We start from the raw sequence: 55,324 nt of genomic DNA, 5'->3' as shown, positions 1-55,324 counted from the left end.
ACGACGAGCACATGGACGCGAAAAAACGCCGGCGCTGGAACTCCTGGGAGGATTACATGCGCGAGTGGAGCCAGCGTGAGGACTTCCGCGAGCGACTGCCGGAGCTGCTAAGGGGCGAAGACCCGGACTTCGCCGCCTATCTGCAGCGCATGGCGCAGCAAGCCGAGGCCGAACGATAACCTGGGGCGGCGCGACCGGATGCCCACAGTGCTGTCAACTGGCGCCTTCGCCGATCAGCATGCCATGCACGACCAGGCAGGTCTTGCGTCCACTGCGCAGCTTGAGCGGGCTACGACTGATGATCTGCCAGCCGTCGCTGAGCATTCTATCGATATGCGCGCGCAGCGCGGGGAGCTGCCGCTGTTCTTTCTGGGTCTTCATGGTCGAGTCCTTTCGTCCAGTGGCTGGCGCCATCATGAGGGTGCGCTGCCGTCATCCGTGAAGCGCGTCACAAAGCATACATGGCCACTGGCCAGCTGAGAAGTCACGATGGCGGACATTTCTATGCTGCCGGCGGCGCCGCGTGGCTGCCCCCCAGGCAGCCACGCGGACGCTAGATCGAAGGGAGAAAACTCAGTAGCGGCCGAGGGCTTCCTGCTTGGCCAGGAACTCTTCCTGCAGCAGGGCTTCGGTCACATGGGCGGGCTCCTCGTCGAAACGCGGATCATCGATATGCCCGGTCGACACGGCCTTGACCTCGAGCTTGCCGATCAGGTGATCGAGGGCATGGCGCATCTTCTCGGCGGCACCCTCGACGGCGAGGTCCAGCGTGGCGGCCTTGTGGGTGACGGATACGGATTGATGCCCCTTGGGACGCGCTTCGATGTGGCAGCGCTTGTCGTCGACACCGGCCTTGCTGCCGTTCTCATCGGTGAGGTGAACTTCGATACGGGTTAAAAACTCGTCGAAGCGGTCCAGGCGCTCTGTCAGAGTCGCACTTACCCACTCCTGGAGCCGGGCACTTCCTTCGATGTGATTGCTGTTCACTTGAACTTGCATAAGGTGCCTCACTTCTTCTTCCGGTCTTGAACTTCCTGGCTACATAGTTCCTCTCGGCGAAGGCATTTGTCGATGCCTGTACGATAAAAATCTCCCCCGAAATGTGTCGCCAATTATGTTTGCGCAGCCCATATGGGTTTGAGTCTACAACTGCCTGGCCGGTTCTGCCCGGGTCGTCCCTGTCTGGCGCAGACATGCCGAGCGTTCAGCCTGAAAACAAAAAACCCGCGGACGGCGGGCTCTTTGTCTGATGCGTGGGGCCGGAAACCTCAGGCAAACACGAAATATTTGCGCACGGTCTCGACGACTTCCCAGGTGCCGGTCATGCCGGGTTCGACGACGAAGATGTCGCCGGCCTTCAGGTGAATCGGCTGCATGCCGTCCGGGGTGATGATGCAGTAGCCTTCCTGGAAGTGGCAGTACTCCCACTTGTCGTAGGCGACCCGCCACTTGCCGGGGGTGCAGATCCAGGTCCCCATGATCTTCTTGCCGTCTTCGGAGGTATAGGCATTCAGGTTGACGGTATGCGGCTCGCCCTCGATGCGCTCCCACTTGCAGGCATCGAGCACGGGTACGGGGGTGGTATCGCGCAGAACGGTAATCGGATTAGGCATGATCGCTCCAGGGTGGTCGGACTAAAAACTTCTGGCCACCCTAGAGCCCTTGGCGCGAACGCTGTTGTCTGTAGTCGACATACTTGTACCTGGATGCGCAGACGGGCCTGACCTGAGCGCTGCTGCGGACACGCGCCGCCAGTTGCATACAGCCGCACCGCTGGCGCCCCTGGCGGATGCCGTTATACAAGGCGAATCTAGCAGCGGAACATTTATCGCCACTCGCTCTAAGCAAATCTCAGGCGCCGCGCTATCTTGAGAGCTAGGTGAGCAACAGGGAGGGATTGAGCCGATGACGATCCGCAGTACCATTTTTCACCTACTCAGCGCCCGCGTGCCCCTGCAGCTAGGCCTGGCCGCCGAAGAGCAGAATGCACGTGTAACCTTGGAGTCGATGTGTCGGGCCGTGGTTGCCGGCCGAAAAATCTAGCGAGCTAATTAGGCGCGCAAGCGCATCGCCGTAGCACGCGTCAGGGCAAATGGCACGCCGCGTACAGCGCCGAACAACGCCGAGGACGGCCTTGGGCTATCCGTGAACTGTTCGCACTGCTCCGCACTGCATCCCTGCGCCGCACCCTGGCAGTCGCCCAGGCGGCACGCACTATCGCTTGAACAGTCACCGAGTGAACGTCGACCAACGCCGAGACGAGTGCGGGCCCTTACCGCATCGTCTCGGCCCTTCCCCACACATTGCATGATTAGGCGTAGCCCTACCGCCTCCTGGTAGACGCGGCCGCGGTGTTTCAGCCAACCGTCCGGGTGACGCCCGGCGGGATCTCCATGGGTCCAGTGGATCACGCCGCCCAGAGCATTCCACTCGTACTCGCCATGGAACTTCACGCGATCGCCCACTTGCAGATGCGCGCTGCGCACTGCCAGATCGATATGGTGCGCCACCAGCAGCCGCTGCCCGCTGGCCATGGACATCAGTCGGGCCGGCCCAGGGCGAAGGCGTCCTCGACCCAAGTACGCACCTCGGCATAGGGGTAGCAGTCCAGCGCGGCGAAGCCGCTGATAGCGCGCGCCTTCAGCCGGGTGAACAAGGGCGCACTGACCCCACAGAGAAAGCGGGTCAGGCATTCGCTGCCCGGTGGGGCGCCCTTCAGCGCCTGATGGCGCAGGATGAAATCCCGGCACAGCTCGTGCGGGTCCAGTTCGACCAAGGCGCGCAGAGGCGGTGGCGGCGGCAGCTGGGCGACCCGCCCCTGGCACACCGAGCAATGGCCGCACTGCTGCGGCGCCTGGTGATCGCCGAAATAGGCGGCCAGCCGCTGGCTCAGGCACCGAGGACTTTCGAACAGCGCGAGCATGGCGTCGATGCGGGCGATCTCGCTGCGCTCCTGCTGCTTGAAGTAGTCATACAGTTCCTCAGTCAGCGTCCGGGCATCGAAGTCCGGCTCGAGCACCCCATAGACCTCGGTCATCTGCTTGCTTTCCAGTGCGATCCAGCCTTTCTCCTGGAAATAATCCAGCGCCTTGACCACCCGCCCGCGCTCGGCCCGATGCTGTGAATAGAGTGCGTCGAAGTCCACCGTGCACCAGGTCCGCGCGCGCTGCGAGGTGCCGACCAGGGCCTCGACGAACTGGCGCCGCTCGCCCTCGAAGCGGGCCAGCAGCGCCTCGGGCTCGAGCAGGTACTTGAAGCGGTATTCGGCGAAGTAGGCATAACGCGGGGCGATGATGCCCCGCAGCTCCAGCTGCACCAGCAGGGTCTTGAGTGGCAGCTGGCGAATATTGCTCTGCTCGGACAGCGCCGTCAGCAACAGCTCCCACTGACCGTCCTGGCTGGCCCCGCGCAGTTCCTCCAGCACCTGGCGAATGCCTTCGTGCTCGGGCGTGTCGCCGTAAACGAAGTTTTCCAGCACGTTGAGGCTGTCGCGATTGGCCAGCACCAGGCAGTCGGAGGGCCGACCATCGCGCCCGGCCCGCCCGATCTCCTGGCTGTAGTTCTCGATCGACTTGGGCAGGTCATAGTGCACCACATTGCGGATGTCGCTCTTGTCGATGCCCATGCCGAAGGCGATGGTGGCGACGATGCAGTTGAACTGCCCCGCCATGAACCCGCGCTGGATCGCCTCGCGCGCCTCATGGGCCATGCCGGCATGATAGGCGCTGGCCGGAAAGCCGCTGCGCGCCAGGAGTTCGGCCACCTGCTCGGCGGTTTTCTGCTGGGTGACGTAGACAATGCTCGGCTGGCCGGCCCGGGTCGCCAGCCACTCCGCCAGGCGGCGCGGCTTGTCAGGTCCGGCAACCGGCTCGACCAGCAGGTTGAGGTTGGCCCGATAGAAACCGGTGGTGACCACATCCTCACTGGCGATGGCGAACTTGCGCTGCATGTCCGCAATCACCGGTGGGGTGGCGGTGGCGGTGAGCAGCAGCACCTGGCCGATGGCGAACTGGCGCTGGTAGTCGGGCAGCTTGAGGTAGTCAGGACGGAAGTTGTGGCCCCACTCGGAGATGCAGTGGGCCTCGTCGATCACCAGCAGGGAGATCGGCACCTGGCCGATGAAGTGGCGAAATCGTTCGTTCTTCAGGCGTTCCACCGAGATCATCAGGATCTTCAGCTCGCCGGAGCGGGCGCGCTCCATAACCGCGCTGGCCTGCTCGCGGCTCTGCGCCGAATCGATGCTCGCCGCGCTGATGCCGAGCCGGTGGAGAAAGGCCAGCTGGTCCTGCATCAGCGCCAGCAGCGGCGACACCACCAGCGTCAGGTGCGGCAGGTGCAGCGCCGGCAGTTGGTAGCACAGCGACTTGCCGGAGCCGGTGGGGAAGATCGCGGCCGCCGAGCGGCCGGCCAGGATGGCCCTGACGACGGCCTCCTGGCCGGGGCGCAGCTGCTGGAAACCGAAGACGCGCGCGAGGGTGTCGTGCACAGGCTGTCACTCCGATGAGCGCCGGATGGCCTGTGACCATAGCGCGGCGATGAGGCCGATTCCAGCGCGGGCCGCAGGCGCCGCAGCGGGGTCTGTGCAAGGCGTGCCGAGCAAAACGACAAAGCCGCCCGAAGGCGGCTCTGGCGCAGGACAGGCGGCGGTTTAGAGCTGCGGGCCAGCGTTCTTGATGGCGTCGGAAACGTCGAATTTCTCGAAGTTATCGATAAACAGCTTGGCCAGCGCCTTGGCGGCTTCATCGTAGGCGTTCTGGTCTGCCCAGGTGTTGCGCGGGTTGAGCAGGTTGGTTTCGACGCCCGGTACCGACTTCGGCACGCTCAGGTTGATGATCGGCAGCTGCTCGGTCTCGGTGCCGATCAGCGCGCCACTCTGGATGGCGGCGATCACACCACGGGTGGTCGGGATGTTGAAACGCTTGCCGACGCCATAGCCGCCACCGGTCCAGCCGGTGTTGACCAGGTAGACCTTGGAGCCGAAGCCGCGGATACGCTTGATCAACAGTTCGGCGTACTCGCCGGCCGGGCGCGGGAAGAAGGGTGCGCCGAAGCAGGTGGAGAAGGTCGACTTGATGCCGGCGCCGCTGCCCATTTCGGTGGAACCCACCAGTGCGGTGTAACCGGACAGGAAGTGGTACGCGGCCTGTTCCTCGTTGAGGATCGACACCGGCGGCAGCACGCCGGTCAGGTCGCAGGTCAGGAAGATCACCGCGTTCGGCTCGCCGCCGAGGTTCTTCTCGCTGCGCTTCTCGACATGGCTCAGCGGGTAGGCGGCGCGGCTGTTCTGGGTCAGGCTGTCATCGGCGTAGTCCGGCACGCGGTTTTCGTCGAGCACCACGTTTTCCAGCACGGCGCCGAACTGGATGGCTTTCCAGATCACCGGCTCGTTCTTCTCGGACAGGTCGATGCACTTGGCGTAGCAACCGCCTTCGATGTTGAACACCACGCCTTCGCCCCAACCATGCTCGTCGTCACCGATCAGGTAGCGGCTTTCGTCGGCCGACAGTGTGGTCTTGCCGGTGCCGGACAGACCGAAGAACAGGGTCACATCGCCATCTTCACCGATGTTGGCGGCGCAGTGCATCGGCAGTACGTCTTTTTCCGGCAGCAGGAAGTTCTGCACCGAGAACATGGCCTTCTTCATCTCACCGGCGTAACGCATGCCGGCGATCAGCACCTTCTTGGCGGCGAAGTTGATGATCACGCAGCCGTCGGAGTGGGTGCCGTCACGCTCGGGCACGCATTCGAAATTGGCCACGTTGAGTACTTGCCACTGTTCCTTGGTGACCGGGTTGTAGTGCTCCGGCTCGATGAACAGGCAGCGGCCGAACAGGTTCTGCCAGGCGGTGGCGGTGGTCATCTTGACCGGCAGGTAGTGAGCCTCGTCGGCGCCGACATGGACGTGGGAGACGAAGCTGTCCTGGGCATCGGAGAAGGCCTGCACGCGGTCCCACAGGGCGTCGAACTTGTCGGCCGGGAACGGACGGTTGATCGCGCCCCAGGCGATATGCGCCTCGGTGCTCGGCTCCTGCACAATGAAGCGGTCGGCCGGCGAGCGGCCGGTACGGTGGCCAGTGCGCACGACCAGCGAGCCGTTGGCGGCCAGTTCGCCTTCGCCGCGACGAATGGCCTCTTCGACCAGTTGTGCGGTACTGATGTCGGTGTACACGGCGTTGTTGGCTTGCGTCATGTGGGGTCCCCGTCGGCCGGCGGCCGAGTCTTCCAAACGTTTTGTAGTAAAGGATTGACACTACTACAGCGATAAAAAAGTCGCGGGAGTATGCCAGAAAGCACCTCCCTTGGCAGCACCCGATCCGCGAAGCGGGTCGGTAGCCGCCCGATTCACCTCAATGGCGCGTGTGCGAGGGCGTCTCGCTGCCGCCACCGGCAAACAGCTGGCCCACGTCGGCGGCATCGAAGGCGTAGCGCTGATTGCAGAACTGACAGTCGATCACCACCTGGCCGGCATGCTCCTGGAGCAATAGCTCGGCATCGGCCTGACCCAGACTGATCAGCGCATTGGCCGAGCGCTCGCGCGAGCAACTGCAGCGGAACTCCAGGGCACGCGGCTCGAACAGACGCAAAGGGTCTTCGTGATAGAGGCGATGGAGCAGGGTCTCGTTATCCAGGCTCAGCAGTTCCTCGGTCGTCAGGGTGCCCGCCAAGGTTGCCACATGCTGCCAGCTCGCTTCGCGATCCTGCGGGTCTTTCAGACGATCGGCGGGCAATTGCTGCAACAGCAGGCCACGGGCACGCTGGCCATCGGCGCACAGCCAGAAGCGCGTGGGCAACTGCTCGGAGGTAGCGAAATAACTGGACAGGCATTCGGCCAGAGTCGCCCCGTCGAGGCTGACGATGCCCTGGTAGCGCTGGCCCTTGTCCGGGTCGATGGTCATGGCCAGCACGCCCTCGGGCATCAGCTCGGGCAGACCGGCACCGGCATCGATTCGCTCGGCCTCGTAGCGGGCGATGCCGCGCAATTCGCCACGGCTGGAGCACTCGACCATCACCAGCGGCACCGCGCCGGCAGAGCGGGCCTGCAGGACCAGCAGGCCATCGAACTTCAGCGTATCGACCAGCAGCGCCGCGGCGGCCAGTAACTCGCCGAGTAACTGAGCGACCGGCTGCGGGTAGGGGTGCTTGGCCAGCACGTGCCGGTAGCTCTCCTCCAGGCGAACCAGCTCACCGCGAATGTCGGAGTCGTCGAACAGGAAGCGTTGGGAAAAATCAGACATGCGCAATTCGCTGAAATGGGGTCGAGCCGGCAATTTTAGGCGTAAACGTCAAGCCAACCAAGCGCCTCTTATCCTGCGACAGGCGTTGGCCGGGCCAAGGACTCATGTTCTGGTTCACGTTTGTCCGCTCGGGCCCATGCCGGGCTTTGCAATGGAGGACATGACTTCCTATTATGCGCGCCGCAACGGAATGCGACATTTTCATTACGGGAGTCCTCATCATCATGTCCACTGTCACGTCCACTCATATGCTCAATCGCCAATGGCGCCTGCGCCCCCTGCTGGCCTGCCACATCGCCGCCCTGCTGCTGCTCGCCAGTTGGCTGTGGCAGCCAAGCCGCCAGCTCTGGGATCGCTTCGACCTGGCGCTGTTCAACCTGCTCAACCAGCCCGTCCACGACGGCGGCCTCTGGGCCCACGCCTGGGCGATCGGCAGCATGCGCCCGGTTGATATGGCCGTCGGCCTGGTGATGCTGGCGGTGATGCTCAAGGCCGATCTGATCTTCGACGCCAGCCAGGTGCGCCGGGCGCTGTTCGCTTTCCTCGGCGCCCTGCTGGTGCTGCTGCTGATCCGCGTAGGTTTCGCCGAACTGGTCAAGCTGATGGACTGGCAACGGCCGAGCGCCTCGTTGGTGGTGGAGGGCAGCGCCCGCCTCACCGAGCTGTTTCCCGGCTGGGAAGAGCGCTGGGACATGAAGGACAGCGCCAGCCGCAGCTTCCCCGGCGACCACGCCTCGGTCCTGCTGCTCTGGGCAGCGTTCCTCAGTTTCGCCGCCCGCGGCTGGCGCCTGCTGCTGATCTGGAGCCTGGCGCTGCTGTTCATGCTGCCGCGCCTGGTCGCCGGCGCCCACTGGGCCTCCGATGCCCTGGTCGGTGGCGTACTGCTGAGCCTGCTGGGCCTGGCCTGGGGCTGCTTCACGCCCTTCGCGGCCAGGCTCAGCGATGCCCTGGAGCGCCTCTGCGCCCCGCTGCTGCAGCGCCTGGCGCGCCTGCCGCTACTGGGCCGTACCAGCCTGATCAGCGGGCGCTGAACGACCGGGCCGGCACTGTCGGCGCTAGAGTTGCTCCAGCAGGCTGCCCGGCGACCGATAGGGCAGGCCATGGGCCTCGGCCACGCTGGCGCAGGTGATCACGCCCTTGGCCACGTTGAGCCCGTTGCACAGGTGCGGGTCTTCCTCCAGCGCACGACGGGTGCCCTTGCTGGCGAGGGCGATGACGAACGGCAGGGTCGCGTTGTTCAGCGCCAGGGTCGAGGTGCGGGCCACGGCGCCCGGCATGTTGGCCACGCAGTAGTGCACCACCTCGTCGACCACATAGGTCGGATCGGCATGGGTGGTGGCCTTGGAGGTCTCCGCGCAGCCGCCCTGATCGATGGCCACGTCCACCAGCACCGAACCAGGCTGCATCTGCCTGACCATCTCGGCGGTGATCAGCTTGGGCGCGGCGGCCCCGGGTATCAGCACCCCGCCGATCACCAGATCCGCCGCCAGCACCTGCTCGCGCACCGCGGCGCGGGTCGAATAGAGGGTGGTGATGCGGCTGGCGTACTGGTTGTCCAGACGGCGCAGGGCATCGACGCTCTTGTCCAGTACGGTGACATCCGCGCCCAGCCCCACCGCCATGGCCAGGGCGTGGCTGCCGACCACGCCGCCGCCGAGGATCACCACCTTGCCCGGCGCCACCCCCGGTACCCCGCCGAGCAGCACGCCGCGACCGCCCCTGGCTTTCTCCAGGCAGCTGGCCCCGGCCTGGATCGACATGCGCCCGGCCACCTCGGACATCGGCGCCAACAGCGGCAGGCGGCCATGGCCATCGGTGACCGTCTCGTAGGCGATGCAGGTGGCGCCACTGGCGATCAACTCGTCGGTCTGCGGCCGGTCCGGCGCCAGGTGCAGGTAGGTGAACAGGGTGTGCTCCGGGCTCAGGCGCGCGCGCTCGGCGCTCAGGGGTTCCTTGACCTTGACGATCAACTGCCCTTCGGCGAACACCTGGGCGGCGTCCTTGGCGATCTGTGCGCCGGCTGCCAGATAATCGGCATCGCTGAAGCCGATGGCGGTGCCGGCGTGGGTCTCGACCCAGACCTCATGGCCCAGGACGGTCAGCTCGGCTACCGATTGCGGGGTCAGGCCGACCCGGTACTCGTGGTTCTTGATCTCTTTGGGGACGCCGATTCGCATGATTCTCTCCTCATCTGCCAGCCGCGGGTGGCGCTGCACTACCTAGAAGTCTAGAAGAGCCGCGACGCCAGCCTCCCTGTAAATCAGCCGTAGCTCAGGTGATATACCGGACAAATAGACACCTGACAGGAGAAACTCTGGCAACCATGCTCCTGCCCGACAGCTTGTCCAGCGCGCTCAAGCGCGTGGATGCAGCCAGCCCGGTGCCAGCGTGGCCGGATCCACCCGGGGCCGGTCTGCCAGGGTCATGCCGTGGGCGCGCAGCAGGGTCTCGAAACGGCCATCGGCATAGGCGGCGAACAGCTCACTGCAACCACCGATCGACTCACCGCCGATGAAGATCTGTGGAATGGTGCGCTGCCCGGTCATATGCCGCAGCGCCGCGCGCAGGCGCCCGCCAAGGTCGTCCTGCTGGTACTCGACCGAATCCAGATCGATGGAGCGGTAGGCCAGGCCGAGGGCATTGAACAGCTTGCGCGCCGACCAGCAGAACTCGCACCACTCCAGGGCGAACATCACCAACGGTTGCTGGCGGTCGCCGAGCAGCTGCGTCAGCAGCGCTTCGGCCTCGGCGTCCACGGCCTCCTCGGCGGCCAGGGGCTCCGCGGCGGCGGGGGCCGGCACAACATCGAAGCGGTAATTGGGCGTCGAGCGGGCCAGCGCCTGCTCCTGCTCGGTCATGTCCACGGCGATATCCTCGAACAGCGGGGTGGACAGGTAGCGCTCGCCGGTATCCGGCAGCATGCACAGGATGCGGCTGCCAGGCTCGGCCTCGGCGGCCAGGGCCATGGCGCCGGCGAAGGTGGCGCCGCTCGAGGGCCCGCAGAAGATGCCTTCCTGGCGCGCCAGCTCACGGGCGAAATACAGCGCCTGATTGCCGTTGACCGGCATGATCCGGTCGACCAGGCCGAGACGGAGTGCATCTTCGGTGAGTTTGGGAATGAAGTCCGGGGTCCAGCCCTGCATCAGGTGCGGCCGAAACGCCGGATGGCTGTCCAGCGGCCGGCCCTCGGCGTCGCGCTGCTGCTCGATGCCACTGCCCAGCAGCGGCGAGTTGTCCGGCTCGCAGACCAGGATGCGGGTCGCCGGGCTGCACTGGCGCAGGACCCGCGCGGTGCCCTTGAGGGTGCCGCCGGTGCCATAGCCGGTGACGAAGTAGTCGAGCGGATTCTCGGCGAAGGCCTCGAGGATCTCCAGGGCGGTGGTGCGGGTATGGGCGTCGGCATTGGCCTCGTTCTCGAACTGGCGGACCAGGAACCAGCCGTGCGCCGCGGCCAGTTCCTCGGCCTTGCCGACCATGCCGCTGCCCTTCTGCGCCGCCGGGGTGAGCACCACCTGGGCGCCGAGAAAGCGCAGGATCTTGCGCCGTTCGATGCTGAAGTTCTCGGCCATGGTCACCACCAGCGGATAGCCCTTGGCCGCGCAGACCATGGCCAGGCCGATGCCGGTGTTGCCACTGGTGGCCTCGATCACCGTCTGCCCCGGGCGCAGGGCGCCGCTGGCTTCGGCGGCCTCGATCACGCTCAGCGCCATGCGGTCCTTGACCGAGCCCATGGGATTGAAGGCCTCGACCTTGACGTACAACTCGATGCCCGGCGGTGCCAGGCGGTTGATGCGGATCACCGGCGTGCGCCCGATGGTCTCGAGGATGCTGGCGTGACGGCGGTTCATGGGCGTCTCCCGGCCGGGCGCAGGTGGGCGGCCTAGCCTTTGTTCCTGGGCTCCATCAGGCCGCGCATCAGGTCGATCGGCAGCGGAAAGACGATGGTCGAGTTCTTGTCCCCGGCGATATTGCTCAGGGTCTGCATGTAGCGCAGCTGCATGGCGCCCTGCTGACGGCCGAGCATCTCGGCGGCCTGCATGAGTTTCTCCGAGGCCTGCAGCTCACCCTCGGCATGGATCACCTTGGCCCGTCGCTCGCGTTCGGCCTCGGCCTGCTTGGCGATGGCGCGGATCATCGACTCGTCGAGATCGACGTGCTTGATTTCGACATTGGCCACCTTGATCCCCCAGGCATCGGTCTGGGCATCGAGCACCTGCTGGATATCGGCGTTGAGCCGTTCGCGCTCGGCGAGCATCTCGTCCAGTTCATGCTTGCCGAGCACCGCGCGCAGGGTGGTCTGGGCCAGCTGGCTGGTGGCGCCGTGGTAGTCCTCGACCTGAATGATCGCCTTTTCCGGGTCGAGTACGCGGAAGTACACCACCGCATTGACCTTCACCGACACGTTGTCGCGGGAGATCACGTCCTGGGTCGGCACGTCGAGGACGATGGTCCGCAGGTCGACCCGAACCATCTGCTGGATCACCGGAATGATGATCACCAGGCCCGGGCCCTTGACCTTCCAGAAACGTCCGAGCTGGAACACCACGCCGCGCTCGTACTCGCGCAGGATGCGGATCGCCGAGGCCAGCAGCAGGATCACCAGCATCGCCAGGGTGATGAAACTCAATTGAAAGCCCATCGTCAGTCTCCTTGTGGCGGTGTCCCGTCGACCGCGACCACGTCAAGTAGCAAGCCCTTGCGCGCCACCACCTGCACCTGCTGGCCAGGTTTCAGTGGCGCCTGGCTGAGCACCTGCCAGTTCTCTCCCTGCAGCAGCACCCAGCCGCTGTTCGGCTTGCTCGGCTGCACCGCGTTGACCTGCGCGATGCTGCCGATCAGCTCGCTGTCGCCGCCAACCAGCGTTCGCCGCCTGGCGCGCAGGGCCATGCTGAGGATGGCGAAGATCACCAGGCCGCTGGTCAGGGCCAGGGTGACGATCAGCGGCAGGGGTATGCCGAAGCCGGGCACCTCGGTATCGATCAGGATCACCGCGCCGAAAGTGAACGCCACCACCCCGCCGATACCGAGCACGCCGAAGCTCGGCACGAAAGCCTCGGCGGCGATAAAGGCGATGCCGAGCAGGATCAGCGCCACCCCGGCGTAGTTCACCGGCAACAGCTGCAAGGCATACAGCGCCAGGATCAGGCAGATGCCACCGAGCACGCCACCGACCCCGGTGCCGGGGTTGGAGAACTCGAGGAACAGGCCGTAGACCCCGATCATCATCAGCAGCAGGGCCACGCTGGGGTTGGTGATCACCGCCAGCAGCTTGGCCCGCCAGTCCGGCTCGCGACTGATCAGCAGCGCGCCCTCGGTATGCAGGGTGACTTCGACGCCGGCGGCGCTGAAGGTTTTGCCGTCGAGCTGCCTGAGCAGATCGGCCATATCGGCGGCCAGGTAGTCGACCACCTTGAGTTCCAGTGCCTCCGCGGCGGACAGGCTGACCGCTTCGCGCACCGCCCGCTCGGCCCACTCGACGTTGCGCCCGCGCAGCTGCGCCAGGCCGCGGATATAGGCCGAGGCGTCGTTGATCTGTTTGCGGCTCAGGGTATCGCCCGGCGCGGGGGCGGCGTCGTCGCCGGCCGGCTCCTTGGCCGACTGCCCCGGCTCGGCCTTGTCGTCCTTGCCAGCCTTCGCCGGTTTGTCCGGGCTCGGCGAGGGCGAGCCGGGCATGCCGCCGATCTGTACCGGGGTGGCGGCGCCGAGGTTGGTGCCCGGGGCCATCGCCGCGATATGGCTGGCATAAAGGATATAGGTCCCGGCACTGGCGGCCCGCGCGCCGCTCGGCGCGACATAGCTGGCGACCGGAATGGGGCTGGCGAGGATCGCCTTGATGATGTCGCGCATCGAGGTGTCCAGGCCGCCGGGGGTGTCGATGCTCAGCACCACCAGCTGGGCGCCGTCCTCCACCGCCCTGGCCAGCCCGCGCACCACGTAATCGGCGCTGGCCGGGCCGATCGGCCCGTCGATGCGCAACTCCACCACGCTGGCAGGCGCCGCCAGCAGGCCCAGCGGCATCAGCAACAGGGTCAGGGCGAGGAGCCACGAACGAAGCGGCGCAACCTTCACGATGCACTCCACGACAGCCGCCGTGGGTGAGACTCGAGCGGCAATGCGGCTGCCTGCCTAAGAGAATAGTCCATCGCCCCGGCGGGCAAGTCGGCCCTGGCGACGGTGCGGCTGGAGCCATCGACTCCAAGTGGGAGAAGGCTACGAGGCGGACGAATATTCCGTTAGTCTGCTAGCTAACTTTCTCCGCGAAGATCGCCCCCCCTATGGCCAGCCTCCGCCTCAGCCATTCCCTGCGCCGCCTGTGGGCGCTGGACAAGTTCAGCTACAGCCTGCGGGTGTTCATCGCCCTCGCCGGCAGCCTGGCGCTGTGCTGGGCCCAGGGCTGGATGCAGGCGCTGATCCCGCTGGTCCTCGGGGTCATTGCCAGCGCCCTGGCCGAGACCGACGACAGCTGGCAGGGCCGCCTGGCCGCCCTGCTGGTGACCCTCGCCTGCTTCAGCGCGGCCGCCTACACGGTGGAGCTGCTGTTCCCCTACCCCTGGCTGTTCGTCGCGGCCCTGGCCCTGTCCAGCTTCGCCCTGACCATGCTCGGCGCCCTGGGCGAGCGCTATGCGACCCTCGGCTCGGCCACCCTGATCCTGGCGATCTACAGCATGATCGGCGTCGAGCAACGCGGCGGCAGCAACGGCCTCGGCCTGCAACCACTGCTGCTGGTGGCCGGCGCCGCCTGGTACGGATCGCTGTCGGTGATCTGGAACGCCCTGTTCGCCCACCAGCCGGTGCAGCACAGCCTGGCCCGGCTGTTCCGCGAACTGGGCCACTACCTCAAGCTCAAGGCCGCGCTGTTCGAGCCACTGCGCCAGCTGGACGTGGAACAGCGGCGCCTGGCCCTGGCCCAGCAGAACGGTCGGGTGGTGGCGGCGCTGAACGCCGCCAAGGAAGTTATCCTGCACCGGGTCGGCAACGAGCGGCCGAGCGCCAAGGTCAGCCATTACCTGAAGCTGTATTTCCTCGCCCAGGACCTGCACGAACGCGCCAGCTCCTCGCACTACCCCTACAACGAACTGGCCGAGGCCTTCTTCCACAGCGACGTACTGTTCCGCTGCCAGCGCCTGCTGCGCCTGCATGGCGAGGCCTGCCAGCGCCTGGCCCAGGCCATCGAGCTGCGCCAGCCGTTCGAATACCGCGAGCTCTGCAGCCAGGCCCTCGACGACCTGCACGCCTCCCTCGCCCACCTGCGCCTGCAGAGCAACCCGGCCTGGCGCCACCTACTGCGCTCGCTCGGCGCCCTGGCCGGCAACCTGGCCAGCCTCGACCGGCTGCTCAGCGATGCCAGCAACCCGGATGCCCTGGCCGAGGAGCAGGACAGCAGCTTGCTGGACCGCGAACCGCATTCGCTCAAGGAGGTGGCCGAACGCCTGCGCCTGCAGCTGACGCCGACCTCGCTGCTGTTCCGCCATGCCCTGCGCCTGCCCATCGCCCTGGCCGCCGGCTACGGCGTGCTGCACTGGATCCATCCGGCCCAGGGCTACTGGATTCTGCTGACCACGGTGTTCGTCTGCCAGCCGAACTACGGCGCCACCCGCCTCAAGCTGGTGCAGCGGATCGCCGGCACCGTGCTCGGCCTGGTCCTGGGCTGGGCCCTGTTCGACCTGTTTCCCAGCCCGCTGGTGCAGGCCTTCATCGCCGTGGCCGCCGGGGTCGCCTTCTTCGCCACCCGCAGCAGCCGCTACACCCTGGCCACCGCGGCCATCACCCTGCTGGTGCTGTTCTGCTTCAACCAGGTCGGCGACGGCTACGGCCTGATCGTGCCGCGCCTGATCGATACCCTGATCGGCAGCCTGATCGCCGGGCTGGCGGTGTTCCTGATCCTGCCGGACTGGCAGGGTCGCCGGCTCAACCGCATGCTGGCCAACACCCTCAGCTGCAACAGCACCTACCTGCGCCAGATCATCCAGCAGTACGCCAGCGGCAAGCGCGACGACCTGGCCTACCGCCTGGCCCGGCGCAACGCCCACAACGCCGACGCGGCGCTGTCCACCACGCTGGGCAACATGCTCATGGAACCGGGGCATTTCCGTAAGGAAGCGGACATCGGCTTCCGCTTCCTGGTGCTCTCGCACACCCTGCTCAGCTACCTCTCCGGCCTCGGCGCGCACCGCGACGAAAGCCTGCCGGCCGAGGCGCAGAGCCGCCTGCTGGAGCGGGCCGGCCTGCTGGCCGACAGCCTCGACGGCATCGCCAGCAGCCTGGCCGAGGATCGTCCGGTGGCGATCCACAGCGACGCCGAGGAACAGTTCGCCAGCGAACTGGAGCAGATGCCCGAGGACCTCGACGATCGCCAACGTCTGGTCCAGACCCAACTGGCCCTGATCTGCCGCCAGCTCGGCCCGCTGCGCACCCTGGCCGCGCACCTGCGCAAGGGCGACGAAACATCCGAGCGCTGAGGGACCGCGCGGAGGAGCAGGCCGGGCCGAGCGCCGTCCACGCCGCTAGCGCAACACCGCGGCCAGCGCGTGAATCTCCTCCCAGTTGTGCGCCACCAGGGCCAGGGCGCCGTCGCCGGCCAGCTCGTCCCGCGGCGGGTAGAGCTTGGCATAGGCCGCCAGCTCGGCGAGTGGCGGCAGGCCGTCGGTCTCGCCGGCCTCCAGAAGGACGTGGTAGTGGCCCAGGTTGACCAGATCGATCAGCTCGAGCCGGGCCGCCCCGGGCGCACTCCAGTCGCCCAGGGCGCGGACGATGTGCACATACTCCTCGTCCACCGCCCACTTGTTCAGCAGCATCGCGCCGAGCGAGTGGCCATAGCGCTGGCACAGCGCCTGGTAATGTGCCGGCGACGGCGCCAGGCTGGAATCCTTGAACGCCGAGAGCAGCGCCAGGGCACCGACGTCGCTGAGCAGGCTGGCCAGCACCGCCTGCTCGGGCGGCACAGCGCCCAGGGTCCGGGCGAGAAACCCGCACAGGCTGGCCTTCAGGGTCAGGCGCTGCCAGGCGGCCAGGAACAGTTGCTTGTGACTGGGGCTCTGCAGGGTGAACAGGCTCTTGATGCTGTGCATCATCACCACCCGGTCGACCTGCTGCATGCCCAGCACGCGCAACACGTCCTGCAGGGTCCTGGGCATCACCCGGGTGCGCTGCAACGGACTGGCGGCATATTTGACCAGCAGCGCGCTGAGCGCCGGGTCCTTGCCGATCAAACCGTGCAGGCGCGCCATGCTGACCTCGGGGGTGGCCAGCGCCCGACGAATCTCCAGGGTCAGCATCGGCAGGCTGGGCAGCTGCTCCTGGTCGTTCAGCAACTGGCTGACTACCTGACGGTAGACCGAGTAATCCGACTGTAATTCGTCCATGCAGCGCCCTCCCGCTTCAAGCGCCAGTGTAGCCAAGGAGGGCAAGGCTGCAGCGTCTGCATCAGCCTCAGGCGGTGGCGGCCTTGGCGGCCTGGGCACGGCGGCGGATGCCCAGATCGATGCGCAGGCAGATCGCCGCCAGCAGCATGAAGCCGGCCCCCAGGTTGCCGCGGCTGACCTCGAGGCCCAGCAGCGCGCTCAGCCAGTCGGCGATGGGGCCGGGGAAACTGGCCAGCAGGGCGCCCAGCGGCACCAGCAAGAACAGGAAGAGCAAACCGATCGAACGCAGAAAATCCATGCCACCACCCTCGGGGGTAAAAAGCTTCGCGCCCAGCATGCCCGCTTCGCCGCGCCCGGCCCACTAGACTTTGGTGCACGGCGGCAGGCCCTTGACCGATAATCCGCCCTCTTTCAACCGCCAGCCCTGCGAGTCGCCGCGTGAACAAGACCCAGCTCCAGCACCTGATCCTCGAACGCCTGCAGGCCGACCTGGCCCAGGCCCGCCAGGCCGCGCAGAGCGCCCATGAGGCGGCGACCCATGAAGAGAACATCGCCGAGAACAAGTACGACACCCTGGGCCTGGAAGCGTCCTACCTGGCCGCCGGCCAATCGCGCCGGGTCGAAGAGATCCGCCAGGCCCTGAGCGCCTGGCAATCCCTGCAGCTGCGGGCGTTCGACGCCGAGCAGGGCATCCAGCTCGGCGCCCTGGTCTGGCTGGCCGACGCCCGGGGCAACGAGCAATGCCTGCTGCTCGGCCCCGACGGCGCCGGGGCCAAGGTGGTGCTGGATGGACAGCAGGTACAGGTGATCAGCCCACGCGCACCGCTGGGCCAACGCCTGCTCGGCTGCGGCCCGGGTGACGACATCGAGATTCGGGTCGGCGACAGGCTGCAGCGCTTCGAGGTCCTGCAGGCCGAATGAGCGCCGTCGCCCGGCTCAGGGAATGACCACCTGCCAGCGATCGGCCAGCTGCGCCAGCCGGCCCTGCTCGATCAGCCGCTCGAATGACCGGTCGAAGTCCATGCGCAGGGCGCGGTGGCCATCCTGGCGGGGAAAGGCGAAGTAGCCGTCCTGCTGGTCGATCAACGGCGCGAGCTGGCTGAAGCTGTCGCTGATGCCCAGCGCCAGCAGCACCGGGCGGGTATTGCGCTGATTGCTCGCCAGCAGGTCCAGGCGCCCCTGACCGAGCATGCGCAGCCCGTTCTCGACCCCTTCGACCGTGATCAGCTCAAGCTGCTCGCGCGCCCGCTCGAAACCCTCGCCATAGAACCAGCCACGCACCACGCCGATCCGCCGCCCGGCCAGCGGCCGATAGTCGCCGTCCCAGTCCAGCTGGCGAGCGCTGCTGCGATAGAAGACGATGCGATCGCGGTAGAAGGGGCGGTCCGAGAAGGCGAATTGCGCTTCGCGCGTGGCATTCTTGTAAGGACCGATAAGGATATCGGCCTGCCCCAGTTCGACCATGTGCTGCGCGCGGGCCCAAGGATAGAGCGCGAAACTCAGGCGGTAACCGAGCGGCTCGAGGGCCTCGCGCAGCAGGCTGGTGGCCAGGCCGGCGTACTGCCCGTCGTCCTGGCGCTCGAATACCCCGGGGAAGCGGGTGCCGACCGCCAGCAGCTCACGCGCCTGGAGCGGCCCGGCCAGCAGCAGGCAAAACCAGGCCAGGGCAATGCGGCGGCCATAGCCTGGACTCATAGCTTGCACACCTCGACCGGTCCTTGGGTTTGCCGCGCAGCCTATCAGCTGACGGCCGCCGGCCGCCAGCATGGCGCCTGGCTGGCCCGTCGGGCCAACCGGACACAGCCGCCGTGGCCGGCGCCAACTGCGCTAGGCTCAAGGAGATGACCCATCCCGCCTCTGGAGGAGCACCAATGGAAAGCCCCGTTCATGAACTGCCGGCACTGTTCAAGCAGCTCGGCCTGGACGCCGACCCGGCCAGCATCGACCGCTTCATCGCCACCCACGCGCCCCTGGCAGAGGACTGCAAGCTCGCCGATGCGCCCTTCTGGAGTCCGGCCCAGGCCGCCTTCCTGCGCGAGGAAATTCTCGAGGACGCCGACTGGGCGGAAGTGGTCGACCAGCTCAACGTGATGTTGCGTGGCTGAACCGCGCCGGACTGCCGCTCACGTCGGCGCGCGGCCCTGCAGGTCGCGCCAGGTCAGGTAGACGCGCAGGTCGAACTCCAGCTGCTGATAGTCCGGCAGCATGTATTCGCACAACTTGTAGAAGGCCTTGTTGTGCTCGCTCTCCTTCAGGTGCGCCAGCTCGTGCACCACGATCATCTGCAGGAACTGCGGCGCCGCCTCCTTGAACAGCGCGGCCACGCGGATCTCCTTCTTGGCCTTGAGCTTGCCGCCCTGCACCCGCGAGATCGCGGTGTGCAGGCCGAGGGCGCGATGGGTCAGGTCGAGGCGGTTGTCGAACAGCACCTTGTCGATGGCCGGCGCGTTCTTCAGGTGCTCCTGCTTGAGCGCCATGGTGTAGGCGTACAGCGCCTTGTCGCTCTGCACGCTGTGGCGGCCGCCGTAGCGCTGGGCCAGGTAGTCGCCCAGGCGTTCGCCGGCGATCAGCTGGCGCACCTGGTCCTGCAGCTGGGCCGGGTAGCCCTGGAGGTATTTCAACGGGGTCATGAGCATTCACACGGAGCCTGAGCCGCGCAGTATGCCGCAGCGCCGCGCGGCCTTCACCCGCCAGCGACCGCCGGCGGGTGCGCCCGACGCTAGCTGACGGCCTGCTCGTCGCCCTCGTGCAGCAGGCCGAATATCTCCCGTTTCATCTCGATGAACGGCCGCTCCATGACCAGGTCGAGGCTGCGCGGGCGCGCCAGCGGCACCTCCAGCACCCGCTTGATCCGCCCCGGCCGGGCGCCCATCACGTACACGCTGTCGCCGAGCAGGATCGCCTCGTCGATGTCGTGGGTGACGAACAGCACGGTCTTCTTGCTGTTGCCCCACACCCGCAGCAGCAGCTGCTGCATCTGCAGGCGGGTCTGGCTGTCCAGGGCGCCGAAGGGCTCGTCCATCAGCAGGATCTGCGGGTCGTTGGCCAGCGCCCGGGCGATCGCCACGCGCTGCATCATGCCGCCGGACAACTGCTTGGGATAGTTGTCGGCGAAGGCGCCGAGGCCGACCTCGTTGAGGTAGTAGTCGACCGTCTCCCGGCACTGCGCCGCCGACTGGCCGCGCCGCCTGAGACCGAAGGCGATGTTCTGCCGCACCGTCAGCCAGGGGAACAGGGTGTAGCTCTGGAACACCATGCCGCGGTCGGCGCCCGGCCCCTCGACCTGGCGACCGCCGACATGGATCTGCCCGGCGCTCGGCTCGGCCAGGCCGGCGGTGAGGTAGAGCAGGCTCGACTTGCCGCAGCCGGAGGGCCCGACCAGCACGGCGAACTGCTGGTCCGGCACCGCCAGCGAGACCTGGTCGAGGGCGGTGAAGGTGGCGCCGCCGGGGGTCTGGTAGTGCAGGCTGACCGCCTCGACGCGCAGCTGCGGCGGCGCCGTGCCCGAAGCTGCCAGGGAAACCGCTTGATCCTTATGTACCGCTGCTACTGCGCCCATGAGGCCACCTTGAGTCGAAGAAGTCGGAACAGTTGATCGGTCATCAGGCCGAGCAGGCCGATGATGGCGATCGCGAGGAAGATCACGTCGACCTGGAAGCCGCGCATGGCCTTCAGGCTGATGTAGCCCAGGCCGCTGGAGGCGGCGACCAGCTCGGCCACCACCAGGTAGGTCCAGGCCCAGCCCATGGTGACCCGCAGGGTGTCCAGCACGCCGGGCAGCGAGGCCGGGCCGAGCACGTGCAGAACCACGTCGCGGCGGTTGCAGCCGAGGGTGTAGGAGGCGTTGATCAGGTCCTTGGATACGCCCTTGGACACGTCGGCGATCATCACCAGCTGCTGGAAGAACACGCCGAAGATGATCACCGTCACCCGCTGCTCCAGGCCGATGCCGATCCACAGGATGAACAGCGGCACGAACGAGGTCACCGGCAGGTAGCGGATGAAGTTGACCAGCGGCTCGATCAGCGCCTGGACGATGCGGAAGCTGCCCATCAGCAGCCCCAGCGGCACCGCCACCAGCGACGACACGGCGAAGCCGATCAGCACCACCTCGACGCTGGCCCAGACGTGCTGGCCGAGGGTGCCGTCGCCGGCCAGGCGGCCGGCCGCCTGCAGCACCGCGCCCGGGGTGGGCAGGAACATGGCCGGCACCACGCCGCCATAGGACAGTCCGGCCCAGAGGCCGATCACCAGCAGCCAGCACAGGCTGCTGGCGCCGAAGACGAGCTGGGCCGGCAGCTCGACCTTGGGGGTCAGGCAGCGGTTCAGCCAGGATTTACCGGTGGACATGGCCACCTCCTCTCGCGAAATCAGGAAAATGTATGGCGGACAGCGGGAGCGACCTCGGCCGCTCCCGACGGGGCGCTAGGGCGTGACGAAGCGACTGTCGACCAGCTGCTCGTAGCTGACCTCGTAGCGTTTGCCCTGCAGGGCGCTCCAGGTCTCGTTGGCCAGGCGGATCAGGCCCTTGGCCTTGCCCCCGCTGCCGAGCAGTTCCTCGCTCATGGCCTGGTCGTAGAAGCGCACGCCCTTGGCCGCCTCGGCCAGTTCGGCCGGATCGCTGAGGTAGCCGCCGACGCCCTTGGCCATGATCGCGTAGGCCTCCTGCGGGTGTTCCCGGGTGTACTGCACCGCCTTGTACAGCCCGCTGACCAGCGCCTTGACGTCCTCCGGCTGGCGCTCGATGACGTCGCAGTTGAGCGCCACCACGTCGACGATCACCCCCGGGGTCTGGGTGCTGTCGACCAGTACCTTGCCCTGGCCCTTCTGCCGCACCAGCGACAGGTGCGGCTCCCAGGTCACCGCCGCCGGCACCCGGCCGGCGATGAAGGCGGTGGCCGCGTCGTCGGCGGTCATGTTCTGGATGTTCAGGTCGCTCATCTGCATGCCCTGGCGCTTGAGCAGGTAGGACAGCCAGAACTGCGAGACCGAGCCCTCGTTGACCGCCACCGGCTGGCCCTTGAGCTCCTTCAGGCTGGTGACCTGGTCGCCCACCAGCACGCCGTCGCCGCCGAAGCTGTCGTCCAGCGCGGCCACCGCCTTGAAGCAGAACTGCGGGCGGTACTTGAGGATTTCATCGATGGTCGAGGCCGAGCCGGAGATCTTCCCCGAGGCCTGGGCGGCCATGTACATCGAGGCCTCCTCGATGGTGGTCAGCTGCAGGTCGAGGCCCTGCTCCTTGAAGTAGCCGAGGTCGCGGGCCAGGTACAGGGTGCCGTAGCCGACCCAGGTGGTATGGCCGATGGTCAGGGTGCCGGCCTGGGCGCCGCTGGCGAGGCCCAGGGCCAGCGCGCTGGCGGCCAGGGACAAGGAGAAACGGGTGTGCAAGGACTGGTGCATGAAAGATTCCCTCCGCCTTTCGGCTGTAGTTGTTGGTTTGCGGGGCAGTACGGGCCAGGGGCCGTCAATCTTTCCAGCGCGCGGACCTCTGGCGGGCCGCTGCGGCGAAGCGTGACTATCCTCCGGCGCCTGCGCAGGCGGGCGCCGTGTCGGTTGCAGGGGAGCCCCGCCTGCGCGGGGCCGGATCGATGGAAGCTCGGGCTAGAGCAGGCCGAACTCCTGGGCGGTGCGGTCCACCGCCAGCTTGGTCTTGGCCACCAGCTCGTCGATGTCGCCACGGGTGGCTACCAGGGCCGGCGCCATGATCATCCGGCCGAGGGTGGCGCGGATGATCAGGCCCTCGTCGAAGCCGATGCTGCGGCAGCGCCAGGTCAGCTCGGTCTCGTTGGCGAAGCGCTGGCGGCTGGCCTTGTCCTGGCTGAACTGCAGGGCGGCGACCAGGCCGCTGCCCTGGATCTCGCCGACCAGCGGGTGGTCGGCGAACGCCTGGCGCAGGCACTGCTGCAGATAGGGGCCGGTGTCGGCCTTGACCCGTTCGACCACGCCCTCGTCGCGCAATGCCTTGATGTTGGCGATGGCCACCGCCGCCGCCACCGGGTGGCCGGAGTAGGTCAGGCCGTGGGCGTAGACCCCGCCCTGCTCCACCAGCACCTCGGCGATGCGCTTGGACAGCACCAGCCCGCCCATGGGGACGTAGCCGCTGGTCAGGCCCTTGGCGATCGACAGGGTGTCGGGCTGGAAGCCGAAGTGCTGGTGGGCGAACCATTCGCCGGTACGGCCGAAGCCGCCGATCACCTCGTCGGCGCACAGCAGCACGTCATACTGGCGGCAGATGCGCTGGATCTCCGGCCAGTAGCTTTCCGGCGGGAAGATCATGCCGCCGGCACCCTGGAACGGCTCGGCGACGAAGGCGGCGACGTTCTCGGCGCCCAGTTCGAGGATCTTCTCCTCCAGCTGCAGGGCGCAGCGGCGACCGAACTCGGCCGGGCTCTGCTCGCCGCCCTCGGCGTACCAGTAGGGTTCGCCGATGTGGGCGAAGTCCGGCAGCATGCCGCCCATCTCGTGCATGAAACCCATGCCGCCGAGCGCAGTGCTGGCCAGGGTCGAGCCGTGGTAGCCGTTCCAGCGGCCGATCATCACCTTCTTCTGCGGCTTGCCGAGAATCTGCCAGTAGCGCCGCACGGTGCGGATCAGCACCTCGTTGGCCTCCGAGCCGGAGTTGGTGTAGACCGCGTGGCTGTAGTGGCTGGGCAGCAGGCTGAACAGCTGCTCGGACAGCTCGACCACCGCCGGGTGGGTGGTGTGGAAGAACATGTTGTAGTACGGCAGCTGCTCCAGCTGGCGGCTGGCGGCGGCGGCCAGGTCCTGGCGGCCGTAGCCGAGGTTGGTGCACCAGAGGCCGGACATGCCGTCCAGGTAGCGCTTGCCGTCGCTGTCCCACAGCTGCAGGCCCTCGCCGCGGACCATCACCCGCGGCCCCTCGGCGTTCAGCGCCTTCTGGTCGACGAAGGCATGGATGTGGTGGGCCGCATCCAGTTCCTGGTAGTCACGGGTGGTGCGGGTGGGATTGGGGAAGACTGTCATGGCAGCGACCTCGCCTTGATGATGGATTAACGGAAGCCTGGAACCGACCCGACCTCAGCCGCGCAGCTGCAGCCAGGTGGTTTTCAGGTGGCTGTACTGGTCGAGGGCCTGCAGCGACAGGTCGCGGCCGAAGCCGGACTGCTTGCAGCCGCCGAACGGCACGCAGACGTCGAGGGCGTCCACCGTGTTCACCGACACGGTGCCGACCCGCAGGCGCCGGGCCACCCGCTGGATGCGGCCAAGGTCGTCGCTCCACAGCGAGGCGGCCAGGCCGAAGGGGCTGTCGTTGGCCAGGCCGATGGCCTGTTCCTCGCTGTCGAAGGGCATGACCGCCAGCACCGGGCCGAACACCTCCTCGCGGGCCAGGCGCATCTGCGGACTCACCCCGGTGAAGAGGGTCGGCTGGATGAAGTTGTCCGAGCCGTTGATCCGCAGGCGCTGGCCGCCGCAGGCCAGGCGCGCGCCCTCGCCTAGGGCCTGGTCGATGAAGGCCATGATCCGCTCGCTCTGCCGCGCCTCGACGATGGCGCCCATGCGGCTGGCCGGGTCCAGCGGATCGCCCGGCTGCCAGTCGCGCGCCTTGGCGATCAGGCGCTCGACGAACTCGTCGTGGATCGAGCGCTCGACCAGCAGCCGCGAGTTGGCCGAGCAGACCTCGCCCTGGTTGAAGAAGATCGCGAAGGCGGCCTTCTCCGCCGCCAGGTCGAGGTCCTGGCAGTCGGCGAACACCAGGTTGGGGCTCTTGCCGCCGCATTCCAGCCAGACCTGCTTGAGATTCGACTGAGCCGCGTAGGCCATGAAGTACTTGCCCACCTCGGTGGAGCCGGTGAAGGCCAGGCAGTCGACGTCCATATGCAGGCCGAGGGCCTTGCCTGCCGTCTCGCCGAGCCCCGGCAGCACGTTCAGCACCCCGGCCGGCAGCCCGGCCTGCAGCGCCAGCTGGCCGAGGCGCAGGGCCGAGAACGGCGACTGCTCGGCGGGCTTGAGCACCACCGAGTTGCCGGCGGCCAGGGCCGGAGCCAGCTTCCAGGCGGCCAGGTCGAGCGGGAAGTTCCACGGCACCACCGCGCCTATCACCCCCAGCGGCTCGCGGCGGATGGTGGCCAGGGCATCGCCGGCGGTCGGCGCCACCTGGTCATAGCGCTTGTCCAGGGCTTCGGCGTACCAGGCGAAGACGTTGGCCGCCCCCGGCACGTCGATGTTGTAGGCATCCATCACCGGCTTGCCCATGTTCAGCGAATCGAGCAACGCCAGCTCCTCGCGGTGGGCCAGGATCAGCTCGGCCAGGCGCAGCAGCACCGCCTTGCGCTCGCGCGGCGCCATGCGCGCCCAGGGCCCCTGGTCGAAGGCGCGGCGGGCGCTGCGTACCGCGGCATCGACATCGGCCGCGTCGCAGGCGGCGACCTCGCCCAACATTTGGTTGGTGGCCGGATTGATGGCGGCGAAGGTGGCGCCGCCCCGGGCCGCACGCAGCTCACCGTCGATCAGTGCCTGGGTGATAAAGCCTTGTGCGGCTGCGCGCCTTTGCCAATCGCTGTACTGCAGCATCGCCCTCTCCTCATACCGAAGGCCGCAAGCGGCTTGTCGTGGTTGTTGAGGAGGATGGTGGCCCAGGCCGGGCGCCAGGAAAATTAGTAAATATATGCTCGCAGGCCATGAAAAAACTGCTCAGCCGGGAAGCCCCGCACCGACCCTCCTGGGGTATGTTGGGGCCTCGATTACCATGACAAGACGGATCCGCAGGTCCGCGGCAGAGGAGCCCCATGGCCAACTACACCTTGCGCCAACTCAAGTATTTCGTGACCACCGTGGAGTGCGGCAGCGTGGCCGAGGCCTCGCGCAAGCTGTACATCGCCCAGCCGTCGATCTCCACCGCGATCAAGGGCCTGGAGGAAAGCTTCGGTGTGCAGCTGTTCATCCGCCACCACGCCCAGGGGGTGTCCCTGACGCCCAGCGGCGCGCGCTTCTACCGCAAGGCCCAGGAACTGCTGCGCATGGCCCACGAGTTCGAGCAGAACGCCCTGGCCGACAACGACGTGGTGGCCGGGCAAATCGACATCGGCTGCTTCGAGACCGTCGCCCCGCTCTACCTGCCGCGCCTGATCGCCGGCTTCAACGCCCTCTACCCGGGGGTGGAGATCCGCATCCGCGACGGCGAGCAGCAGGAACTGGTGCAGGGCCTGACCGCCGGGCGCTTCGACCTGGCGATCCTCTATGACCACGACCTCGACGCGACCATCGCCTGCGAGCCGCTGATGACCCCGCAGAAGCCCTACGCCCTGCTGCCGGAGGGCCACCGCTTCACCGGCCAGGCCCGGGTGTCGCTGCGCGACCTGTGCCTGGAGCCGATGATCCTGCTCGACGTGCAGCCGAGCCGCACCTATTTCGTCAGCCTGTTCGAGGAGCTCGGCCTGAGCCCGAACGTGGTGTTCAGCTCACCGTCGATCGAGATGGTGCGCGGCATGGTCGGCCAGGGTTTCGGCTTCTCCCTGCTGGTCACCCGGCCGCACTCGGAGTGCACCTACGACGGCAAGAAGGTGGTGACGGTGGATATCGCCGAATCGGTGAGCAGCTCCGGGCTGGTCGCCGCCTGGCTCAAGCGCGCCCAGCTGACCAAGCCGGCGCAGCTGTTCGTCGAGTTCTGCCAGGCGCAGCTGGCGCCGACCAGCGAGGGCGGGGTTTAGGCGCGGGAGGCAGGCAAGGATGGTCGAGCCGATGCCGCCGGCGCTACCATCCTCCGTGCAGGCTGCGAACCAGGACACTCCATCCGCAACAATGCTGATTGCGGGCCGCTGCCCCTTGCCCCATACGCCAACTCCAGGGAGGAACCCCATGTCTAGCGCACTACTGATCATCGACGTCCAACAGGCACTCTGTACCGGCGCGGAAGCCGCCTTCGATAGCGGGCGGGTCATCGAAAGAATCAACACCGTTGCCGAGAGGGCACGCGCCACCGGCGCACCGGTGGTGCTGATCCAGCATGAAGAGGAGCGCGGTCCTCTGCAGTTCGACAGCGACGGTTGGCAACTCGCCGAAGGGCTGGCGACATCGCCGGGCGATCTTCGCATTCGCAAGACAACCCCGGACTCTTTCCATCGCACCGAGCTGATCCAGCGTCTGCAGGAGCGGGATATCTCGCGTTTGCTGATCTGTGGTTTGCAGAGCGACTTCTGCGTCGACACCACCACCCGACGCGCCTTGGCGCTGGGCTATGAGGTAGTCCTGGTTGCAGACGCGCATTCGACGGTGGACAACGGGGTACTGTCAGCCGCGCAAATCACGGCGCATCACAACACCACGCTGGCGAACATGACGAGCTTCGGCAAGCGCGCCGTCGTCGTCCCTGCCGCCGATGTGCAGATCGAGGCGTAGAAGCCTTTCGTGACCAGCGCTGCCGATGTGTCCGCTTAGCTGAGGCTGCATGCAGGGGTTTGCGCCTCCGATCGGCAGCTCCGGGTCGACGATTGCCGCTGGCAACGGGCAGCGGTCGGCCCTCTGCGAATGTCCGTTCCTGGTCATAGCGGCAGGCCTTCATCCGCACCGTCCTGGCTTCGTGCCGGCCCCTCCTCAAGGCGACCCGCGACCTCGGGATCGCGCTCGTATCATCGCGTCAGCGCAATCGGCGGCAACCAGGACTCGCATCGGCGCGCCCTCGCCAACGGCCATTATCGGTGGTGGTGAAAAGGGCCGCTCGACGGCCGCGACGGATCGATGACCGCTCGGCGGAGCCCTGCGCAGCCAGGTCGGATTCAGGCCCTTAATTGTCGCCCTCATGCATTCGCGATCTCCTCAGCGCCTTACTCTCGACCAGGACCCGGCCTCGCCGGGTCCGGGACTCGCTTCTTTTGGCCAGTATCTACGGCCCAGCAACACTCTCGCTCGTTCAAGGGAGGATGCGATGCCCCTTTCTCTGCCGCCAACGACACTAATAAGACTCGGAGAGCAAGCCATGTCATCTCGCAAAAAAACATTACTGGCCCTGGCCATCACCGCCGCCACCGCCGCCCCTCTGGCCATGGCCAGCCAGGCCGACAGCCAGGGCTTCGTCGAAGACAGCCACCTGAAATTCCTCACCCGCAACCTGTACTGGCATCACGACTACCACACCTACCACGGTGACGACGTCGACCGCCGCGAGTGGGGCCAGGGCCTGCGCCTCGACTACACCTCCGGCTACACCCAGGGCACCGTAGGCTTCGGCGTCGACGCCAGCGCCTATGGCGTGATCAAGCTCGACGGTGGTCAGGGACACTCCGGCAGGGCTGGAGTACTGGTACCCGAAGGTGATGGCACTGCTGCCACCGCAGGCTCGGCCGGTGCCAATGTCAAAATGCGCATTTCCAACACCGAGCTGAAGTACGGCAACAACCTGCGCCCCTACAACCCGGTGTTCGCCGCCTCCGATCTCCGCTTGGTACCGGGCACCGTGACCGGCCTGTGGCTGACCAGCAACGAGCTGGAGGGAGTGAGCCTGGAGGCCGCGCACCTGACCGCCGCCAAGGACTTCAACAGCACCAACAGTGACGATGACTTCTTCGCCGCTTACGCCGGCGTGAGCACCGACACGGCAGACTTCGTCGGCGGCAACTTCTCGCTCACCGACCAGCTCAGCGCCAGCCTGTATGGCTCCGAGTACGCCGACATCTGGCGTCAGTACTACGGCAACCTCAACTACACCTTGCCGATCAGCGACTCCCAAAGCATGAACTTCGACGTCAACGTCTATCAGACCGATGACAAGGGCAAGTCGCTGGCGGGTCAAATCGACACGCTCGCCTACTCGCTGGCAGCGGCCTACACGGTCGGTGCCCACACGTTCAAACTGACTTACCAGGAGATCGACGGTGACCAGCCGTTCGACTACCTCGGCCTTGGCCCGGGCACCTTCCACGACTCCATCTACCTGGCCAACTCCTCGCAGTTGGTGGACTTCAACGGCCCGAACGAGAAGTCCTACGGTGCCTTCTACAACCTCGACTTCGCCAGCTACGGTGTACCCGGGCTGACCTTCGGCATCCGCTACATCAAGGGTACCGATATCGACGGCAGCGACGTGGGTAGCGGCGCCTACAGCTACTACGCCACCGCCGACGGCGAAGAGCACTGGGAGCGCGACCTCGACATCAAGTACGTGGTGCAGGATGGCCCGGCCAAGAACCTCTCCACTCGTGTGCGCTGGGCGACCCACCGCATCTCCGGTGGTGACGACAGCTGGGACGGCGATGCCGACCAGGTTCGCGTGATCATCGAATACCCCTACGACATCTTCTGATGCGCCAAGCCGGTCGGGCGACCCGACCGGCCCTTCCCCTCTCGGGCGGACATTCCGTCCGCCAATCGCTCCCGCAACGCCTCGCGGCACTCGAGCTGTCCGCAACTGACGAAATCGTCGGGCTTGTGCCCTGCCCCAGGCTGCCGGGAGCACGGAAGAGGATGGCGATGCCGACGCCCTCGGCACGGTCGGCCGCCGAATCAACGCTCCAGGTTGGCCCTCGCCCTAAAGCCGCACGCTTTTCGCTGGCGCACTTGCGCTGGTGCACTTGCGCTGGTGCACTTGCGCCGCCGGCCCTGACTTCGCCAGGGAGGCGGATTACACTCGGGCGCGCCCCGCCTTCAGGGGCCCTTCGCATACGCACAAGGAGTTGCAGGCATGCACAATCTGGCCATTCTCTACCCGATCTTCGCCCTGGTGCTCTGGACCTGCGTGGTCCTGTTGCAGATCCCGATCGCCCGTTTCCGCTCCGCCGCGCGCCGCGAGACCGGCCCCGGCGACTATCGCTATGGTGAGTCGGCCGCGGTGCCGCCCTACGTGAGCCTGCCGAACAGGAACTACATGAACCTGCTCGAGATCCCGGTGCTGTTCTATGTCGGCTGCCTGCTGATCTACGTCACCGCGATCCCCTCGCCGGCCATGCTGGCGCTGGCCTGGGCCTATGTGCTGGCCCGTGTGGTGCACAGCCTGATCCACCTCAGCTACAACAACGTCATGCACCGGCTGGCCGCCTTCGCCCTGAGCAACCTGCTGCTGATCGCGCTCTGGGTGCTGGCGGCCGTGCAGGTGTTTTCCGCGGCGCCGGCAGCGGCCTGAGGCTGCGCGCCCTTTCCCTGAGCGAGCTACTGGGTCTACCCGGCTAGCTTGGCCCGTTCGGCGGCTCTGGCCGCCGACTTGATCCAGCCATGGCCACTGACCAGCACGATTCCCGTGAGCGCCAGTGCGCTGCCCAGGACGAACCCGGGCTCGATGGCTTCGTCCAGCAGCCAGGCGCCGAGGATGACACCGAACAAGGGGGTCAGGAACGACAGCACGCCGAGCCGCGAGGCCAGGTAGCGGCGCAGCAGGGCGAACCAGATCAGGAAGCTGGCGAAGCACACCATCAGCGACTGGTACGCCAGGCTCAGCCAGACCAGCGAGGTCGGGTTGAAGGTGGTGTGGCCGATCAGCAGGGCGGCCGGCAGCAGGAGCACAAAGCCCATCGCCAACTGGTACAGCAGCGTCTGCGTCGCCGGCAGCGTCGCCAGCCGGGTGACCCGCACCAGCACCGTGGTGGCCGCCCAGGTGACGCCGCCGAGCAAGGCCAGCAGGTCGCCCCAGAGCATTCGCGGCAGGTCGCCGTTGCCGCCTTCGACGCCGCGCAGAAAGGCGATCGCAATGCCGGCGAAGGCCAGCCCCACGCCCAGCCACTGCAACGGAGCCAAGCGCTCGCTCGGCAGCCACCAATGCAGGCCCAGGGCGGCAAACACCGGCGCGGTATAGAGAAATACCACCACATGGCCGGCCGAGGTGTGCTGCAGCGCCTCGCCGACCAGCAGGTACTCCAGGGCAAAGCAGGCGCCGGCCAGGACGCCGGGTTGCCAGATGCCCGTCGCCAGGCTCAGGCGCTCACGCCGCCACAGCATCAGCCCGCCCACCAGCACCGCGCCGATGGCCGAGCGCAGGGCGATCTGCAGGACCGGCGAGAAATCGGCGGCGGTGGCCTTGAGCGCGATCGACTGCATGCTCCAGATCAGGCAGAGCATCAGCATCAGGCCGATGGCCGAAACGTCGAGCGGTTTACGCGAGTCCATGGGGCGGCTCCGAATGTCTTGGTGCGCATTGTCACGCGGTCAGTGATGCGTTACATAACGCAAACCTGACACTGGATCACGGCGGACCGACAGCATGCCTGCCCCCACCACGCGCGCGCGCCCCCTGCAGGTGGCGCCATTCACCGATGACTTGCCGACGCCGATCCACTTCCGCTCGGCACGCATGCCCGCCGAGGCCAGTTTTCCGAGCCACCGGCATGACTGGGGCGAATTCGTCTACTCGTTCACCGGGGTGATGGAGGTGCAGCTGCAGGGCCAGCATTTTCTCGCCCCCTCGCAGTACGGCATCTGGCTGCCGCCCGGCGTCGAGCACCGCGGCATGAACCATGACGAAACCTTTTACTGCTCGCTCTATGTCAGCGCGGGGCTGACCGCGGCCCTGCCGCGCCAGGCCTGCGCGCTGACCGTCGGCCCGCTGCTGCGGGCGCTGCTCGAGCATTGTCGCCAGCACATCGAGGGCGCGGCGAAAACCGCACAGGAGCTTCGCCTGCTGCAGGTGGCCGTCGACCAGTTGGGCAGTGCCGAGGTCGCGGGCAGCTACCTGCCCGCCTCGCGCGACTCGCTGCTAGAACCGGTGCTCAGGGCGCTGCAGGGCAATCCCGGTGACTGCCGCTCCATCGCCGAGCTGGCCCGGACGGTACACACCACCGAGCGCACCCTGATGCGCCGCAGCCAGCGCGAGCTGGGCATGACCCTCAGCGAATGGCGCCTGCGCCTGCGCGTGCTCAGCGCGGTGGCGCCCCTGGAAGCAGGACAGACCGTCGAGAACATCGCCCACGACCTGGGTTACAACTCGGTCTCGGCGTTCATCGCCATGTTCCGGCGGATGATGGGCGCCACCCCGGACGAGTACCGCAAGACCCTGGCGGGTTTCCCCGGGGGTGCCGGCGTCAGGCGCTAAGCGCCTCGCGCGCCCTCGAGCGGTCGCCATCCCGGCGCGGGTCGGCCTTGTGGACGCGCCCTAGCAGCCCTTCTTCGGGTTGCATTTGCCCCCGCCATCACCACCACCGCCTGCGCCGCCATCGGCACTGATGGCGATGGAGACCGTGGCGGTCGCCGAGGCGCCCTGGCTGTCCGCGATGCTGTAGCTGAAGCTGTCGCCACCGCGCTTGTTGCCGCTCTGGTAGACCAGGGTATCGCCGACGCGGGTCAGGCTGCCCTTGCCCGGCTCGCTCCAGCTCTGCAGGCTGAGTGCGTCGCCCTCCGGATCGCTGTCGTTGGCCAGCACCTCGATGACCACCGAGCTGTTGACCGCGACATCGACGCTGTCGTCGGCGGCGAGTGGGGCATCGTTGACCGGCCGGATGGTCACGCTGACCGTCGCGCTGACCGGCGCGTGCAGGCCATCGCTCAGGCTGTAGCTGAAGCTGTCCGTGCCGCTGACGTCGGCGTGCGGGGTATACAGCAGGCTGGTTCCGTTCTGGCTCACCGCCCCCAGGCTGCCCTGGCCGTAGCTGGCGATGGCCAGGGGATCGCCATCCGCATCGCTGTCATTGGCCAGCACCGCGATCAGTACCGCGCTGTCTTCATCGGTCGCGGCGCTGTCATCGACCGCCACCGGCGCCTGGTTCGCCGCGGTGGTCGCGCTGCCTAGCCCCGACCAGGCGGTTTCATTACCGGCGGCATCGGCGGCCTTGACCCGGAAGCTGTAGGAGGTGCCGGCGCTGAGGCCGCTGGCGCTGTACTGGGCGCTGTTCTGCCAGCCGCTGTCGACGCAACCGCCCCCGCCGCTGACGCACTGGAACCAGTAGCGGACGACGCCCGAGGCGTCGCTCGCGGTCAGCGCCGTCATGTCGATGCGGCTGGCGCCGTTGGCCACCGGAGCAAGCGCCCAGCCCATCGGATCGGGGGTCGGCGCGGTCTGGTCGAGCGTCGCCGGCTGCACGCTGCCGGAGATGAAATACATGCCCAGGCTGCCATAGTCGCTGTAAGGCACCCCGGCATTGCCGACGCCGCCGACTTCCAGGTAGTAGCGGCCGGCCGGCAGATCGGCCGCCAGCTGCGCCAGGGTGTCGTCGAGCGGGTCGCTGCTGGCCAGCAGTTGACCAGCGGCGTCGTACAGCCGGGCCTGGATATCCAGATTGGCCCCACGCCGCGAGCCGCGATAGAAGGCCTCCCAGGCCGGTATCACATTGAAGCTGAGCGGACCGGCGCCGGTGTCAAACCAGAACAAATCGGTATCGCTGCGGGTTTCGATCACGCCCTTGTTGGCCGGATCGAGATTGTCCGGGTCGATCTCGGGAAAGGTCACGTAGACGCTGCCGTCGGCATCCACCTGCAGCGGCGTGGCCCCGGCCAGGCTGCCGCCGTGGTCGTCCGGGCGATAGCCCAGCTGGCCAGCGATGATCGCCAGGTCGTCCTGCTGATTGTTGGCATTGGGGTACTCGCCCTTACTCCACTGGGTGACGTTGTTGTAGTAGCCCACCCCCATGATCGGCGCCCAGGACACATAGCCTGCGCCATGACCACTGTAGTAACTCTGACTGTTGGTGCCGTCATGACTCAGCGCGAGGTTGTGGCCGAACTCATGGCTGGCCGCCTCGGCCACGTAGGGTGGAAAACCGTTGCCCAGGTTGTCGAAGTAGACCAGCGCCGGCTGGTACTTGCTGTGGTAGTCCGAACGCCCCCAGACCCCGACATAGGCGACCCCGCCGGCACCTTGCGCCGGCATGGCCGCACCGTTGGCGTCGGAGTCTGCGGTCACCAGCACATGCCCCACCGTCGGGCCGAATGCGCCCGGATCCTCGGTGGTCACATCGATATCGAACGGGGCCAGGTCCTCGGCGACCCGGTGCCAGATCTCGGCGATCGCCGCCCGCTCGGCGCTGCCGAAGCTGCCCGGGTTGCCGTCGGTATCGTAGGGGCGGGCATACAGCGGGTCGGCGGCCCCGCCGTTCCAGGCGGTGCCGCTGATCACGGCGCCGTCGAAGTCGAGGAACACCACCTTGGCCGCGCCGGGGCGGCTGTGCAGGAGGAAGGTCTGTTCCGGCGCCACGGCCTCGGGTTGTGCCGGCAGCACCGGCTCGGCCTCCTCGACCGGCTCCGGCAGTTCGGTATCTTGGTAATAGACGCCGCCTTCGGGATCGACGCGCAGGTAGTCGAAATCCTCCATGGGAATCGAGAAGCGCTGCAGCCACTCCAGGGCGCGCTGTTGCGCCGCCGGCGGCAGTCGTTCGATCTGGCTCTTCAGCCGCCCCCGTGGCAGTTCCTCAAGCCCGCCGGTAAAGCCCGGCGCGGCGGCTGCCGAGGAGGCTACCGCCGCCAGGGTGGCGGCCGAGAGCAAGAGGATGGACAGGTGGCCGAGCTGGCGACCGCGAGAGTGACTGCGCATAGGACAAACTCCCCGCCGAAGCATCCGAGCGCTGGACTTCGGCATCTGGCTGTTCGTCGTTACAAGGCTAGTACACTGTTTCACCGGTGAAACAGACCATCGGTCGCCAAGTCCCGGTCCCCCGCGTTTAAGCGCCTTGCGCCGGCGCATGCGCACCGGCCGCCAGGGCCGACCAATGGCGCGCCCGGCGACGGACGGACAGGCGCCGCCTCAGGGGTGCACGCGCAGCCAGTCGGCCAGGCGCGCGAGCAGGGCGTCGCAACCGTCGAGTTGGGCCTGGTGGATGAACTCGTCCGGCTTGTGGCCCTGCTCCATGCTGCCCGGCCCGCAGATCACCGTGGGGATGCCGGCCTGGTGGAACAGCCCGCCTTCGGTGCCGAAGGCCACGGTACCAAAGGCCCGGCTACCACTGAGCAGCGCCAGCAAGTCGGCCGCCTCGCCGCGCGGATCGGTGGCCAGGCCGGGATAGGCCGACAGCGGCTGAAAGTCGATGGCGCTGGCGGCGCTGCGCGCCTGCATCGACGGCAGCAACTCGGTCTCGGCGTAGTCCCTCAGCCCGGCGACCACCTCCTGCGGGTCGTCGCTCGGCAGGTGGCGCACCTCGAAGTCGAACTGGCAGTGCTCCGGCACTATGTTGAGCGCCCGGCCGCCGCCGATCAGGCCGGTCTGCACGGTGGAGAACGGCGGGTCGAAGCGCGGGTCCTGGCGTGCCGGCGCGGCCAGGCGCTGGCCGATCTCGCCGAGACGGTTGATCAGCCGGGCAGCGACCTCGATGGCATTGACCCCCTGCGGCGCGTAGGCCGAGTGGCAGGCCGCGCCGCGGACCTGGCAACGCATGGCCAGCTTGCCCTTGTGACCGAGCACCGGCCTGAGTTCGGTGGGCTCGCCGATCAGGCAGGCGATCGGCCTGTGCGGTCTTCGCGCCAGCTCGGCCAGCAGCGAGCGCACGCCGAGGCAGCCGACCTCCTCGTCGTAGGAGAAGGCCAGGTGCACCGGCCGACGCAAGGGCCGGGCCTGGAACGTCGGCACGGCGGCCAGCGCGCAGGCGATAAAGCCCTTCATGTCGGCGGTGCCGCGACCGTACAGCTTGCCGTCCCGCTCGCTCAGCTGGAACGGCGGCAGGCTCCAGGCCTGGCCGGCCACCGGCACCACGTCGCTGTGCCCGGACAGCACCACCCCGCCGCGCTCCGCCGGACCGATGCTGGCGAACAGATTGGCCTTGCTGCGCTCGGCGTTGTAGTCCAGCTCGCAGGCCACGCCCTGGCCCTCGAGGTAGGCGCGGATAAAGGCGATCAGAGCCAGGTTGGAGTCGCGGCTGACCGTGGGGAAGGCCACCAGCTCGGCCAGCAGCTCGCGGCTGCTCATCTCACTCATCGCCAGGCACCCCGTAGCTGGGCGCGCGGGTCGGGTCGAGGGCACGGATGAGGTAGTCGCGCATCTGCGGCTGGTAGGCACGCCACAGCCTGGTCAGCTCGCCGAGCGGGTCCTGCTCGGCCCAGTCCACGCGCAGGTCGACCAGCGGCCAGGTCAACTCGTCGACCACCTGCAGCGCCGCCGAATGCACCGGGCCGGCCTCGCCGCCGGCCGCCAGCGCCGCTCTCATGGCCGCCAGCAGACGTTCGGCCAGCATCCCCGGGGTCTGCTCGAAGGCCGCGAGCATGGCCACGATCACCCCGCGGTCCGCCAGCAGGTTGCCGGCCGCCACGCACTGCTCGCCGGCCAGGGCGTGGTGCAGGCCCAGGGCCTGGCTGCCGGTGAACAGCGCGCTGCGACCCTGGCTGTCGAGCAGCGCCACCTGGCGGTACTGGCTGTAGCCGTTGCGGGTCAGCGCCTGGTCCAGCGCCGCCGCCGGCTCCAGCCCGGCCTCCAGGGCATCGAGGATCTGCGGCCCCAGGGCCGGCAGGGTGATGTTCTGGCTGGCCACCGCCCCCACTCCGGCGCGCAGCCAGGGGCAGCGGGCACCGACGGCGATGCTCGAGGAACTGATGGCGATGCCCAGCTGGCCGGTCTCGGCGCAGCGGCCGACGATGGAAAAGGTCATGGCGTACTCCTCAGGCGTTGTCCGGCTGCCAGTCATCCGGGATGACCGCGATCACGTCGATCTCCATCAGCCACTGCGGCTGACCGAGAGCGCTGACCACCAGGCCGGTGGAGATCGGGAACACGCCCTTGAGCCACTTGCCGACCTCCTGGTAGACCGGCTCGCGGTAGCGCGGGTCGATCAGGTAGGTGGTGGTCTTGACGATGTGCGAGAGGTCGCTGCCGGCCTCCTCCAGCAGCTGCTTGACGTTCTTCATCGCCTGCTCGGCCTGTGCCCGCGGATCGCCGAGACCGACCAGGCGGCCCTCGAAATCGGTGCCGACCTGGCCGCGCACATACAGGGTGTTGCCGGCACGCACGGCCTGGCACAGGTCGTTGTCCAGGCTCTGGTTGGGGTAGGTGTCCTGGGTGTTGAACATGCGGATGCGGGTATGGGTGACCATCAGCTGACTCCCGAAAGGCTGGCGGATTGACCGCAGGCGCCGCGCTCGTCCCGGCGCTGCCCGGCATCGCGGTACTCGGCGTACTTGCGCTGGGTGGCGATGTGGTCGGCGACGTGCTTGGCGTCGTGCCACACGCCCCAGATGAAGGTGGAGCCACGGCGCGACAGCCACGGCAGGCCGAGGAAGTACACGCCCGGCTCGCTGGACACGCCGCGCTGGTGCTTCGGCTTGCCCTGCTCGTCGAAGGCATCCACCTGCAGCCAGCTGAAGTCGACGGCATAGCCGGTGGCCCAGACGATCGAGGTGATGCCGGCCGCGGCCAGGTCCAACTCGAGGATCGGCTCGCTCACGCAGTCCGGCTCCGGGAAAGTCCGGCGGGCTTCGGGTTCCTCCGGCAGGTCGAGGCCATTGCGCGCGACGTAGGAATCGGCGGCATCCAGCAGCGCCAGGTAGTTCTCGTCACCACGGGCCAGGTTGTCGGCCAGGTCCGCCTGGAAGCTCACCACGCCGCCCTCGAATGCCTTGGTCAGGCCGACCAGGGTCATGCCCTGCTGGGCCAGGCGACGAAAATCGATGGTCTCGCCGCCGCGGGCGCCGCTGACCGCGATGGTCACGTGTTCCTTGCCCGGCTGGGCGACCTCCATGTCCCACAGGCCGAGCACGCCCAGCCACCAGCAGAAGTCGCGGTTGCGGTAGGACCGCGGCGGACGGTCGTGCGGTCCGACCGAGAGGTACACGCGCTTGCCGGCGCGCAGCAGCTCGTCGGCGATCTGTACCCCGGAGGAGCCGGCGCCCACCACCAGCACCCCACCCTCGGGCAGCTGCTGCGGGTTGCGGTACTCGGCGGAGTGGATCTGCATGAGCCGCTCGTCCCGGGGCGCGATCGGCGGGATCAGCGGGCGCTGGAACGGGCCGGTGGCGGCGACCACGCGGTTGGCCCGGATCACTCCCGCCGAGGTCTCGACGGTGAAGCCCGGGCGGTCGGCATTGCGCACCACGCGCTTGACCTCCACGCCGGTGCGGATGGGCGCGTTGAACTGGCGGGCATAGGCCTCGAAATAATCCGCCACCATCTCCTTCGGGGCGAAACCGTCGGGATCGAGGTCGAACTCCATACCCGGGAAGCGATCGTGCCAGGCCGGACCATTGGCCACCAGCGAGTCCCAGCGCCCGCTGCGCCAGGCTTCGGCGATGCGACTCCTCTCCAGCACCAGGTGCGGCACCCCGAGTTTGCTCAGGTGCTCGCTGATGGCCACGCCGGCCTGGCCGGCGCCAACCACCAGCGTGTCTATTTCAGTCTGCTCGACGGCCCTGCTCCGATACTCCGGCAAGGCGGCTTGATTCAGGTCGGTCATGGCTCGATTCCTCGGACTCCGATCATTGTTGTTCTGCTGTTACGGCCAGCGATGGGGTGTTGGGCGCATTCTGTGCAGAGCCGGGGATTCGCGAAATTATGATTTTTGTCGTCGCTGCCAAGGTAAAAGCGTGCCCGCCGGCAAAGCGCCGGATGCACTGGGCACAAGGCTCGAGGTATAGGTTTTTTACCCTCAGGCACGACAAATTGGCTGGGCTTGTCGGCCGCGCGCGTGGCGCCGGGCCACCTCGGGGATAAGCGTGATGGCGACGCGGTTTGCACCGAGCGCCCGGACTCAGCCTCGCTCGCGACGCCCCACCTGCTGGTAGAGCAGTTGAATCAGCGCCAGCAGCGGGATGTTCTTGGTCAACGGCCCGAACGGGTGCAACCAGAATGCCGGCGCGATCAGCGTCAGCAACAGCGTGTAGAGCAGGATCAGCGCCGCCTGCGCCCGCAGACAGGTCCGCGGCGCCACCGCCAGCAGCGTCCACAGGCCCAGCAGCAGGTCCAGGGCGGCGCCGCCATAGACGCACAGCTCGGCCAACAACCCCTCGATGCCGACCTGCGCCAGGGTGGCATAACCGATCTGCCGACCGCCGCCGAGCGACACCGCCGCCGTCGCCAGCCAGACGAAGGCCAGGGCATAGCGGGCAAACCGAATGCTGGTCATGGCCGGGCTCAGAACATCGGCAGCGGCTTGGCGACCATCAGCCAGAGCAGCACCAGGATGGCGCCGAAGGCGGCGATGCCCAGACCGATCCACAGCCGCATCAGGCGCTGGAACTCCGCCCCCAGGGGCTCGGACGCCCGCGCCCGGAGCCGGTACTGGATCACCACCACGGGCAGCCAGCAGCAGCCGATGAACAGGAACAGCGCCAGCGCCGCGAGGAACCAGGGGGAGTCGTAGCGATAGCCACCGACCTCCATCAGCAGCAGGCCGCTGACGAACTGCAGCAGTACCGCCGGCGCGGTGAACACCCAGTCGGCGAGCACCACCAGCCGGGTGGTGCCGGCGACCAGTTGGCGGTCGCCGGAGCGGGCCGCCAGCAGCATGAAGAAGGCGATGCCGGCGCCACTGCCAATCAGCGTCGCCGCCCCCAGCACGTGGAAGAACTTGAGCAGCAGGTAGGCGCTCATCGCGTCACCCGCTGGTAGATGCCCAGCCGGCTCGCCTCGACATCGAACTCGGCCAGGCTGTAGAGCCCGAGGCAGGGCACAGCGCCGCGCTCGGTCAGCTCGCCGCGCAGCAGCTTGCCGGCCAGGATGATGGCCGACAGGGTGGGGATATAGGGGCCCACGCCCTGCTCGGCGTACAGGGTCCACTGCAGGGTGCGCCGCTCGCCCTGGTGATCGCGCCCGGCCAACTCGATGCGCATGCCGCCAACGTCGGAGCCGAACGCCATCAGCGGCTGGCGCGCCCGCAGCATGCGCCTGCCCCAGCCGCTCCAGCTGTCGACCAGGCGCACCCTCGCCAGCCCGGCCAGCGCCACCATGATGTGGTGCAGCACCGGCAGCTCCAGACCGGCCTGGAAGCGCACGCTCTGCACCCCGGGGTAGCGCTGGGGAAACAGCTCCAGGTCGGGAATGTCGATATTGGCCAGCCAACGGCGACCGACCGGTCCGCCGAAGTCCAGCCGCCGTGGATTCATCCAGCCATGGCGCTCGACCCAGCGGCCCTGCTGGAGTACCCGGAAGGGCCGACCGGTATAGGACAGGATGGCCTCGAGGGTGGCTTCGCCGACTTCCGCCCGGTTGCCCGGAGCGATGGCGAAATCGATGGTCTCGAGGCGGGCGAACTCACCGCAAAAATGGTCGATCACGGTCGAGGACAGTCCGGGCACCGAACTGGCGCCGCTGATCAGTAACACACCCCGCGCCTTGGCCGGCTCGTCCAGCTGGCGAATAGCGCAGACGTAGCGGCGATCGTCGGCCAGGTCGATGCAGTGGGCGCCGGCCTGGATGCAGGCCATGGGCACCCGCTGGTCCTGGCCCTGGAACGGGCCGCTGGTGTGGATGACGATGTCGGGCGCCAGCGCCGCGAGCTCATCGGCAAAGGTCGGCGCATCCATGTCCAGGCGGACGCCGCGCAAGCGGCTGCCCGGCAGTGCCCCCGGCTGCAGCTGCGCACACAGGCGCGCGGCCCGGTCCAGGTTGCGCCCGGCGATCAGCAGCTCGATCCCCCCATGAGACTGGCCGAGACGCTCGGCGATCCTTTTGCCAAAATTGCCGTAACCGCCGAGTATCAGCACCCTTGCCACAGACCAGCCCTCCTTGATCGATGCGCCATGCTAAACGAAAAGCCCCGGCGCTTGGCCGGGGCTTTTTTCAACGCAAAGCGCTTAGAACTGCGCGGCGTCCAGCAGGTACAGGCTCTCGCTGCCGGCCTTGACCGAGGCGCTGAGCGAGTGGATGCGCGGCAGGATGCGGGCGAAGTAGAAGCGCGCGGTGCCCAGCTTGCTGGCGTAGAAGTCGTCCTGGCCTTCCTTGCCCAAGGCAGCCCGCGCCATCAGCGCCCACATGTAGGCGTAGGCGGTGTAGCCGAACACCTGCAGGTACTCGACCGAGGCGGCGCCGATCTCGTTGGGGTTGGCCTTGGCCCGCTCCAGCAGGTCGGCGGTCATCTGCTCGAGGTTGGCGATGGCGGCTTTCAGCGGCTCGGTGAACTCCGCCAGGCTGCCGTCGGCCGAATCGGTGAAGACCTTGATCTCCTCAGCGAAGTGCTTGTAGAAGGCGCCGCCGCTACCGATCACCTTGCGCCCGACCAGGTCGAGGGCCTGGATGCCGTTGGTGCCCTCATAGATCTGGGTGATGCGGCAGTCGCGCACCAGCTGCTCCTGGCCCCACTCGCGGATGAAGCCGTGGCCGCCGAACACCTGCTGCCCGTGGAGGGTGGTTTCCAGGCCCATGTCGGTGAGGAAGGCCTTGGCCACCGGGGTCAGCAGGGCGACCAGCTCCTCGGCGCGCTTGCGGGTGACCGGGTCCTCGCTGAACTTGGCGGTGTCGAGTTGCATGGCGACGTAGCTGGAGAAGGCGCGGCCGCCTTCGTTCAGCGCCTTCATGGTCAGCAGCATGCGGCGCACGTCCGGATGCACGATGATCGGGTCGGCGGCCTTGTCCTTGGCCTGCGGGCCGGTCGGCGCGCGGCTCTGGATGCGCTCACGGGCGTATTCGATGGCGCTCTGGTAGGAACGCTCGCCGGTGGCCAGGCCCTGGATGCCGACGCCCAGGCGCTCGTAGTTCATCATGGTGAACATGGCCGCCAGGCCCTTGTTCGGCGCATCGACGATCCAGCCGGTGGCGCCGTCGAAGTTCATCACGCAGGTGGCCGAGGCCTTGATGCCCATCTTGTGCTCGATCGAGCCACAGGACAGCGCGTTGTGCTCGCCCAGCGAGCCGTCGGCGCCCACCATGAACTTGGGCACCAGAAACAGCGAGATGCCCTTGGGCCCGGCCGGCGCGTCCGGCAGCTTGGCCAGCACCAGGTGGATGATGTTCTCGGTGAGGTCGTGCTCGCCGCCGGTGATGAAGATCTTGGTGCCGCTGATCTTGTAGCTGCCGTCGGCCTGGGGTTCGGCCTTGGTGCGAATGATGCCCAGGTCGGTACCGGCGTGCGGCTCGGTCAAACACATGGAGCCGGCCCAGGTGCCGGAGTACATGTTCGGCAGGTACTTTTCCTTCAGCTCTTCGCTGGCGTGGGCGTTGATCGACAGGCAGGCGCCGGCGGTCAGCATCGGGTACAGACCGAACGACAGGTTGGCCGAGTTGACCATCTCCTCGACCTGGGCCGAGATCACCTTGGGCATGCCCATGCCGCCGAACACCGGATCACCGCCGACGCCGACCCAGCCGCCCTCGGCGTAGGTCTGGTAGGCCTCGGGGAAGCCGGCCGGGGTCTTGACCTTGCCGTTGTCCCAGCTGCAGCCTTCCTCGTCGCCGCTGCGGTTGAGCGGCGCGATAACCCCGGCGGTGACCTTGCCGGCTTCCTCGAGGATGGCATTGGCGGTGTCTTCGTCCACCACTTCGGCCAGGGCCGGCAATTGGCTCCACAGCTTGGAGACTTCGAACACTTCATTGAGCACGAAGCGCATGTCGCGCAGGGGGGCTTGGTAGTCAGCCATGGGAGAATCCTCGAACGAAGCAACGGGTTTGCATCAGGGTTTGCATCAGGCCTGGGAGTTTAACCGAGCAACACAACAGACACATAGGGTCGCGTTATGACCAATTAGTCGAATAGCGTATCTATCTACTTGAAAATGAAAAGACCCGCCGGCGGCGGGTCTCTTTCCGCTCGACCGCTCGTCAGAGGGCGAAGTGCTCGGCCGGCAGGCTCATCAAGCAGTCGCTGCCCGCCTCGGCCGCAGCCAGGTGCGCCGCGGTGCGCGGCAGCAGGCGCTTGAAGTAGAAGTCGCAGGTCGCCAGCTTGGCCTGGTAGAAGGCCGCCTCGTCGCTACCGGCGGCGAGCTTGTCCTGGGCGACCAGGGCCATGCGCAGCCAGAAGTAGGCGAGGATCACGTAGCCGGCATACATCAGGTAGTCCATCGAGGCGGCGCCGACCTCGTCAGGGTTCTTCATCGCCGCCAGGCCGATCTTCTGGGTCAGCTCGCCCCACTGTTTGTTCAGCCCCGCCAGCTGCGCCACCTGGGCCTTGAGTTGCGGGTGCTCGGCCTGGGCCTCGCAGAACTTGTGGACAATCCGGGTGAAGCCGCGCAGCAGCTTGCCCTGGCTGCCGAGCACCTTGCGCCCGAGCAGGTCGAGGGCCTGGATGCCATTGGTACCTTCGTAGATCGGGGCGATGCGGCAGTCGCGCACCAGTTGTTCCATGCCCCATTCGCGGATGAAGCCATGGCCGCCGAACACCTGCATGCCGAGGTTGGTCGCCTCCAGGCCGGTCTCGGTCATGAATGCCTTGCAGATCGGCGTGAGCAGGGCCAGCAGGTCCTCGGCCTCGGCGCGCTGCTCGGCGCTGGCGGCGGCATGGGCCTGGTCGATCAGCTGGGCGGTGAAGTAGGCCAGGGCACGGTTGCCCTCGTTGAACGCCTTCATGGTCAGCAGCATGCGCCGCACATCGGGGTGGACGATGATCGGGTCGGCGGGCTTGTCCGGCGCCTTGGGCCCGGTCAGGGCACGCATCTGCAGGCGCTCACCCGCGTACTTGACCGCCCCCTGGTAGCTCGCCTCGCCGAGGCACAGGCCCTGCATGCCGGTGCCCAGGCGGGCGTGGTTCATCATGGTGAACATGCAGTTGAGGCCCTTGTTGGCCTCGCCGATCAGGTAGCCGGTGGCGCTATCGAAGTTGATCACGCAGGTGGCCGAGGCCTTGATGCCCATCTTGTGCTCGATCGAGCCACAGCTGACCGCGTTGCGATCGCCGACACTGCCGTCGGCCCCCGGGAGGAACTTGGGCACGATGAACAGCGAGATGCCGCGCGTACCGGCCGGCGCATCCGGCAGCTTGGCCAGCACCAGGTGAACGATGTTCTCGCTCATGTCGTGCTCGCCGGCGGAGATGAAGATCTTGCTGCCGCTGATCGCGTAGCTGCCGTCGGCCTGGGGTACGGCGCGGGTCTTGATGATGCCAAGGTCGGTGCCGCAGTGGGCTTCGGTCAGGCACATGGTGCCGGTCCAGCGGCCCTCGGTCATGCGGGTCAGGTAGATCTGCTTCTGCTCCTCGCTGCCATGGGCATGGATCGCCGACATGGCGCCGTGGGTCAGGCCGGGATACATGCCCCAGGAGGTGTTGCTGGCGCCGATCATCTCGCTGATCAGCAGGCCGAGCGAGTGCGGCAGGCCCTGACCGCCATAGGCGGGGTCGGCGGCCAGGCCCATCCAGCCGCCCTCGACGTACTGGGCAAAGGCCTCCTTGAAGCCCCTGGGCGTGGTCACCACGCCGTTGTCGAACTGGCACTCTTCCTCGTCGCCGGAGCGGTTGAGCGGTGCCAGCACCTGCTCGCAGAACTTGGCGCCCTCCTCGAGGATGGCGCCAACCATGTCCGGGGTCGCGTCGTCGGCACCGATGGCGGCATAACTGGCGGGAAAATCGAAGACTTCGTCGAGCAGGAAACGCATGTCGCGTAGGGGAGCCTTGTAGTCGGGCATGGTCGTTCTCCGTCAGCTGGCGCGCTGGGCGCGGGGCAAGACCCTTAACCTACTGCTGCGCCACCGCCACTGACAACGACCCTAGCAGCGCTGAATGCGCCACCATAAGCGCGTCAATCAACCGCCGGCACTGGCCAGCCTGATGGCGCCGCGCCGCTGGCCATGACTGCGGATGCAGTTGCGCCCGGCAGCCTTGGCGGCGTACAGGGCCTGGTCGGCGGCCTTGATCACCGCCTCCGGGTCCTGCTGCACTCCGTGCTCGGCCACCCCCATGCTCATCGTCACCCCGACTTCCTGGGCCCGCGCCCCGGCGCGCCTTGGCTTGCCCTGCCGGTCGCTGGGAGGACGGCTCTGCCGGTCGCGCAGTTGCACGCGATAGTTCTCCAGCGCCTGGCGCACCTGCTCCAGATGGGGCAGGCACTCCTCGAGGCATTTGCCGGGAAACACCAGGACGAACTCCTCGCCGCCGTAGCGGTAGGCCTTGCCGCCACCGCCCACCTGGCGCAGCTGGCTGGCCACCAGGCGCAGCACCTGGTCGCCGACATCGTGGCCATGGGTGTCGTTGAAGCGCTTGAAGTGATCGACATCGGCCATGGCGATCACATAGCTGCGGCCCAGACGCTGCAAGCGCTCGTTCAGGGCGCGGCGCCCGGGCAGGCCGGTCAGCTCGTCGTGAAAGGCCATCTGGTAAGCCTCGTGCGCGACCGCCGCAACCAGCATCAGCATCACCTGGCTGCTCATGACCTGCAGGGCATGGGGCAGGATGAACACCTTGGGCAACATCCATAGCAGCCCCAGCAGGCCAAGCAGCTGCGCCGCATGCAAGGGCCGCGGCGAGCGCAGGTACTGCGCCAGCAACAGAATGAAGACGAGGGCGAACAGCGGGTAAGCCAGCTGCACCAGGCTCATCCAGTCACCATGCAGCGCCGGCCAGCGGATCAGTGCCAGCCATTGCAGCAACGCCTCCGGGTAGCGCCGCGCGAGGGCCAGGGTGACCCCGCCCAGCGCCAGCAGCACCGCCGCGCGGGCGAGCAGGTCCTGGCCCAGGTGGGTGCGCTCGCGCCACAGGCCATAGAGGCCATAGAGCAAGGGCAAGAGCAGACTGCACAGGTGAAAGACCAGGCTGGCATCGCTGCGGACCCGGCCCGCGCTGCGAAAATAATCGGTCTGGATATCCAGGACGAAGTAGGCCAGGTAGAGCACCAACAGCAGAAACAGCTCGCGCTGGCGCCCATAGACCAGGCAGAAGGTGCCGCCGAGCAGCAGCAACAGGGTCGGCAGGACATTGAACAGCGAGCCAAAGAATTCGCTCAGGTGCAGCAGGCGTGCAGCCAGCAGCCCACCGCCGAGCAACAGCAGCGAGGGCAGAAAATGATTGAGGCGCACACCGGCATAGCGTGACAAGAACGACTCCACTGAGATGATCGAGCCCTGACACAGGCTGGCATCCGGCCATCAGGCCTGCCAAACGACTGGCAGCATAGCCGCTATTTCACGCTTTCTGCGTCGCGCCGGTCGCAAAACCGGCAGGCAAAAAAAACCGCTGCCCTCGCGGGCAGCGGCTTTTCGACCCGAATTCGCGCCGGGCTTAGTAGCCCAGGGCGAAGTCCTCTTCGTCCATCTCCATCAGGTTGCCCGCACCGGACAGCATGGCTTCGACGTGGCTACGGGTGCGCGGCAGGATGCGCGCGTAGTAGAAGCGCGCAGTCTGCAGCTTGGCCTTGTAGAAGGCCTCGTCTTCGCTACCGGCGGCCAGCTTCTCGGCAGCCAGGCGCGCCATGTCGGCCCAGAAGTAGGCCAGGCAGACGTAGCCGGAGTACATCAGGTAGTCCACCGAAACGGCACCGACTTCCTCGCGGTCCTTCATCGCCGCCATGCCGACCTTCATGGTCAGCTCGCCCCACTCCTTGTTCAGCTTGGCCAGCGGCTCGACGAAGGATTTGACCGCTTCGTTGCCTTCGTTGGCCTGGCAGAACTTGTGCACGATCTTGGTGAAGCCTTTGAGCGCCTCGCCTTGAGTCTGCAGCACCTTGCGACCCAGCAGGTCGAGCGCCTGGATGCCGGTGGTGCCTTCGTACAGCATGGAAATGCGGCTGTCGCGGACGTTCTGCTCCATGCCCCACTCGGCGATGAAGCCGTGGCCGCCGTAGATCTGGATGCCGTGGTTGGCCGCTTCGAAGCCCACCTCGGTCATGAAGGCCTTGGCGATCGGGGTGAGGAAGGCCAGCAGCGCGTCGGCCTGCTTCTTCTCGGCCTCATCCTGGCTGTACTTGACGATATCGACCTGCTTGGCGGTGAAGTAGACCATCGCGCGGTTGCCTTCGGCGAACGCCTTCATGGTCAGCAGCATGCGACGCACGTCGGGATGCACGATGATCGGGTCGGCCGCCTTGTCCGGCGCCTTCGGGCCGGTCAGGGCGCGCATCTGCAGGCGCTCGCGAGCGTACTTCAGGCCACCCTGGAAACCGATTTCGGCGTGGGCCAGGCCTTGCAGCGCGGTCCCCAGGCGAGCGGTGTTCATGAAGGTGAACATGCAGTTCAGGCCCTTGTTGGCCGGGCCGATCAGGTAACCGGTGGCGCCGTCGAAGTTCATCACGCAGGTGGCGTTGCCGTGGATGCCCATCTTGTGCTCGATCGAGCCACAGGACACCGCGTTACGCTCGCCAACGGTACCGTCGGCGTTGACGTTGAACTTGGGCACGATGAACAGCGAGATACCCTTGGTGCCCTGAGGGGCGTCCGGCAGGCGCGCCAGAACGATGTGGACGATGTTATCGGCCATGTCGTGCTCGCCTGCGGAGATGAAGATCTTGGTGCCGCTGACCTTGTAGCTGCCGTCGGCCTGGGGTTCGGCCTTGGTGCGCAGCATGCCCAGGTCGGTACCGCAGTGCGGCTCGGTCAGGCACATGGTGCCGGTCCACTCGCCGGAGACCAGCTTGGTCAGGTAGGTGTGCTTCTGCTCGTCGGTGCCGTGCTCGGAAATGGTGTTCATCGCACCGTGGGACAGGCCCGGGTACATGCCCCAGGACCAGTTGGCGGAGCCGACCATCTCGCTCAGCACCAGGCCGAGGGACTCGGGCAGGCCCTGGCCGCCGTGGTCGACGTCATGGGCCAGGCTCGGCCAGCCACCTTCGACATACTGCTTGTAGGCTTCCTTGAAGCCGGTCGGCGTCTTAACGCCCGACTCGCTCCAGGTGCAGCCTTCGGTATCACCCACACGGTTCAGCGGCGACAGCACCTGCTCACAGAACTTGGCACCTTCCTCGAGGATGGCGTCGACCATATCTGGAGTAGCGTCTTGGCAGCCAGGCAGGCTCTGATAATGCGCTTCGTAGCCGAGCAATTCATCGCGAACGAAACGGATATCACGCAAGGGGGCCTTGTAATCAGGCATAGCGGTTAACCTCTGCGGTGGACTCTTAGTGTCTGGGTGACCGATTGGCGGTCGTTTTCGGGATCCCTCCCGACTGCTCGGCCGGCCATCGGCGGGCAAGCAATCAAACAGGTGTTTGAAACATACGTTTACGCCCTACCCTTGTCAAGCGCCGCGACGACCATCCGTCCAGGCGACAGCCGGGCACAGCCCACCGTTGCTGGCCCGAGCCGGAGCAAGATGTTCGATGGGTGAGGGCCGCTCAGGCGATCAGGTCGACCTGGGCACCAGCGGCTGCTGCGGGCCCGGCGAGACGTCGATACAGGTCCAGATCTGGACTGGATACGGGCGCCGGTAGGGCCGATTGCGTCGCATCATCGGTCGCGGAGGTCTCGCTGCGTTGCGCCTGCGTAGCGGCTGGCTGTTCGCTGCGTATCCTGGCCAATTCGGCACGCGCCTCGACCATCTGCGCCTGGGCTTGCGCGGCCACGCGCAGGTCCTGAGCGGAGGGTTCGGCCGGCGCGAGGGCGGCGCGCACAACGATCTCCATCTTGGCCAGGGTGGCCTCGGGGTCATTCGGCACAGCGGCAACATCGATGCTGACCTCGCCACCGGCCGCGTAACGCTTGCCGTCCGGGCCACGGCTGTAGGTGTAGCTGGGCGCGCCGGCATGGCTGCCACCGACTGCCGCATGCGCCTGCTCATGAGCGCGCACCTCCTGGTCGCGACTGGCCAGTTCGGCGATTAGCAGCTGTTCGGCGCGTTGCTGTTGCGGACCAGGCGCTGTACCACCGTGAGCACCCGCCGCTGGTGCGCCTGGGTTGGCCGCGCTCTCCCGCACCGAAGCCGGCCGATCGTCGCCAGGGGACTGAGTGGCGTGGGAGGTATCTGGCGATGGGAGGCGCACCGGCAAGGCATGAAAGGTCGCCGTAGCGGCGATGCGCATCGCTCTTCCTCCTTGTCAGCCGCGGTCAACGGGCCCGCAGCGACCCCGGGTGCAGCCGACGCGGGTGATCAGGCCGTGGTGTCGATCAGGGTACCCAGCACTTCATCGGCGGTCTTCACCAGCCTGGCCCCGGTCTTCGCTTCGTTCTCGCCGATGCGCAGGGCGACCAGGCTCTCGGTCAGATCTGGACGGCGTTCCTCAGCGGTTTGAGACGCGGCGCCGACCTGGGTCTGCGGCGGCGTCTGCACCGGCGCCGGGACAACGGCATTGCCGGCGATATCGGCGGCGGCCTGCTCGACCCGGCGCTGTCCGGACTGCAGGGCGCTGATGCCCGAACTGAAGGCGCTGGCGGAGATTTCCATGGGCAGACTCCCGCTGAAGAGGTGATCGGTGAGCTGTATTGAAGCAGAAAAGACCGGCAATACGTACGAGCAAATGGCTATCGCTTTGCCGGCGCTTATAGCTCGAGATCGAGCAGGGCCAGGTCGAGGTGCGCCGCCACCGCCGCTGGCGTCGCCTTGGCCAACCGGGGCACCCGTCCCAGGCAGGGCGCCGGCAAACGCTCGGCGAGGGTCGCCAGGTTCTCTTCCAGACGCGAGGTCTGCGGGTCGACCACGTTGGCCACCCAGCCCGCCAATGGCAGGCCGTCGCGGGCGATGGCCTCGGCGGTCAGCACCGCCTGGTTGATGCAGCCCAGGCGCACGCCGACCACCAGGATCACCGGCAGCTTCAAGGCGACCACCAGGTCCGAGAGCGATGCCTGTCCGGCCAGGGGCACCCGCCAGCCTCCGGCGCCTTCGACCAGGGTCAGGTCGGCACCCTTGTCGAGAATCTTCTGCACCGGCGCGCGCAAAGCCGTCACGTCCAGCACCACACCGACTTCACGGGCCGCCAGGTGCGGGGCGATGGCCGGTTCGAAGGCCAGCGGATTGACCTCCTCGTAGCGCAGGGCCAGGGTGCATTCGCCCAGCAGGGCCAGGGCATCCTCGTTGCGCAGCCCCTCGCGGGTGCGGGCACAACCGGACGCCACCGGCTTGGCCGCGGCAGTGGACAAGCCGGCCAGGCGGGCCGCGTGCAGCAGGCCGGCGGCGATGGTGGTCTTTCCAATCTCAGTATCGGTGCCGGTAACGAAGTAGACCTGGCTCATTTCAAGAAGGTTCCTTGCGCAGTACGCCATAGACCACCTGGTAGGTGGCCGGCAGTCCCAGGGGCTCACGGAAACGCTCGTAGGCCTCGACCAGGGCGCGGATCCGCGCGCGGCCGGTCAGGCCGCCGGGACGTCCGGGGTTGAGGTTGTGTGCGCCCAAGGCTTTCAACTCGTGGGTGAGGCTGCGCAGGTCGGGGAAATGCAGCACCTCGGCCTGTCGCTCCAGCGTCAGCAGTTGCAGGCCACTGGCCGCGCAAAGCGCCTGGTAGTCCTCGAAGCGGCGGAAACGGTTGACGTGGACCAGCCCGTCCACCGCCTGCCAGCTGTCGCGCAGCTCCTGCAGGGTGCCGACGCACAGGCTGCTGAAGGCCAGCACCCCGCCCGGGCGCAGGACCCGCTCGGCCTCGCCCAGCACCGCCGGGAAATCCGCGCACCACTGCAGCGCCAGGCTGGAGAACAGCAGCTCGCAACTGGCCTCGCGCAGCGGCAGCCGTTCGGCATCGCCGGCGACGAACTGGCGCGCGCCGCCCAGTGGCCGGGCGTGGCGCAGCATGCCTTCGGCGATATCCAGGGCCACACCCTCGGCGCCGGCGAAGCGCTGGCTGAGGACGCGGCTGAAATGCCCGGTCCCGCAGCCCAGGTCCAGCCAACGCCGCAGCGCCAGCTCGGCCGGCAGGCGCGCCAGCAGCTCGCCGCCCACGTGGCGCTGCAGCGCGGCGACGCTGTCATAGCTGTCCGCCGCGCGGGAAAAGGACGCGGCGACCTGGCGCTTGTCCGGCAGCCCCGCCAGGGCCTGATCAGTCATCGCCGGCCTCGTGCAGGAAAGCCTGGATCGCCGCCGCCACTTCATGAGGGCGCTCCAGGGGGAAGGCATGGCTGGCCGCATCGATCAGGCCAATTTCGACGTCCGGCAGCAAGGCCAGCAGTGCCGGCGCCGCCGCGGCCGGCACCAGCGCATCGGCGCCGGCAAACAGGTGCAGTTGCGGGCCGACGAAGGCCTGCAGGGCGGCGCGGGTATCCAGCGCGGCGAGCAGGTCCAGGCCGGCCAACAGGACCTCGGGGGTGTCGTGCGGCGCCGCCCCCAGCAACAGGCGCGACAAACCGCGCGGGTCGCCGGCGCCCTGGCTGCAGAGCAGGGCGAAGCGCTTGAGGGTGGCGCGCGCATCATCGGCGCAGCCCTGGCGGAAGGCGGCGAAGGTTTCGGCCGGCATCGCCGAGGGCCAGTCGCTTGCGGCGACGAAGCGGGCATTGCTGGCCAGGCACAACAGGCCGGCGCAGTGCTCGCCGCGGCGTGCCGCCAGTTCGGCGGCGAGCATGCCGCCGAGCGACCAGCCGCCGAGCCAGGCGTCCTGGGCCAGGTTGCCATCCAGTTCGTCGAGCCACTCGGCCGGATCGGCGCAGCCCAGCGGCGGCAGCGGCTCGATCTCCACCCGCAACTGCGGATCGATACCACGCAGGGCCTCGGCCAGCGGCTCGAGCGGCGCCGTGCCCAGACCCCAGCCCGGCAGCAGGATCAGGCGATCACGCATCCACGGGTTCTCCCTCGGTCAGCAGCGGCCAGCAGTCGGCCAGGGCCTCCAGCAGCAACTCCAGCTGTTCGCCAGTGTGGGCCGCGGACAGGGTCACCCGCAGGCGCGCGCTGCCGACCGGTACGGTCGGTGGACGAATAGCGGTGACCAGCAGGCCGCGCTCGCGCAGCAGCTGCGACAGGCGCAGGGCCCGCTGGCTGTCGCCGACCAGGATCGGCTGGATCGGCGTGGCGCTGTCCATCAGCTGCAGGCCGATCGCCTCGGCGCCCTCGCGGAAGCGCCTGATCAGCGCGCTCAGGTGCTCGCGCCGCCAGTGTTCGCCGCGCAGCAGCTCCAGGCTCTTGAGGGTGGCGCAGGCCAGCGCCGGTGGCTGGCTGGTGGTGTAGATGTAGGGGCGGGCGAACTGCACCAGGGTCTCGATCAGCTCCTCGCTGCCGGCGACGAAGGCCCCGGCGGTGCCGAAGGCCTTGCCCAGGGTGCCGACCAGTACCTGGACGTCTTCGATGCCCAGGCCGAAGTGCTCGACGATGCCACCGCCGCTGGCACCGAGCGGGCCGAAGCCGTGGGCGTCGTCGACCATCACCCAGGCGTCGCGCTTACGCGCCTCGGCGCACAGCGCCGGCAGGTCGGCCAGGTCGCCGTCCATGCTGAACACCCCATCGGTCACCACCAGGCAGTTGCCGCCGGCCTTCTGCAGGCGGCTGGCCAGGCTGGCCGCATCGTTGTGCAGGTAGCGCGAGAAGCGCGCGCCGGACAGCAGACCGGCATCCAGCAGGGACGCATGGTTGAGGCGATCCTCCAGCACCGTATCGCCCTGCCCCAGCAGCGCGGTGACCGCGCCGAGGTTGGCCATGTAGCCGGTGGAGAACAGCAGCGCGCGCGGCCTGCCGGTGAATTCGGCGAGGGCTTCCTCCAGCTCGTGGTGCGGTGTGCTGTGGCCGATCACCAGGTGCGAGGCGCCGCCGCCGACGCCCCAGCGTGCCGCGCCGGCCTGCCAGGCCTCGATCACCTGGGGGTGATTGGCCAGGCCGAGGTAGTCGTTGGAGCAGAAGGCCAGCAGCTCTTGGCCGTCGACCCGCACCCGCGGGCCTTGCGGCGAATCCAGCAGGGGGCGCTGGCGGTAGAGATTGGCCGCCCGGCGTTCGGCGAGACGTGAGGCGAGATCGAAGCTCATGGCAACACTCGGTGGATAACCGCAAGCGGGTTATCCACCCTACAGAGGACTATGTAGGGTGGATCGGAGCGCATAGCTGGCGCGTCATCCATCCACCGCGCGACTTCAGACTGCGGCGTTGTAGAACAGCTTGGAGTCGCGCTGCTCGACCAGGGCCTGTTCGATGGCCGCCTGGTGCACCTCGTCGGCGTGCTCCTGGCGCTCTTCCGGCTTGATGCCGAGGCGCGCGAACAGCTGCATGTCCTTGTCGGCCTGCGGGTTGGCGGTGGTCAGCAGCTTCTCGCCGTAGAAGATCGAGTTGGCGCCGGCGAAGAAGGCCAGGGCCTGCATCTGCTCGTTCATCGCCTCGCGGCCGGCGGACAGGCGCACGTGGGACTGCGGCATCATGATTCGCGCCACCGCCAGCATGCGGATGAAATCGAAGGGGTCGACATCCTGCTCGTCGGCCAGCGGCGTGCCCTTGACCTTGACCAGCATGTTGATCGGCACCGACTCCGGGTGTTCCGGCAGGTTGGCCAACTGGATCAGCAGGCCGGCGCGGTCGTCCAGCGACTCGCCCATGCCGAGAATGCCGCCGGAGCAGATCTTCATCCCCGCATCGCGCACATGGGCCAGGGTTTCCAGGCGATCGGCATAGGTGCGGGTGGTGATGATATTGCCGTAGAACTCCGGCGAGGTGTCCAGGTTGTGGTTGTAGTAGTCCAGGCCGGCCTCGGCCAGGGCCGCGGTCTGCTCCTTGTCCAGCTTGCCCAGGGTCATGCAGGTTTCCAGGCCCATGGCCTTGACGCCCTTGACCATCTCCAGCACGTAGGGCATGTCCTTGGCCGACGGGTGCTTCCAGGCCGCGCCCATGCAGAAGCGGGTGGAGCCGATTGACTTGGCCTCGGCGGCCGCCTGCAGGACCTTCTGCACTTCCAGCAGCTTTTCCTTGTCCAGGCCAGTGTTGTAGTGGCCGGATTGCGGGCAGTACTTGCAGTCTTCCGGGCAGGCGCCGGTCTTGATCGACAGCAGGGTCGAGACCTGCACGCGGTTGGCATCGAAGTGCGCGCGGTGCACGGTCTGCGCCTGGAACAGCAGGTCGTTGAAGGGTTGTTCGAAGAGCGCCTTGACCTCGGCGAGGGTCCAGTCGTGACGCGGGTTGGCGGCGGTAGTGGCGCTCATGGGATTTTCCTTGTTGGGGCTGGCAGCCTGCTAGAGTCAGCAGGCGGTACACGGATGTCCGGCATATTTATGGAAGCCCAATGCGCTGTCAACCCGATCGAAGCCGCCAGGTCTACAACTGGTTAAAAACCACTCAACACTGCAGCCTCTGCGACGAAGCCGCCGATACCGCCTATTCGCTGTGCAGCGGCTGCGAGGCGGAGCTGCCCTGGCTCGGCGAACACTGCCGGGTCTGCGCGCTGCCGCTGCTCGGCGCCGGACTCACCTGCGGCGGCTGCCTGCGCCGCGCACCGCGCTTCGACCGGGTCGAGGCGCCCTGGCGCTATGCCTTTCCAATCGACAGCCTGATCACCCGCTTCAAGCACCAAGCCAAGTGGCCACTGGGCCGCCTGCTCGGTGAGCTGCTGGCACGCCACCTGCGCCATGCCTTCGACGAGGGCCTGACGCGCCCCGACCTGCTGCTGCCGGTGCCCCTGGGCGAGCGCCGCCAGCGCCAGCGCGGCTTCAACCAGGCCGAACTGCTCGCCGGCTGGCTCGGTGAACAGCTGCGGCTGCCGCTGCAGGCGGCCTGGCTCAGGCGCACCAGCGACACCCCGGCCCAGCAGCAGCTGGACGCCGCCGCGCGCCAACGCAACCTGCGCCGCGCCTTCGCCCTCGCCCCTGCAAGCCGGGTCAGCGGCCTGCACCTGGCGCTGGTCGACGACGTGCTGACCACCGGTGCCACCGCCGACTGCCTGGCGCGTCTGCTCAAGCGGGCCGGTGCGGCGCGGGTCGATGTGTACTGCCTGGCACGCACGCCCAAGCCTGGCGACTGAAGCGCCGGCCAAGTCGTTCAGCGCCTACCCGGCCAATGGCGCTACACTCGCAGGCCCTGTACTGGAAGTCGCTCATGTCCCACCCCTTTGCCACCCTGACCCCCGATCTGGTCCTGGATGCCGTGGAAAGCCTCGGCTATCTCAGCGACGCCCGCGTGCTGGCGCTGAACAGCTACGAGAACCGCGTCTATCAGGTGGGCATCGAGGACCAGACGCCGCTGATCGCCAAGTTCTACCGGCCGCAGCGCTGGAGCGACGCGGCGATCCGCGAGGAACACGGCTTCACCTTCGAGCTGGCCGAGTGCGAGGTGCCGGTGGTGGCGCCGCTGGCACGCGATGGCGAGACCCTGTTCGAGCATGCCGGCTTCCGCTTCGCCCTGTTCCCCCGTCGCGGCGGCCGCGCCCCGGAGCCGGGCAACCTCGACCAGCTGTACCGCCTCGGCCAGTTGCTCGGGCGCCTGCACGCGGTCGGCTCGCTCAGGCCCTTCGTCCACCGCGAACACCTTGGCGTGGACAACTACGGCCACGCCTCGCTGGCCACCCTGCTCGACGGCGACTTCATCCCGCGCAGCCTGCTGCCGGCCTATGAGTCGGTGGCCCGTGACCTGCTCAGACGCCTGGACGCGCTGTTCGCCGACAATTCCTATCAGCGGATCCGCCTGCACGGCGACTGCCACCCCGGCAACCTGCTGTGCCGCGACGAGACCTTCCACATGGTCGACCTCGACGACTGCCGCATGGGCCCGGCGGTGCAGGACCTGTGGATGATGCTGGCCGGCGAACGCCATGAGCGGCTCGGCCAGCTGTCGGAACTGATGGACGGCTACCAGGAATTCCACGACTTCAACCCGCGCGAACTGGTGCTGACCGAAGGCCTGCGGGCCCTGCGCCTGATGCACTACAGTGCCTGGCTGGCGCGACGCTGGGACGACCCGGCCTTCCCCATGAGCTTTCCCTGGTTCGGCAGCGAACGCTACTGGGGCGAGCAGATCCTGATGCTGCGCGAACAACTGGCAGCGCTGGACGAAGAGCCGCTGAAGCTGTTCTGAGGCGCTTGCCCCTGGCCACGAACGGCAGCGTGGCCCCTGTAAAGCCTGCGTGACGACATTTGCTGGTTTGCCCGGCCAGAAAAACCTGAGCCCACAGACAAGTAGCGGTCGCGGGACTAGAATCCAGGGCTTTCGTTAGTTGCCTATACAAGGACTTGCATGGCCACCGTCAACCCGCGCCGCGGGTACCTCCTCGGGC

General features: G+C 67.4%; 53 protein-coding genes (2 of these 53 only partly in view). 13 read left to right on the top strand and 40 right to left on the bottom strand.

Annotation, left to right across the window (positions count from 1 at the left end; all coding sequences use genetic code 11):
• Positions 1–179, top strand: the end of a protein-coding gene (locus tag AB5S05_RS12760) for a hypothetical protein (RefSeq protein ID WP_369287908.1). The gene continues 295 nt to the left of window position 1, outside the view; 179 of the gene's 474 nt are visible here — the last part of the coding sequence; the start codon falls outside the window, past its left edge; it ends in the stop codon at positions 177–179.
• Between the two features lie 34 nt (positions 180–213).
• Here AB5S05_RS12760 and AB5S05_RS12755 read toward each other — a convergent pair whose 3' ends face one another.
• The 7 genes from AB5S05_RS12755 to hslO form a co-directional block, all read right to left on the bottom strand.
• Complete coding sequence (locus AB5S05_RS12755; RefSeq protein ID WP_369287907.1) at positions 214–381, bottom strand: hypothetical protein; 168 nt, start codon at positions 379–381, stop codon at positions 214–216.
• Positions 382–573: 192 nt separating this feature from the next.
• On the bottom strand, positions 574–999 hold the full coding sequence (locus AB5S05_RS12750; RefSeq protein ID WP_369287906.1) for an HPF/RaiA family ribosome-associated protein: 426 nt from the start codon (positions 997–999) through the stop codon (positions 574–576).
• Between the two features lie 269 nt (positions 1,000–1,268).
• Positions 1,269–1,613, bottom strand: a complete 345-nt coding sequence (locus tag AB5S05_RS12745; protein WP_369287905.1) for a cupin domain-containing protein — start codon at positions 1,611–1,613, stop codon at positions 1,269–1,271.
• A gap of 438 nt (positions 1,614–2,051) precedes the next feature.
• Positions 2,052–2,534 (bottom strand): DUF3465 domain-containing protein, encoded by a 483-nt coding sequence (locus AB5S05_RS12740; protein ID WP_369287979.1) that lies wholly within the window; start codon positions 2,532–2,534, stop codon positions 2,052–2,054.
• Positions 2,535–2,539: 5 nt separating this feature from the next.
• Entirely contained in the window at positions 2,540–4,486 is a 1,947-nt protein-coding gene (locus tag AB5S05_RS12735; RefSeq protein WP_369287904.1) for a RecQ family ATP-dependent DNA helicase, read from the bottom strand.
• A gap of 162 nt (positions 4,487–4,648) precedes the next feature.
• On the bottom strand, positions 4,649–6,190 hold the full coding sequence (locus AB5S05_RS12730; RefSeq protein ID WP_369287903.1) for a phosphoenolpyruvate carboxykinase: 1,542 nt from the start codon (positions 6,188–6,190) through the stop codon (positions 4,649–4,651).
• Positions 6,191–6,347: 157 nt separating this feature from the next.
• Complete coding sequence (gene hslO, locus AB5S05_RS12725; protein WP_369287902.1) at positions 6,348–7,241, bottom strand: Hsp33 family molecular chaperone HslO; 894 nt, start codon at positions 7,239–7,241, stop codon at positions 6,348–6,350.
• 218 nt (positions 7,242–7,459) lie between these two features.
• Between hslO and AB5S05_RS12720 the strand changes: the two genes are divergently transcribed.
• Positions 7,460–8,266 (top strand): phosphatase PAP2 family protein, encoded by an 807-nt coding sequence (locus AB5S05_RS12720; RefSeq protein WP_369287901.1) that lies wholly within the window; start codon positions 7,460–7,462, stop codon positions 8,264–8,266.
• Positions 8,267–8,290: 24 nt separating this feature from the next.
• On the opposite strand, the gene ald is transcribed toward AB5S05_RS12720, so the two are convergent.
• The 4 genes from ald to AB5S05_RS12700 all read right to left on the bottom strand — a co-directional run bounded on the left by ald (position 8,291) and on the right by AB5S05_RS12700 (position 13,253).
• Entirely contained in the window at positions 8,291–9,412 is a 1,122-nt protein-coding gene (ald, locus tag AB5S05_RS12715) for an alanine dehydrogenase (protein ID WP_369287900.1), read from the bottom strand.
• 177 nt (positions 9,413–9,589) lie between these two features.
• Positions 9,590–11,083 carry a pyridoxal-phosphate dependent enzyme gene (locus tag AB5S05_RS12710; protein ID WP_369287899.1) on the bottom strand — a complete coding sequence of 498 codons (1,494 nt, stop codon included), beginning with the start codon at positions 11,081–11,083 and terminating at the stop codon, positions 9,590–9,592.
• A 32-nt stretch (positions 11,084–11,115) separates the two neighbouring features.
• On the bottom strand, positions 11,116–11,874 hold the full coding sequence (locus AB5S05_RS12705; RefSeq protein WP_369287898.1) for a slipin family protein: 759 nt from the start codon (positions 11,872–11,874) through the stop codon (positions 11,116–11,118).
• 2 nt (positions 11,875–11,876) lie between these two features.
• A complete protein-coding gene (locus AB5S05_RS12700; protein WP_438943578.1) occupies positions 11,877–13,253 on the bottom strand; it encodes an NfeD family protein in 1,377 nt (458 codons plus the stop codon).
• Positions 13,254–13,510: 257 nt separating this feature from the next.
• On the opposite strand from AB5S05_RS12700, the gene yccS reads away from it, so the two are divergent.
• Complete coding sequence (yccS, locus tag AB5S05_RS12695) at positions 13,511–15,694, top strand: YccS family putative transporter (RefSeq protein WP_369287896.1); 2,184 nt, start codon at positions 13,511–13,513, stop codon at positions 15,692–15,694.
• A 45-nt stretch (positions 15,695–15,739) separates the two neighbouring features.
• Here yccS and AB5S05_RS12690 read toward each other — a convergent pair whose 3' ends face one another.
• Entirely contained in the window at positions 15,740–16,597 is an 858-nt protein-coding gene (locus AB5S05_RS12690; RefSeq protein WP_369287895.1) for an HDOD domain-containing protein, read from the bottom strand.
• A 67-nt stretch (positions 16,598–16,664) separates the two neighbouring features.
• Positions 16,665–16,895 (bottom strand): hypothetical protein, encoded by a 231-nt coding sequence (locus AB5S05_RS12685; protein ID WP_369287894.1) that lies wholly within the window; start codon positions 16,893–16,895, stop codon positions 16,665–16,667.
• A gap of 140 nt (positions 16,896–17,035) precedes the next feature.
• On the opposite strand from AB5S05_RS12685, the gene AB5S05_RS12680 reads away from it, so the two are divergent.
• Positions 17,036–17,518 (top strand): GreA/GreB family elongation factor, encoded by a 483-nt coding sequence (locus AB5S05_RS12680; RefSeq protein WP_369287893.1) that lies wholly within the window; start codon positions 17,036–17,038, stop codon positions 17,516–17,518.
• A gap of 15 nt (positions 17,519–17,533) precedes the next feature.
• Here the strand turns inward: AB5S05_RS12680 and AB5S05_RS12675 are convergent, their stop codons facing one another.
• On the bottom strand, positions 17,534–18,292 hold the full coding sequence (locus AB5S05_RS12675; protein ID WP_369287892.1) for a substrate-binding periplasmic protein: 759 nt from the start codon (positions 18,290–18,292) through the stop codon (positions 17,534–17,536).
• Positions 18,293–18,468: 176 nt separating this feature from the next.
• Here AB5S05_RS12675 and AB5S05_RS12670 point away from each other — a divergent pair, with 176 nt between their 5' ends.
• Entirely contained in the window at positions 18,469–18,702 is a 234-nt protein-coding gene (locus AB5S05_RS12670; RefSeq protein WP_369287891.1) for a DUF2789 domain-containing protein, read from the top strand.
• Between the two features lie 18 nt (positions 18,703–18,720).
• On the opposite strand, the gene AB5S05_RS12665 is transcribed toward AB5S05_RS12670, so the two are convergent.
• The 6 genes from AB5S05_RS12665 to AB5S05_RS12640 all read right to left on the bottom strand — a co-directional run bounded on the left by AB5S05_RS12665 (position 18,721) and on the right by AB5S05_RS12640 (position 25,129).
• Complete coding sequence (locus tag AB5S05_RS12665; protein ID WP_369287890.1) at positions 18,721–19,227, bottom strand: M48 family metallopeptidase; 507 nt, start codon at positions 19,225–19,227, stop codon at positions 18,721–18,723.
• Between the two features lie 89 nt (positions 19,228–19,316).
• Positions 19,317–20,156, bottom strand: coding sequence for an ABC transporter ATP-binding protein (locus tag AB5S05_RS12660; protein ID WP_369287889.1), 840 nt, complete (start codon positions 20,154–20,156; stop codon positions 19,317–19,319).
• The gene (locus AB5S05_RS12655; RefSeq protein WP_369287888.1) at positions 20,144–20,947 is read right to left on the bottom strand and encodes an ABC transporter permease; all 804 of its coding nucleotides are present in this window, start codon (positions 20,945–20,947) and stop codon (positions 20,144–20,146) included. The genes AB5S05_RS12660 and AB5S05_RS12655 overlap by 13 nt, the downstream gene beginning before the upstream one ends.
• A gap of 75 nt (positions 20,948–21,022) precedes the next feature.
• Positions 21,023–21,997, bottom strand: a complete 975-nt coding sequence (locus AB5S05_RS12650) for an ABC transporter substrate-binding protein (protein ID WP_369287887.1) — start codon at positions 21,995–21,997, stop codon at positions 21,023–21,025.
• A gap of 201 nt (positions 21,998–22,198) precedes the next feature.
• Entirely contained in the window at positions 22,199–23,581 is a 1,383-nt protein-coding gene (locus AB5S05_RS12645) for an aspartate aminotransferase family protein (protein ID WP_369287886.1), read from the bottom strand.
• Positions 23,582–23,635: 54 nt separating this feature from the next.
• Complete coding sequence (locus AB5S05_RS12640; protein WP_369287885.1) at positions 23,636–25,129, bottom strand: aldehyde dehydrogenase; 1,494 nt, start codon at positions 25,127–25,129, stop codon at positions 23,636–23,638.
• 215 nt (positions 25,130–25,344) lie between these two features.
• On the opposite strand from AB5S05_RS12640, the gene AB5S05_RS12635 reads away from it, so the two are divergent.
• From AB5S05_RS12635 to AB5S05_RS12620, 4 genes are all read left to right on the top strand, one after another.
• A complete protein-coding gene (locus tag AB5S05_RS12635; protein WP_369287884.1) occupies positions 25,345–26,265 on the top strand; it encodes a LysR substrate-binding domain-containing protein in 921 nt (306 codons plus the stop codon).
• Positions 26,266–26,413: 148 nt separating this feature from the next.
• Complete coding sequence (locus AB5S05_RS12630) at positions 26,414–26,953, top strand: cysteine hydrolase family protein (RefSeq protein WP_369287883.1); 540 nt, start codon at positions 26,414–26,416, stop codon at positions 26,951–26,953.
• Positions 26,954–27,530: 577 nt separating this feature from the next.
• Positions 27,531–28,853: an OprD family porin gene (locus AB5S05_RS12625; protein WP_369287882.1), complete on the top strand. Its 1,323-nt coding sequence runs from the start codon at positions 27,531–27,533 to the stop codon at positions 28,851–28,853.
• 378 nt (positions 28,854–29,231) lie between these two features.
• Complete coding sequence (locus AB5S05_RS12620) at positions 29,232–29,669, top strand: MAPEG family protein (RefSeq protein ID WP_369287881.1); 438 nt, start codon at positions 29,232–29,234, stop codon at positions 29,667–29,669.
• A 35-nt stretch (positions 29,670–29,704) separates the two neighbouring features.
• Here AB5S05_RS12620 and AB5S05_RS12615 read toward each other — a convergent pair whose 3' ends face one another.
• The gene (locus tag AB5S05_RS12615) at positions 29,705–30,646 is read right to left on the bottom strand and encodes a DMT family transporter (RefSeq protein ID WP_369287880.1); all 942 of its coding nucleotides are present in this window, start codon (positions 30,644–30,646) and stop codon (positions 29,705–29,707) included.
• Between the two features lie 94 nt (positions 30,647–30,740).
• On the opposite strand from AB5S05_RS12615, the gene AB5S05_RS12610 reads away from it, so the two are divergent.
• A complete protein-coding gene (locus AB5S05_RS12610) occupies positions 30,741–31,568 on the top strand; it encodes an AraC family transcriptional regulator (RefSeq protein WP_369287879.1) in 828 nt (275 codons plus the stop codon).
• Between the two features lie 60 nt (positions 31,569–31,628).
• On the opposite strand, the gene AB5S05_RS12605 is transcribed toward AB5S05_RS12610, so the two are convergent.
• The 19 genes from AB5S05_RS12605 to bioB form a co-directional block, all read right to left on the bottom strand.
• On the bottom strand, positions 31,629–33,998 hold the full coding sequence (locus AB5S05_RS12605) for an Ig-like domain-containing protein (RefSeq protein ID WP_369287878.1): 2,370 nt from the start codon (positions 33,996–33,998) through the stop codon (positions 31,629–31,631).
• A gap of 210 nt (positions 33,999–34,208) precedes the next feature.
• Positions 34,209–35,372 carry an acetylornithine deacetylase gene (argE, locus tag AB5S05_RS12600; RefSeq protein ID WP_369287877.1) on the bottom strand — a complete coding sequence of 388 codons (1,164 nt, stop codon included), beginning with the start codon at positions 35,370–35,372 and terminating at the stop codon, positions 34,209–34,211.
• Positions 35,365–36,039, bottom strand: coding sequence for a DUF1028 domain-containing protein (locus tag AB5S05_RS12595; RefSeq protein ID WP_369287876.1), 675 nt, complete (start codon positions 36,037–36,039; stop codon positions 35,365–35,367). Before AB5S05_RS12595 ends, argE begins: the two co-directional genes overlap by 8 nt.
• A 10-nt stretch (positions 36,040–36,049) precedes the next feature.
• Positions 36,050–36,481 (bottom strand): RidA family protein, encoded by a 432-nt coding sequence (locus tag AB5S05_RS12590; RefSeq protein ID WP_369287875.1) that lies wholly within the window; start codon positions 36,479–36,481, stop codon positions 36,050–36,052.
• Complete coding sequence (locus AB5S05_RS12585; RefSeq protein WP_369287874.1) at positions 36,481–37,836, bottom strand: flavin-containing monooxygenase; 1,356 nt, start codon at positions 37,834–37,836, stop codon at positions 36,481–36,483. The genes AB5S05_RS12590 and AB5S05_RS12585 overlap by 1 nt, the downstream gene beginning before the upstream one ends.
• Before the next feature lie 294 nt (positions 37,837–38,130).
• Entirely contained in the window at positions 38,131–38,505 is a 375-nt protein-coding gene (locus AB5S05_RS12580; RefSeq protein ID WP_369287873.1) for a DoxX-like family protein, read from the bottom strand.
• Between the two features lie 8 nt (positions 38,506–38,513).
• Positions 38,514–38,972: a DUF2269 family protein gene (locus AB5S05_RS12575; RefSeq protein ID WP_369287872.1), complete on the bottom strand. Its 459-nt coding sequence runs from the start codon at positions 38,970–38,972 to the stop codon at positions 38,514–38,516.
• A complete protein-coding gene (locus AB5S05_RS12570; protein WP_369287871.1) occupies positions 38,969–40,093 on the bottom strand; it encodes a saccharopine dehydrogenase family protein in 1,125 nt (374 codons plus the stop codon). The genes AB5S05_RS12575 and AB5S05_RS12570 overlap by 4 nt, the downstream gene beginning before the upstream one ends.
• A gap of 81 nt (positions 40,094–40,174) precedes the next feature.
• Entirely contained in the window at positions 40,175–41,953 is a 1,779-nt protein-coding gene (locus AB5S05_RS12565) for an acyl-CoA dehydrogenase C-terminal domain-containing protein (RefSeq protein WP_369287870.1), read from the bottom strand.
• A gap of 181 nt (positions 41,954–42,134) precedes the next feature.
• On the bottom strand, positions 42,135–43,931 hold the full coding sequence (locus AB5S05_RS12560; protein ID WP_369287869.1) for an acyl-CoA dehydrogenase C-terminal domain-containing protein: 1,797 nt from the start codon (positions 43,929–43,931) through the stop codon (positions 42,135–42,137).
• 117 nt (positions 43,932–44,048) lie between these two features.
• Positions 44,049–45,335, bottom strand: coding sequence for a GGDEF domain-containing protein (locus AB5S05_RS12555; RefSeq protein WP_369287868.1), 1,287 nt, complete (start codon positions 45,333–45,335; stop codon positions 44,049–44,051).
• A gap of 184 nt (positions 45,336–45,519) precedes the next feature.
• Complete coding sequence (locus AB5S05_RS12550; protein ID WP_369287867.1) at positions 45,520–47,325, bottom strand: phenylacyl-CoA dehydrogenase; 1,806 nt, start codon at positions 47,323–47,325, stop codon at positions 45,520–45,522.
• Positions 47,326–47,566: 241 nt separating this feature from the next.
• A complete protein-coding gene (locus AB5S05_RS12545; RefSeq protein ID WP_369287866.1) occupies positions 47,567–48,250 on the bottom strand; it encodes a putative metalloprotease CJM1_0395 family protein in 684 nt (227 codons plus the stop codon).
• Between the two features lie 68 nt (positions 48,251–48,318).
• A complete protein-coding gene (locus AB5S05_RS12540) occupies positions 48,319–48,612 on the bottom strand; it encodes a hypothetical protein (protein ID WP_369287865.1) in 294 nt (97 codons plus the stop codon).
• A gap of 95 nt (positions 48,613–48,707) precedes the next feature.
• Positions 48,708–49,397, bottom strand: coding sequence for a dethiobiotin synthase (gene bioD / locus AB5S05_RS12535; protein WP_369287864.1), 690 nt, complete (start codon positions 49,395–49,397; stop codon positions 48,708–48,710).
• A gap of 1 nt (position 49,398) precedes the next feature.
• The gene (gene bioC / locus AB5S05_RS12530) at positions 49,399–50,202 is read right to left on the bottom strand and encodes a malonyl-ACP O-methyltransferase BioC (RefSeq protein ID WP_369287863.1); all 804 of its coding nucleotides are present in this window, start codon (positions 50,200–50,202) and stop codon (positions 49,399–49,401) included.
• On the bottom strand, positions 50,195–50,926 hold the full coding sequence (locus AB5S05_RS12525) for an alpha/beta fold hydrolase (protein ID WP_369287862.1): 732 nt from the start codon (positions 50,924–50,926) through the stop codon (positions 50,195–50,197). The genes bioC and AB5S05_RS12525 overlap by 8 nt, the downstream gene beginning before the upstream one ends.
• Positions 50,919–52,100 (bottom strand): 8-amino-7-oxononanoate synthase, encoded by a 1,182-nt coding sequence (bioF, locus tag AB5S05_RS12520; protein ID WP_369287861.1) that lies wholly within the window; start codon positions 52,098–52,100, stop codon positions 50,919–50,921. Before bioF ends, AB5S05_RS12525 begins: the two co-directional genes overlap by 8 nt.
• 105 nt (positions 52,101–52,205) lie before the next feature.
• Positions 52,206–53,261 carry a biotin synthase BioB gene (gene bioB, locus AB5S05_RS12515; RefSeq protein WP_369287860.1) on the bottom strand — a complete coding sequence of 352 codons (1,056 nt, stop codon included), beginning with the start codon at positions 53,259–53,261 and terminating at the stop codon, positions 52,206–52,208.
• 80 nt (positions 53,262–53,341) lie between these two features.
• Here bioB and AB5S05_RS12510 point away from each other — a divergent pair, with 80 nt between their 5' ends.
• The 3 genes from AB5S05_RS12510 to rarD form a co-directional block, all read left to right on the top strand.
• A complete protein-coding gene (locus tag AB5S05_RS12510) occupies positions 53,342–54,076 on the top strand; it encodes a ComFC family protein (RefSeq protein WP_369287859.1) in 735 nt (244 codons plus the stop codon).
• A 74-nt stretch (positions 54,077–54,150) separates the two neighbouring features.
• Positions 54,151–55,125: a serine/threonine protein kinase gene (locus tag AB5S05_RS12505; RefSeq protein WP_369287858.1), complete on the top strand. Its 975-nt coding sequence runs from the start codon at positions 54,151–54,153 to the stop codon at positions 55,123–55,125.
• Between the two features lie 159 nt (positions 55,126–55,284).
• On the top strand, positions 55,285–55,324 hold the 5' end (the start) of the coding sequence (gene rarD, locus AB5S05_RS12500; protein ID WP_369287857.1) for an EamA family transporter RarD. Its footprint extends 848 nt past the window's final position; 40 of the gene's 888 nt are visible here — the first part of the coding sequence; its start codon is at positions 55,285–55,287; its stop codon lies beyond the right edge, outside the window.

Origin of the sequence: Pseudomonas zhanjiangensis, assembly GCF_041027545.1 — a bacterium.
In the GTDB taxonomy this organism is placed as follows: domain Bacteria; phylum Pseudomonadota; class Gammaproteobacteria; order Pseudomonadales; family Pseudomonadaceae; genus Aquipseudomonas; species Aquipseudomonas zhanjiangensis.
This window is presented reverse-complemented; position numbering and strand designations above follow the sequence as displayed.

Excerpts from the sequence above, each read along its gene's own strand:
- AB5S05_RS12550 (WP_369287867.1), bottom strand. The coding sequence starts at position 47,325 with ATGCCTGATTACAAGGCCCCCTTGCGTGATATCCGTTTCGTTCGCGAT.
- AB5S05_RS12655 (WP_369287888.1), bottom strand. The coding sequence starts at position 20,947 with ATGTCCACCGGTAAATCCTGGCTGAACCGCTGCCTGACCCCCAAGGTC.
- AB5S05_RS12755 (WP_369287907.1), bottom strand. The coding sequence starts at position 381 with ATGAAGACCCAGAAAGAACAGCGGCAGCTCCCCGCGCTGCGCGCGCAT.
- AB5S05_RS12540 (WP_369287865.1), bottom strand. The coding sequence starts at position 48,612 with ATGGAAATCTCCGCCAGCGCCTTCAGTTCGGGCATCAGCGCCCTGCAG.
- AB5S05_RS12670 (WP_369287891.1), top strand. The coding sequence starts at position 18,469 with ATGGAAAGCCCCGTTCATGAACTGCCGGCACTGTTCAAGCAGCTCGGC.
- AB5S05_RS12720 (WP_369287901.1), top strand. The coding sequence starts at position 7,460 with ATGTCCACTGTCACGTCCACTCATATGCTCAATCGCCAATGGCGCCTG.
- AB5S05_RS12635 (WP_369287884.1), top strand. The coding sequence starts at position 25,345 with ATGGCCAACTACACCTTGCGCCAACTCAAGTATTTCGTGACCACCGTG.
- AB5S05_RS12740 (WP_369287979.1), bottom strand. The coding sequence starts at position 2,534 with ATGGCCAGCGGGCAGCGGCTGCTGGTGGCGCACCATATCGATCTGGCA.
- bioF (WP_369287861.1), bottom strand. The coding sequence starts at position 52,100 with ATGAGCTTCGATCTCGCCTCACGTCTCGCCGAACGCCGGGCGGCCAAT.
- yccS (WP_369287896.1), top strand. The coding sequence starts at position 13,511 with ATGGCCAGCCTCCGCCTCAGCCATTCCCTGCGCCGCCTGTGGGCGCTG.
- argE (WP_369287877.1), bottom strand. The coding sequence starts at position 35,372 with ATGAGTGAGATGAGCAGCCGCGAGCTGCTGGCCGAGCTGGTGGCCTTC.
- AB5S05_RS12690 (WP_369287895.1), bottom strand. The coding sequence starts at position 16,597 with ATGGACGAATTACAGTCGGATTACTCGGTCTACCGTCAGGTAGTCAGC.
- AB5S05_RS12675 (WP_369287892.1), bottom strand. The coding sequence starts at position 18,292 with ATGAGTCCAGGCTATGGCCGCCGCATTGCCCTGGCCTGGTTTTGCCTG.
- AB5S05_RS12590 (WP_369287875.1), bottom strand. The coding sequence starts at position 36,481 with ATGGTCACCCATACCCGCATCCGCATGTTCAACACCCAGGACACCTAC.
- bioD (WP_369287864.1), bottom strand. The coding sequence starts at position 49,397 with ATGAGCCAGGTCTACTTCGTTACCGGCACCGATACTGAGATTGGAAAG.
- AB5S05_RS12640 (WP_369287885.1), bottom strand. The coding sequence starts at position 25,129 with ATGCTGCAGTACAGCGATTGGCAAAGGCGCGCAGCCGCACAAGGCTTT.
- AB5S05_RS12575 (WP_369287872.1), bottom strand. The coding sequence starts at position 38,972 with ATGAGCGCCTACCTGCTGCTCAAGTTCTTCCACGTGCTGGGGGCGGCG.
- AB5S05_RS12700 (WP_438943578.1), bottom strand. The coding sequence starts at position 13,253 with ATGCCGCTGGGCCTGCTGGCGGCGCCTGCCAGCGTGGTGGAGTTGCGC.
- AB5S05_RS12510 (WP_369287859.1), top strand. The coding sequence starts at position 53,342 with ATGCGCTGTCAACCCGATCGAAGCCGCCAGGTCTACAACTGGTTAAAA.
- AB5S05_RS12750 (WP_369287906.1), bottom strand. The coding sequence starts at position 999 with ATGCAAGTTCAAGTGAACAGCAATCACATCGAAGGAAGTGCCCGGCTC.
- AB5S05_RS12585 (WP_369287874.1), bottom strand. The coding sequence starts at position 37,836 with ATGACCGACCTGAATCAAGCCGCCTTGCCGGAGTATCGGAGCAGGGCC.
- AB5S05_RS12605 (WP_369287878.1), bottom strand. The coding sequence starts at position 33,998 with ATGCGCAGTCACTCTCGCGGTCGCCAGCTCGGCCACCTGTCCATCCTC.
- AB5S05_RS12645 (WP_369287886.1), bottom strand. The coding sequence starts at position 23,581 with ATGACAGTCTTCCCCAATCCCACCCGCACCACCCGTGACTACCAGGAA.
- AB5S05_RS12545 (WP_369287866.1), bottom strand. The coding sequence starts at position 48,250 with ATGCGCATCGCCGCTACGGCGACCTTTCATGCCTTGCCGGTGCGCCTC.
- AB5S05_RS12745 (WP_369287905.1), bottom strand. The coding sequence starts at position 1,613 with ATGCCTAATCCGATTACCGTTCTGCGCGATACCACCCCCGTACCCGTG.
- ald (WP_369287900.1), bottom strand. The coding sequence starts at position 9,412 with ATGCGAATCGGCGTCCCCAAAGAGATCAAGAACCACGAGTACCGGGTC.
- AB5S05_RS12705 (WP_369287898.1), bottom strand. The coding sequence starts at position 11,874 with ATGGGCTTTCAATTGAGTTTCATCACCCTGGCGATGCTGGTGATCCTG.
- AB5S05_RS12525 (WP_369287862.1), bottom strand. The coding sequence starts at position 50,926 with ATGCGTGATCGCCTGATCCTGCTGCCGGGCTGGGGTCTGGGCACGGCG.
- AB5S05_RS12505 (WP_369287858.1), top strand. The coding sequence starts at position 54,151 with ATGTCCCACCCCTTTGCCACCCTGACCCCCGATCTGGTCCTGGATGCC.
- AB5S05_RS12650 (WP_369287887.1), bottom strand. The coding sequence starts at position 21,997 with ATGCACCAGTCCTTGCACACCCGTTTCTCCTTGTCCCTGGCCGCCAGC.
- AB5S05_RS12710 (WP_369287899.1), bottom strand. The coding sequence starts at position 11,083 with ATGAACCGCCGTCACGCCAGCATCCTCGAGACCATCGGGCGCACGCCG.
- AB5S05_RS12665 (WP_369287890.1), bottom strand. The coding sequence starts at position 19,227 with ATGACCCCGTTGAAATACCTCCAGGGCTACCCGGCCCAGCTGCAGGAC.
- AB5S05_RS12580 (WP_369287873.1), bottom strand. The coding sequence starts at position 38,505 with ATGACCAGCATTCGGTTTGCCCGCTATGCCCTGGCCTTCGTCTGGCTG.
- AB5S05_RS12620 (WP_369287881.1), top strand. The coding sequence starts at position 29,232 with ATGCACAATCTGGCCATTCTCTACCCGATCTTCGCCCTGGTGCTCTGG.
- bioB (WP_369287860.1), bottom strand. The coding sequence starts at position 53,261 with ATGAGCGCCACTACCGCCGCCAACCCGCGTCACGACTGGACCCTCGCC.
- AB5S05_RS12560 (WP_369287869.1), bottom strand. The coding sequence starts at position 43,931 with ATGCCCGACTACAAGGCTCCCCTACGCGACATGCGTTTCCTGCTCGAC.
- AB5S05_RS12625 (WP_369287882.1), top strand. The coding sequence starts at position 27,531 with ATGTCATCTCGCAAAAAAACATTACTGGCCCTGGCCATCACCGCCGCC.
- AB5S05_RS12685 (WP_369287894.1), bottom strand. The coding sequence starts at position 16,895 with ATGGATTTTCTGCGTTCGATCGGTTTGCTCTTCCTGTTCTTGCTGGTG.
- AB5S05_RS12595 (WP_369287876.1), bottom strand. The coding sequence starts at position 36,039 with ATGACCTTTTCCATCGTCGGCCGCTGCGCCGAGACCGGCCAGCTGGGC.
- AB5S05_RS12565 (WP_369287870.1), bottom strand. The coding sequence starts at position 41,953 with ATGGCTGACTACCAAGCCCCCCTGCGCGACATGCGCTTCGTGCTCAAT.
- AB5S05_RS12660 (WP_369287889.1), bottom strand. The coding sequence starts at position 20,156 with ATGGGCGCAGTAGCAGCGGTACATAAGGATCAAGCGGTTTCCCTGGCA.
- AB5S05_RS12610 (WP_369287879.1), top strand. The coding sequence starts at position 30,741 with ATGCCTGCCCCCACCACGCGCGCGCGCCCCCTGCAGGTGGCGCCATTC.
- AB5S05_RS12615 (WP_369287880.1), bottom strand. The coding sequence starts at position 30,646 with ATGGACTCGCGTAAACCGCTCGACGTTTCGGCCATCGGCCTGATGCTG.
- AB5S05_RS12630 (WP_369287883.1), top strand. The coding sequence starts at position 26,414 with ATGTCTAGCGCACTACTGATCATCGACGTCCAACAGGCACTCTGTACC.
- bioC (WP_369287863.1), bottom strand. The coding sequence starts at position 50,202 with ATGACTGATCAGGCCCTGGCGGGGCTGCCGGACAAGCGCCAGGTCGCC.
- AB5S05_RS12730 (WP_369287903.1), bottom strand. The coding sequence starts at position 6,190 with ATGACGCAAGCCAACAACGCCGTGTACACCGACATCAGTACCGCACAA.